The sequence below is a fragment of the Marinobacterium halophilum genome (assembly GCF_003014615.1).
GTDB lineage: Bacteria > Pseudomonadota > Gammaproteobacteria > Pseudomonadales > Balneatricaceae > Marinobacterium > Marinobacterium halophilum.
On the sequence record NZ_PYGI01000024.1, the window covers coordinates 1 to 57,164 of the forward strand.

Annotated in this window: 55 protein-coding genes, 1 pseudogene and 1 riboswitch (1 of these 57 running past the window's edge); of the genes and pseudogenes, 25 read left to right on the top strand and 31 right to left on the bottom strand. The window is 55.5% G+C overall.

What is annotated here, in order from left to right; translation table 11 throughout:
- Positions 1–174 precede the first annotated feature (174 nt).
- The 6 genes from CLV44_RS15095 to pedF form a co-directional block, all read right to left on the bottom strand.
- A complete protein-coding gene (locus CLV44_RS15095; RefSeq protein WP_106592957.1) occupies positions 175–1,323 on the bottom strand; it encodes a porin in 1,149 nt (382 codons plus the stop codon).
- Between the two features lie 313 nt (positions 1,324–1,636).
- Entirely contained in the window at positions 1,637–3,409 is a 1,773-nt protein-coding gene (locus CLV44_RS15100) for a PQQ-dependent methanol/ethanol family dehydrogenase (RefSeq protein ID WP_106592958.1), read from the bottom strand.
- Positions 3,410–3,585: 176 nt separating this feature from the next.
- Complete coding sequence (locus tag CLV44_RS15105; RefSeq protein ID WP_106592959.1) at positions 3,586–4,509, bottom strand: quinoprotein relay system zinc metallohydrolase 1; 924 nt, start codon at positions 4,507–4,509, stop codon at positions 3,586–3,588.
- A gap of 9 nt (positions 4,510–4,518) precedes the next feature.
- On the bottom strand, positions 4,519–5,286 hold the full coding sequence (locus tag CLV44_RS15110) for a quinoprotein dehydrogenase-associated SoxYZ-like carrier (protein ID WP_245912706.1): 768 nt from the start codon (positions 5,284–5,286) through the stop codon (positions 4,519–4,521).
- A 41-nt stretch (positions 5,287–5,327) separates the two neighbouring features.
- Positions 5,328–6,263, bottom strand: a complete 936-nt coding sequence (locus tag CLV44_RS15115) for a substrate-binding periplasmic protein (RefSeq protein ID WP_106592960.1) — start codon at positions 6,261–6,263, stop codon at positions 5,328–5,330.
- Positions 6,250–6,690: a cytochrome c-550 PedF gene (gene pedF, locus CLV44_RS15120; RefSeq protein ID WP_106592961.1), complete on the bottom strand. Its 441-nt coding sequence runs from the start codon at positions 6,688–6,690 to the stop codon at positions 6,250–6,252. Before pedF ends, CLV44_RS15115 begins: the two co-directional genes overlap by 14 nt.
- Positions 6,691–7,080: 390 nt before the next feature.
- On the opposite strand from pedF, the gene CLV44_RS15125 reads away from it, so the two are divergent.
- Both CLV44_RS15125 and CLV44_RS15130 read left to right on the top strand, forming a co-directional pair.
- A complete protein-coding gene (locus CLV44_RS15125; protein ID WP_106592962.1) occupies positions 7,081–8,961 on the top strand; it encodes a methanol/ethanol family PQQ-dependent dehydrogenase in 1,881 nt (626 codons plus the stop codon).
- A gap of 57 nt (positions 8,962–9,018) precedes the next feature.
- Positions 9,019–9,666, top strand: a complete 648-nt coding sequence (locus tag CLV44_RS15130) for a pentapeptide repeat-containing protein (protein WP_106592963.1) — start codon at positions 9,019–9,021, stop codon at positions 9,664–9,666.
- A 222-nt stretch (positions 9,667–9,888) separates the two neighbouring features.
- On the opposite strand, the gene CLV44_RS15135 is transcribed toward CLV44_RS15130, so the two are convergent.
- From CLV44_RS15135 to CLV44_RS15150, 4 genes are all read right to left on the bottom strand, one after another.
- Positions 9,889–10,350: a hypothetical protein gene (locus tag CLV44_RS15135; protein WP_106592964.1), complete on the bottom strand. Its 462-nt coding sequence runs from the start codon at positions 10,348–10,350 to the stop codon at positions 9,889–9,891.
- A 130-nt stretch (positions 10,351–10,480) separates the two neighbouring features.
- A complete protein-coding gene (locus CLV44_RS15140; protein ID WP_146140020.1) occupies positions 10,481–11,239 on the bottom strand; it encodes a hypothetical protein in 759 nt (252 codons plus the stop codon).
- A 274-nt stretch (positions 11,240–11,513) separates the two neighbouring features.
- The gene (locus CLV44_RS15145) at positions 11,514–11,936 is read right to left on the bottom strand and encodes an Lcl C-terminal domain-containing protein (RefSeq protein WP_170069368.1); all 423 of its coding nucleotides are present in this window, start codon (positions 11,934–11,936) and stop codon (positions 11,514–11,516) included.
- Between the two features lie 194 nt (positions 11,937–12,130).
- Positions 12,131–12,679, bottom strand: coding sequence for a hypothetical protein (locus tag CLV44_RS15150; protein WP_106592967.1), 549 nt, complete (start codon positions 12,677–12,679; stop codon positions 12,131–12,133).
- Positions 12,680–12,976: 297 nt separating this feature from the next.
- On the opposite strand from CLV44_RS15150, the pseudogene CLV44_RS15155 reads away from it, so the two are divergent.
- The 3 genes and pseudogenes from CLV44_RS15155 to CLV44_RS17570 all read left to right on the top strand — a co-directional run bounded on the left by CLV44_RS15155 (position 12,977) and on the right by CLV44_RS17570 (position 14,445).
- Positions 12,977–13,932, top strand: a pseudogene (locus CLV44_RS15155) (IS110 family RNA-guided transposase).
- A 97-nt stretch (positions 13,933–14,029) separates the two neighbouring features.
- Entirely contained in the window at positions 14,030–14,251 is a 222-nt protein-coding gene (locus CLV44_RS15160; RefSeq protein ID WP_106592968.1) for a TA system antitoxin ParD family protein, read from the top strand.
- Positions 14,227–14,445: a type II toxin-antitoxin system RelE/ParE family toxin gene (locus CLV44_RS17570; RefSeq protein WP_245912708.1), complete on the top strand. Its 219-nt coding sequence runs from the start codon at positions 14,227–14,229 to the stop codon at positions 14,443–14,445. Before CLV44_RS15160 ends, CLV44_RS17570 begins: the two co-directional genes overlap by 25 nt.
- Positions 14,446–14,550: 105 nt before the next feature.
- On the opposite strand, the gene CLV44_RS15170 is transcribed toward CLV44_RS17570, so the two are convergent.
- From CLV44_RS15170 to def, 3 genes are all read right to left on the bottom strand, one after another.
- A complete protein-coding gene (locus CLV44_RS15170; protein WP_106592970.1) occupies positions 14,551–14,952 on the bottom strand; it encodes a hypothetical protein in 402 nt (133 codons plus the stop codon).
- A 45-nt stretch (positions 14,953–14,997) separates the two neighbouring features.
- Positions 14,998–15,441, bottom strand: coding sequence for a hypothetical protein (locus CLV44_RS15175; protein WP_106592971.1), 444 nt, complete (start codon positions 15,439–15,441; stop codon positions 14,998–15,000).
- A 159-nt stretch (positions 15,442–15,600) separates the two neighbouring features.
- Entirely contained in the window at positions 15,601–16,104 is a 504-nt protein-coding gene (gene def / locus CLV44_RS15185; protein ID WP_106592972.1) for a peptide deformylase, read from the bottom strand.
- A gap of 371 nt (positions 16,105–16,475) precedes the next feature.
- On the opposite strand from def, the gene ppiC reads away from it, so the two are divergent.
- Complete coding sequence (ppiC, locus tag CLV44_RS15190; protein WP_106592973.1) at positions 16,476–16,757, top strand: peptidylprolyl isomerase PpiC; 282 nt, start codon at positions 16,476–16,478, stop codon at positions 16,755–16,757.
- A 73-nt stretch (positions 16,758–16,830) separates the two neighbouring features.
- On the opposite strand, the gene CLV44_RS15195 is transcribed toward ppiC, so the two are convergent.
- From CLV44_RS15195 to CLV44_RS15225, 7 genes are all read right to left on the bottom strand, one after another.
- On the bottom strand, positions 16,831–17,133 hold the full coding sequence (locus tag CLV44_RS15195; RefSeq protein WP_211298160.1) for a DsrE family protein: 303 nt from the start codon (positions 17,131–17,133) through the stop codon (positions 16,831–16,833).
- 2 nt (positions 17,134–17,135) lie between these two features.
- Positions 17,136–17,867, bottom strand: coding sequence for an ABC transporter ATP-binding protein (locus CLV44_RS15200; RefSeq protein WP_106592974.1), 732 nt, complete (start codon positions 17,865–17,867; stop codon positions 17,136–17,138).
- On the bottom strand, positions 17,852–18,637 hold the full coding sequence (locus CLV44_RS15205) for an ABC transporter permease (RefSeq protein WP_106592975.1): 786 nt from the start codon (positions 18,635–18,637) through the stop codon (positions 17,852–17,854). Before CLV44_RS15205 ends, CLV44_RS15200 begins: the two co-directional genes overlap by 16 nt.
- A gap of 11 nt (positions 18,638–18,648) precedes the next feature.
- The gene (locus CLV44_RS15210; protein WP_106592976.1) at positions 18,649–19,650 is read right to left on the bottom strand and encodes an ABC transporter substrate-binding protein; all 1,002 of its coding nucleotides are present in this window, start codon (positions 19,648–19,650) and stop codon (positions 18,649–18,651) included.
- 123 nt (positions 19,651–19,773) lie between these two features.
- A complete protein-coding gene (locus tag CLV44_RS15215) occupies positions 19,774–20,415 on the bottom strand; it encodes a response regulator (protein WP_106592977.1) in 642 nt (213 codons plus the stop codon).
- Complete coding sequence (locus tag CLV44_RS15220) at positions 20,412–21,683, bottom strand: sensor histidine kinase (protein ID WP_170069369.1); 1,272 nt, start codon at positions 21,681–21,683, stop codon at positions 20,412–20,414. Before CLV44_RS15220 ends, CLV44_RS15215 begins: the two co-directional genes overlap by 4 nt.
- A gap of 17 nt (positions 21,684–21,700) precedes the next feature.
- Positions 21,701–22,141, bottom strand: coding sequence for a cupredoxin domain-containing protein (locus tag CLV44_RS15225; RefSeq protein ID WP_211298161.1), 441 nt, complete (start codon positions 22,139–22,141; stop codon positions 21,701–21,703).
- Between the two features lie 181 nt (positions 22,142–22,322).
- On the opposite strand from CLV44_RS15225, the gene CLV44_RS15230 reads away from it, so the two are divergent.
- Genes CLV44_RS15230 through CLV44_RS15245 form a run of 4 tightly spaced genes read left to right on the top strand, consistent with a single transcriptional unit; the run spans position 22,323 to position 26,004 of the window.
- A complete protein-coding gene (locus CLV44_RS15230) occupies positions 22,323–23,501 on the top strand; it encodes an ABC transporter substrate-binding protein (protein ID WP_106592979.1) in 1,179 nt (392 codons plus the stop codon).
- Positions 23,501–24,472 (top strand): YVTN family beta-propeller repeat protein, encoded by a 972-nt coding sequence (locus CLV44_RS15235; RefSeq protein ID WP_106592980.1) that lies wholly within the window; start codon positions 23,501–23,503, stop codon positions 24,470–24,472. Before CLV44_RS15230 ends, CLV44_RS15235 begins: the two co-directional genes overlap by 1 nt.
- A 3-nt stretch (positions 24,473–24,475) precedes the next feature.
- Positions 24,476–25,216, top strand: a complete 741-nt coding sequence (locus tag CLV44_RS15240; RefSeq protein WP_106592981.1) for an ABC transporter ATP-binding protein — start codon at positions 24,476–24,478, stop codon at positions 25,214–25,216.
- Positions 25,207–26,004 carry an ABC transporter permease gene (locus CLV44_RS15245; RefSeq protein ID WP_106592982.1) on the top strand — a complete coding sequence of 266 codons (798 nt, stop codon included), beginning with the start codon at positions 25,207–25,209 and terminating at the stop codon, positions 26,002–26,004. Before CLV44_RS15240 ends, CLV44_RS15245 begins: the two co-directional genes overlap by 10 nt.
- Here CLV44_RS15245 and CLV44_RS15250 read toward each other — a convergent pair.
- Both CLV44_RS15250 and ercA read right to left on the bottom strand, forming a co-directional pair.
- Positions 26,001–27,740, bottom strand: a complete 1,740-nt coding sequence (locus CLV44_RS15250) for a hybrid sensor histidine kinase/response regulator (RefSeq protein WP_106592983.1) — start codon at positions 27,738–27,740, stop codon at positions 26,001–26,003. The two genes, CLV44_RS15245 and CLV44_RS15250, sit on opposite strands and share 4 nt — an antisense overlap.
- Complete coding sequence (ercA, locus tag CLV44_RS15255; RefSeq protein WP_106592984.1) at positions 27,724–28,884, bottom strand: alcohol dehydrogenase-like regulatory protein ErcA; 1,161 nt, start codon at positions 28,882–28,884, stop codon at positions 27,724–27,726. The genes CLV44_RS15250 and ercA overlap by 17 nt, the downstream gene beginning before the upstream one ends.
- Positions 28,885–29,118: 234 nt before the next feature.
- On the opposite strand from ercA, the gene CLV44_RS15260 reads away from it, so the two are divergent.
- The 4 genes from CLV44_RS15260 to CLV44_RS15275 all read left to right on the top strand — a co-directional run bounded on the left by CLV44_RS15260 (position 29,119) and on the right by CLV44_RS15275 (position 33,744).
- Positions 29,119–30,426: an NAD(P)/FAD-dependent oxidoreductase gene (locus tag CLV44_RS15260; protein WP_106592985.1), complete on the top strand. Its 1,308-nt coding sequence runs from the start codon at positions 29,119–29,121 to the stop codon at positions 30,424–30,426.
- A gap of 141 nt (positions 30,427–30,567) precedes the next feature.
- Positions 30,568–30,942, top strand: a complete 375-nt coding sequence (locus tag CLV44_RS15265) for a thiol-disulfide oxidoreductase DCC family protein (protein ID WP_106592986.1) — start codon at positions 30,568–30,570, stop codon at positions 30,940–30,942.
- Between the two features lie 59 nt (positions 30,943–31,001).
- The gene (locus CLV44_RS15270) at positions 31,002–31,883 is read left to right on the top strand and encodes an ADP-ribosylglycohydrolase family protein (protein ID WP_106592987.1); all 882 of its coding nucleotides are present in this window, start codon (positions 31,002–31,004) and stop codon (positions 31,881–31,883) included.
- A gap of 307 nt (positions 31,884–32,190) precedes the next feature.
- Positions 32,191–33,744: a methyl-accepting chemotaxis protein gene (locus CLV44_RS15275; RefSeq protein ID WP_106592988.1), complete on the top strand. Its 1,554-nt coding sequence runs from the start codon at positions 32,191–32,193 to the stop codon at positions 33,742–33,744.
- Between the two features lie 2 nt (positions 33,745–33,746).
- On the opposite strand, the gene CLV44_RS15280 is transcribed toward CLV44_RS15275, so the two are convergent.
- A complete protein-coding gene (locus CLV44_RS15280) occupies positions 33,747–34,364 on the bottom strand; it encodes a LysE family translocator (RefSeq protein WP_106592989.1) in 618 nt (205 codons plus the stop codon).
- A gap of 154 nt (positions 34,365–34,518) precedes the next feature.
- Between CLV44_RS15280 and CLV44_RS15285 the strand changes: the two genes are divergently transcribed.
- Entirely contained in the window at positions 34,519–35,940 is a 1,422-nt protein-coding gene (locus CLV44_RS15285) for an aminotransferase-like domain-containing protein (RefSeq protein WP_106592990.1), read from the top strand.
- An 84-nt stretch (positions 35,941–36,024) separates the two neighbouring features.
- Positions 36,025–36,207, top strand: coding sequence for a PLDc N-terminal domain-containing protein (locus CLV44_RS15290; RefSeq protein WP_211298162.1), 183 nt, complete (start codon positions 36,025–36,027; stop codon positions 36,205–36,207).
- A 5-nt stretch (positions 36,208–36,212) separates the two neighbouring features.
- On the opposite strand, the gene hypE is transcribed toward CLV44_RS15290, so the two are convergent.
- From hypE to hypF, 6 genes are read right to left on the bottom strand one after another with little or no spacing between them, the layout of a single operon-like run.
- Complete coding sequence (gene hypE, locus CLV44_RS15295) at positions 36,213–37,268, bottom strand: hydrogenase expression/formation protein HypE (protein ID WP_281257838.1); 1,056 nt, start codon at positions 37,266–37,268, stop codon at positions 36,213–36,215.
- Positions 37,265–38,383, bottom strand: a complete 1,119-nt coding sequence (gene hypD / locus CLV44_RS15300; protein ID WP_106592991.1) for a hydrogenase formation protein HypD — start codon at positions 38,381–38,383, stop codon at positions 37,265–37,267. Before hypD ends, hypE begins: the two co-directional genes overlap by 4 nt.
- Positions 38,370–38,627: a HypC/HybG/HupF family hydrogenase formation chaperone gene (locus CLV44_RS15305; protein ID WP_106592992.1), complete on the bottom strand. Its 258-nt coding sequence runs from the start codon at positions 38,625–38,627 to the stop codon at positions 38,370–38,372. The genes hypD and CLV44_RS15305 overlap by 14 nt, the downstream gene beginning before the upstream one ends.
- 16 nt (positions 38,628–38,643) lie before the next feature.
- A complete protein-coding gene (gene hypB / locus CLV44_RS15310; protein WP_106592993.1) occupies positions 38,644–39,447 on the bottom strand; it encodes a hydrogenase nickel incorporation protein HypB in 804 nt (267 codons plus the stop codon).
- Positions 39,447–39,788 carry a hydrogenase maturation nickel metallochaperone HypA gene (gene hypA / locus CLV44_RS15315; protein WP_106592994.1) on the bottom strand — a complete coding sequence of 114 codons (342 nt, stop codon included), beginning with the start codon at positions 39,786–39,788 and terminating at the stop codon, positions 39,447–39,449. Before hypA ends, hypB begins: the two co-directional genes overlap by 1 nt.
- A complete protein-coding gene (gene hypF, locus CLV44_RS15320; RefSeq protein ID WP_106592995.1) occupies positions 39,781–42,153 on the bottom strand; it encodes a carbamoyltransferase HypF in 2,373 nt (790 codons plus the stop codon). Before hypF ends, hypA begins: the two co-directional genes overlap by 8 nt.
- Positions 42,154–42,391: 238 nt before the next feature.
- Here hypF and CLV44_RS15325 point away from each other — a divergent pair, with 238 nt between their 5' ends.
- Positions 42,392–42,781 carry a hypothetical protein gene (locus tag CLV44_RS15325; protein ID WP_106592996.1) on the top strand — a complete coding sequence of 130 codons (390 nt, stop codon included), beginning with the start codon at positions 42,392–42,394 and terminating at the stop codon, positions 42,779–42,781.
- Here the strand turns inward: CLV44_RS15325 and CLV44_RS15330 are convergent.
- Positions 42,778–43,896: a GGDEF domain-containing protein gene (locus CLV44_RS15330; protein ID WP_106592997.1), complete on the bottom strand. Its 1,119-nt coding sequence runs from the start codon at positions 43,894–43,896 to the stop codon at positions 42,778–42,780. The genes CLV44_RS15325 and CLV44_RS15330 overlap by 4 nt on opposite strands.
- Positions 43,897–44,162: 266 nt before the next feature.
- On the opposite strand from CLV44_RS15330, the gene selD reads away from it, so the two are divergent.
- Genes selD through CLV44_RS15345 form a run of 3 tightly spaced genes read left to right on the top strand, consistent with a single transcriptional unit; the run spans position 44,163 to position 47,598 of the window.
- Positions 44,163–45,197 (top strand): selenide, water dikinase SelD, encoded by a 1,035-nt coding sequence (gene selD, locus CLV44_RS15335; RefSeq protein ID WP_106592998.1) that lies wholly within the window; start codon positions 44,163–44,165, stop codon positions 45,195–45,197.
- Positions 45,197–46,282, top strand: a complete 1,086-nt coding sequence (gene mnmH, locus CLV44_RS15340; protein WP_106592999.1) for a tRNA 2-selenouridine(34) synthase MnmH — start codon at positions 45,197–45,199, stop codon at positions 46,280–46,282. The genes selD and mnmH overlap by 1 nt, the downstream gene beginning before the upstream one ends.
- 29 nt (positions 46,283–46,311) lie before the next feature.
- Positions 46,312–47,598, top strand: coding sequence for a hypothetical protein (locus CLV44_RS15345; RefSeq protein ID WP_106593000.1), 1,287 nt, complete (start codon positions 46,312–46,314; stop codon positions 47,596–47,598).
- Here CLV44_RS15345 and CLV44_RS15350 read toward each other — a convergent pair.
- Positions 47,595–48,998 (bottom strand): aminotransferase-like domain-containing protein, encoded by a 1,404-nt coding sequence (locus tag CLV44_RS15350; protein ID WP_245912707.1) that lies wholly within the window; start codon positions 48,996–48,998, stop codon positions 47,595–47,597. The two genes, CLV44_RS15345 and CLV44_RS15350, sit on opposite strands and share 4 nt — an antisense overlap.
- Positions 48,999–49,099: 101 nt before the next feature.
- Between CLV44_RS15350 and ccoG the strand changes: the two genes are divergently transcribed.
- The 5 genes from ccoG to CLV44_RS15375 all read left to right on the top strand — a co-directional run.
- A complete protein-coding gene (ccoG, locus tag CLV44_RS15355) occupies positions 49,100–50,461 on the top strand; it encodes a cytochrome c oxidase accessory protein CcoG (RefSeq protein ID WP_106593002.1) in 1,362 nt (453 codons plus the stop codon).
- Between the two features lie 134 nt (positions 50,462–50,595).
- Positions 50,596–51,201 (top strand): LysE family translocator, encoded by a 606-nt coding sequence (locus CLV44_RS15360; protein ID WP_106593003.1) that lies wholly within the window; start codon positions 50,596–50,598, stop codon positions 51,199–51,201.
- A 10-nt stretch (positions 51,202–51,211) separates the two neighbouring features.
- Positions 51,212–52,027, top strand: a complete 816-nt coding sequence (locus CLV44_RS15365; RefSeq protein ID WP_106593004.1) for a helix-turn-helix transcriptional regulator — start codon at positions 51,212–51,214, stop codon at positions 52,025–52,027.
- 64 nt (positions 52,028–52,091) lie between these two features.
- Positions 52,092–52,290, top strand: a riboswitch (cobalamin riboswitch).
- 165 nt (positions 52,291–52,455) lie between these two features.
- Positions 52,456–56,835 carry a cobaltochelatase subunit CobN gene (locus CLV44_RS15370; protein ID WP_106593005.1) on the top strand — a complete coding sequence of 1,460 codons (4,380 nt, stop codon included), beginning with the start codon at positions 52,456–52,458 and terminating at the stop codon, positions 56,833–56,835.
- A protein-coding gene (locus CLV44_RS15375; RefSeq protein ID WP_106593006.1) for a MotA/TolQ/ExbB proton channel family protein crosses the window boundary here: on the top strand, positions 56,835–57,164 show its 5' portion. 135 nt of this gene lie beyond the right edge of the window; the window shows 330 of its 465 coding nt (coding positions 1–330); its start codon is at positions 56,835–56,837; the stop codon falls past the right edge of the window. Before CLV44_RS15370 ends, CLV44_RS15375 begins: the two co-directional genes overlap by 1 nt.

Consider the following 57,164-nt stretch of genomic DNA (forward strand, 5'->3'; position numbering starts at 1 on the left):
CGGATGCTGGAACGTTATTCTACTGGAATAACAGCTGAGCTATGTTTGTTAGAAGCTATTGAGCGATATCCACAACAACTAACTCAGACATAGCCATAAAAAAACCGCACAACCGGTGAAGGGGTCCAGTTGTGCGGCGATGTTGCAATAGCGGCAGAGATTAAAACCGCGTGTTTACCAGGTCAGTACGGCACCCAGTGCAACGGTGTCATTTTCTTCTGCTTCGACACTGGCCAGCGTCACTTCAGTCTTGTCATATTCAGCAACCAGCTTCAGGTTGCTGTTAACAGTGTAGAACCAGGCGACAGCGGTATTTTCATAGTTGAAGTCAGCGCCATTCTGGCCTTCGTTCTCACCATAGGACAGTGCAACGCGGTTCGGACCAAAGGTATAAGAACCCTGTAACAGGTAACCTTCCAATTCAACGCTTTCATCGACCACCAGGTTATCGATGGAGGCGATGCTGCCGATACCTTCACTCTGGAAACCAGAGGCGGTCAATGACAGATCACCGAACTTCACATTGGCACCGTAAGATACACCTGTTGAGTCGATGCTGTTGACGTCAGTACCATCAGGATCGTCGGAACTCTGATACAAGCCACCCAACCAGCCTTTGACGGCAACGTTGTCGAAATTGGTTGCGTAGGTCAGCTCACCTTCGAAACGCGGTGTTTCTTCTGAAGAATCCGTATCGGACTTGCTCGGATCAAAAATACCAACCGCCAGCTGGAAACCGTTCTTAGTCGGGCTGCGGTAGGTGATCTGTGCTTTCGGGAACGGGTAGGTGTAGCCAGAGCCGATGTTACCGAAGGACACATTACCGCCGTCGATCAGGCCAAGGGTATCAGACGTCTGACCATAGCCAAGCAACAATTCGTCAGACATGATATTGGTACGATTGAACAGACCAAAGTCCTTACCGATCAACACCTGGCCCCAATCGGCATCAACAGTGCCATAGAACTGACGAACATCGATACCTGTGTCTGTACCCAGAGACTCACCGCGTCCCTGGTTGTTGGCACGGACCACGTCGGAGTCGTTGATGCTAACCCAGAACGATGAACGTGCACCCAATTTGAGGTCGCCGGTCTGCTTGCCGAAGTTGAAACCGATCCAGTTGGGCAGAAAACCCATTTTAACGCGGGACTGGGTGCGGCCATCATTATCGCTCTGCACATAGAAAGCGTTGATCATGCCATCTGTGCTGAAGGTCGTGTCATCCTTGTCATACAAGGTGATGCCGGCCTGCGCCTGCGCAGCCATGCCCAGCGCGATCATCGCGGGCAGCAGTTTGATAGTCAGTTTTTTATTATTCATGGTTTCCCCCAAGTGAAACGTCAGTCGTCAGAGCGTGATTATGATGACCTGATGATCACCTGAGATTGCTGTTGGACACAGGCAACCGAAGGGGGAAAAATATGCTGTTTTCGCATCATGCACCGAGGCATTACGACCGTATACCTGCACAAGTCGTACGCCCCTGATCAAAGGTATCAGACGCAGATGCAACATTAGTAAATATTAATAACTCATTGTTTATATTGAGTTAAGGTTTTAAAAAAAGTTCAACGCAAAAAGCCCCACCGGAATCCCGGCAGGGCTTTTACACGCATTATTAATCAGTGGTTGATCAGTTGCCTTTAGGCAGCTTGAAGGTCCACACCGAACCACCCTGGTTCAGGTGCTTGACGCGCTTGGCCACTTCACCACCCCACAGCGGTACCGCACCACCCCAGCCGGACACAACGGAGACGTACTGCTCGCCATCCATGTCCCAGGTGATCGGCGAACCGACAATACCGGAGCCAGTGTTGAACTTGTACAGCATCTCGCCGGACTTGGCGTCAAATGCCATCAGATAGCCTTCAGGGTTACCGGTGAATACCAGGTTACCCTTGGTCGCCAGTACCCCGCCCCACAGCGGCGCGTAGTTCTCGTAGCGCCAGACTTCCTTGCCATTTTTCGGGTCGATCGCACGCAGCACACCGATATACTCATCGTTCATCGGGCGAATGGTGAAACCGGCACCCAGGTAGGCCGCACCTTTCTTGTAGGAAACCGGTTCGTTCCAGATATCCATGGCCCACTCGTTGGACGGAACATAGAACAGTTCAGTATCCTGACTGTACGCCATTGGCATCCAGTTCTTGCCACCCAGGAAAGAAGGAGCGGACATCACCGACTCACCTTTCTTGCCATCTTTGGCATCAGCCGGGTTACCCGGACGTCCACCTTCTTTAAAGATCGGACGACCCTTGTCATCCAGGCCTTCGGCCCAGGTGATCTTGTCAACGAATGGGAAGCCGCGGATGAAATCACCGTTCTCACGGTTCAGTACGTAGAAGAAACCGTTACGGTCGGCGGTAGCCGCCGCTTTAACGGTTTTGCCACCATCCGTGTAGTCAAAGGAGATCAGCTCGTTTACGCCGTCAAAGTCCCAGCCATCGTGCGGCGTGGTCTGGAAGTGCCAGACGATCTTGCCGTTATCCGGGTCGATCGCCAAACGTGAAGAGGAGAACAGGTTGTCGCCCGGACGCAGGTGCGAGTTCCAGGGAGCCGGGTTACCGGTACCGAAGAACATCAGGTCGGTTTCAGGATCGTAGGTACCGCCAAGCCAGGTTGCAGCACCACCGGTCTTCCACAGATCGCCAGGCCAGGTCTGTCCCGGCTTGCCACCGGAGATACCGTTTTCAACCTTTTTGCCATCCTTCCAGACGTAGCCCATGTGACCTTCAACGGTCGGACGTGTCCAAACAATATCACCGGTCACGGCATCATAGGCTTCAACCTTACCGACAACACCGAATTCGCCACCGGATACGCCCGTGATGATCTTGCCTTTCACGATCAGCGGTGCAGAGGTCAGCGAGTAGCCTTCCTTGTAGTCGGCAACGGTCTTCTTCCAGACAACCTTGCCGGTATCCTTGTTCAAGGCAACCAGCTTGGCGTCCAGCGTACCGAAGACAACCAGATCACCGTAGAGTGCAACACCACGGTTAATCACGTCACAGCACGGCATAATGCCATCCGGCAGACGTGCATTGTATTCCCACAGTTCATCGCCGGTTTTAACATTAATGGCGTATACGCGAGAGTAAGAACCGGTGACATACATCACACCGTCTTTCACCATCGGCTGTGATTCCTGACCACGCTGCTTCTCGCCACCGAAGGAGAACGACCACACCGGACGCAGTTCCTTGACGGTATCGGTATTGAGCATTTCCAACGGACTGTATCGCTGTCCACGCGGACCCAGACCATAGGAGACGACATCGTCGGTGGTCATTTGGTCAGCCAGTATATCCTTGTCGGTAATGCCAGCCTGTGCCACTGTGGCAAAAGACATGGCAGCTACGAGCGCGGATACGGCAAAGCCAGTGCTGCGGCCTAGTTTCTTCATCGCTGTCCCCTTTTAGGATTTTTTTGTTTTCCAGGAGCATTCGGGAAAAATTCCCGATCCGTTAGGGCATTCTTGAATCTGAGCACCTTTCTCACAATTGCACCGGCGAAGCAGTTTTATCCTCACTTGGTCGTACTACTCGCCGCAAAGCCCCGTGGAATGGCATTTTGATATCATCAATTATCGAAGACAGCTTCTTCATATTGCGGGTATAAATGGGAGACCGTGCGCTCAAACTCGACCTGTCGCAGCGCAATCCCGTCAAAACGGCTCGGAATCGATTGTGTCATCACTTCCGTCATGCTCAATCCCTGCTCCGCCGACGCGGCCAGCACCTGGTCCAGCCAGCCCAGATAATCATGCATCTGTTCCAGTGCGCGCTGGTCAGTCACCTTGGGACCATGGCCCGGCAACATCACCTTGAACGGAATTGCCTGCAGCTGTTCAATCTCTTGCTGCCATTGCTTCAGGCCCGGCGTATGCGGCGTTGTCAGCGCACGCTGATAAAACACCATATCGAATGGAAACAGCACGCCGGTGCTGTGGTCAAACAACACCAGATCAGCCCCGCTGTGTCCGCTAAGCTCCATCCACTCAAGCCGGTGGCCACCCACATCCATCATGCCCGGTTCGATCACCTGATCCGGCACGACCACCTCAGTCCCCCGCATCCAGTCTCCCACCAGGCGATACATGTTTTCGGCAAAGCTGTCGCCATGCTGGCGGATCTGGGCTTGTGTCTGGCCCAGGGCCGCTATGGGCCAATCGGCAAAAGCCTGATTGCCGAGAAAGTGGTCAGGATGCTGATGCGTATTGATCACCAGCCGAATGGGCTGATCGGTTCGGGTGCGGATCAATGCCAGCAGGGCTTCGCCGTAACGGCGCGACACTCCGGTATCGAGTACGATCACGCCTTCAGTGGTGACAATAAAGGCCGTATTAACAATATGACCGCCGTTCTCGACACTGAAGTCTTCCGTTTTGCCCTCGACAAACCAGGTGTTATCGGCAACTTGTTCGGCCCGCAGATCATATTCCAGCCGGGCAGCCAAGGTCGGCGCACTTATGACCAGCAGCATCAATATCATCAGATGTTTCATGACACCTCCTTACAATGTCTGCTCGAATTCATTGCCACCGTTATCACGCATCCACAGAGTGTATCCACTGCGCGTATCATCAAGATCAAAGGTGATAACCGGATTCTCTGACACTGGCGGTGACAGTTCCATGCGCACCACGGTTGTGCCTTCCGGCCCCTTCAGCTCCACCTGCTGCAGATAGAATTCGGGGATGGCATCGACCAGTCCTGTATCCATCGGATGAATCACACGGAACTTGTAGCGCGCACCCTCACTGTCATCAGCCGCAAAGCGACGCGCCTTTACTTCGCCCAAATGGCTCTGCCAGTAGGGATCGGCATTGCCCATGCTTGGTGTGGTACACCCTCCCCCGGCCGCATCCAGCTGGGCATAGCCAATATGCCATTCACCGGTTTTGGTCAGTACAGCGGCACGAATCGCCGTACTCTGCTGCACCTTGATGCGCAAAGACACCTTGGGACTGGCAAGCTCACTGGGGAAATAATTGAAAATATGCTGAATGGGGTTGAGATCGGCCCACACGACTATGCGTTCGATATTGCCACTCAGGGCACGGGCATCCACGGTGATGGGCACTTGGGTGGGGTCTTCGGCAAATGCGGGCACGTCTACCCGCACATCCGGATTGAAGCGATAATCGACATCGCCAAGGAAGATGTTGCGCGTGTAGTCCCACAACACCGAGTTCAACGGGTCCGGCGGCTGAGCCGCCAGCGCCACGTTCATGCACAACAGGGCCGCACACCCTGTCAGCCATTGATATATTCGCATCATGTATACCTACCTCCTGTTGTTTTTATTGTGCAGGCAGCCGGTCAGTTCGTTGTCGCAGCCTCCTCGGCAACCTGGTAGAACGCGGGCTTGGTGTAACGTACGCCATGACCGGCAAACAGTGCTCCCATCTCACCGGAACGGATCAGACGATCCAGCACTTCCTCAACGGCATAGCCCAGCTGACGATCCGTCTGACGAATCGCAATACCAATATCCCAGGTTTGCTTGCCCATGGTAGGAAAGCTGTTTTCGGCCAGTCGATATTGGGGATCATTGGCTTGCTGCAACAACCAGTCGATCTCGCTCTGCATCGCCATCACCGCTGCGACCTCACCCGCTTGCATGGCCGAGAAGGCAAGCCGCGGGGAAGCATAGTGATGGGTCATGTTGCGCATCCGTCCACCCAATGCCGAGGTGAAGTAGAAAGCCGGTACGCTGTCGACCTCAACGCCGATTGGATCGTACTGGAACACCGCCACGGTACGCACAGCCTTCAAACGCTTGCTGTCGTAGGCTACCTGCCAACGCTCCTGCTGATAAGGCGCCTTCATGACCACATGCTCATTGATCAGATACCCCAGCGAGTCCTGCTTGTAGGCATATGCCTTATCGTAAGGCACACGCAGCATGACATCGGCAAGTTGCTTCATCGCCAGCGGATTGTCTTCATCCTTGTCAAGGTAATGGCCTTTCCACACATTGTTGCGCAGATCATCTTCCAAACCCTCGTCCGGTATAATCCAGTGTAACTGCAGCTCAAGACCGAGTCCTTCGGCCATTTCACGTGCAATCGCAACATCTATGCCGGTAGGCTCCCCATCCTGGATGAAGGAGTATGGCGGAAAATCCTTGTAGACCCCGATACGGATATAACCCGAGTCGATAACGTCATCATATAGACGCGCAAAAGCCTGCTCGCACGCGAGCAGGCCTGTCAGCAAGGGTATAAGCAGGGTAAGCAGCTTATTCCTCAACATATTTGGTCTCCAGCCAGCTACGGATCGCCCACAATGCTTCCTGGCTCAAAGTATCCGCCATTTTCGGCATGTAAACAGCACCATCACGCACGGCACCATTGATTACGCGATACTTGTACCACTCGTCACCGTCATAATCGGCAGTCAGATAACGCAGGTCAGGTGCGATACCACCGGAAATACCATCCAGGCCGTGACAACGGGCACAGTTCTGGTTATAAGCAGAGGCACCGATTTCGACTGCACGATCAAAATCGTCCGCATCACGGTACGGATTGGTATCCGCCCATTCCTCACCCAGCGGGGTCAACCCTTCGGTATCCACGGCCTGCGGCACTACATCACCGTGAGCCATAACCGTACCGGACACTGCAGTGGCCATGACAGCAGCGGCCAACAGGCCGGTGATTGAATTCAGCTTGGACATGTGCATTCACCATTATTGTTATCGGGTAATCGGAACGTCGGGCGAAACTGCCCAACCTTGATGACGACCATGATGAACCAGCACGTCGCCGGTCAGAATTACACCTTGGCAGGCAAAATATGCTCCCTTGGTAGTAAATTATGCGCATTAACACGACCAAGGTTTGACAAAGCACGCCCAAAGTCGTAAAACTTACGCATAACCCTTTGATTAATCGGGAATTATTCCCGAGCCCTCAAGATATCCACCCATTTTCGATAAGCCACCTGCCTGCTGTTACCGGGCATCCTGCCGTGGCCGATCAGCCCGCCCGATCCGCACAATGCCCCAGTACCGTTCGGCACCGGTCAACGACCCAGCGCCGATCTCACTCACCAACAGGGTATTGCAATGATGAAAACAACAATAATAGCGCCGCGCCGCTCATTACTGGCCCAGCGGGTCCAGGCTGTAATTCTGGGGGCCGCTATTGGCTTGGGCAGTGCCAGCGTTCAAGCCGCAACCTCCAAGGTGACCTGGGACGATATCGTTAATGACCAGGCAACGTCCGAAGATGTGCTGGGTTATGGCATCGGTCCCAAAGCACAACGCTACAGCCCGATGACACAACTGAACACCGACAACATCGAAATGCTGACCCCCGCATGGTCGTTCTCGTTCGGTGACGAGAAACAGCGTGGCCAGGAGTCTCAGGCACTGATCCATGAAGGCGTTATTTACGTCACCGGCTCTTATTCGCGTATTTTTGCCATCGATGCCAAAACCGGCCTGAAACTCTGGGATTATGCTGCCCGCCTGCCGGACGACATCCGCCCCTGCTGTGATGTGGTCAACCGTGGTGCTGCCATCTTCGGCGACCTGGTTTACTTCGGCACCCTGGACGCCGCCATCGTGGCGTTGAACAAGGACACCGGCAAGGTGGTCTGGAAGAAGAAATTCGGTGACCACTCCGCCGGCTACACCATGACCGGTGCCCCGACGCTGATCAAAGACCAGAAGACCGGCAAAGTCTTGCTGATTCACGGGTCTTCCGGTGACGAATTCGGCGTGGTGGGCCAGCTGTTTGCCCGCGATCCAGCGACCGGTGAAGAGATCTGGATGCGTCCGTTCGTAGAAGGTCATATGGGCCGCCTGAACGGCAAGGAAAGCACACCGACCGGTGATCCGCGCGCACCCAGCTGGCCGGATGATCCCAACACCGAAACCGGCAAGGTTGAAGCCTGGAGCCACGGCGGCGGTGCCCCTTGGCAGAGCGCCAGCTTCGATGTCGAAAACAACAAGATCATCATTGGTGCTGGCAACCCGGCACCCTGGAATACCTGGAAGCGGACCTCTGAAGGCGGCAACCCGCTGGATTACGACAACCTCTACACCTCGGGCCAGATCGCGGTTGACCCATCAACCGGTGAAGTGGACTGGTTCTACCAGCACACACCCAATGATGCCTGGGACTTCTCTGGCAACAATGAACTGGTGCTGTTTGAATATGAAGACAGCGGTAAAACCGTCAAGGCCACGGCCCATGCCGACCGTAACGGTTTCTTCTACATCGTAAACCGCGAGAATGGCGACTTCATCCGTGCCTTCCCGTTCGTGGACAACATCACCTGGGCCACCCACATTGACCCGAAAACAGGCCGTCCGGCAGAAGTAGAAGGCCAGCGTCCGCCACCGCCGAAACCGGGCGAGAAGAAAGGTGAGTCTATCGAAGTATCACCGCCCTTCCTTGGCGGCAAGAACTGGAACCCCATGGCCTACAGCCAGGATACCGGTTACTTCTACGTACCGGGCAACCACTGGAAAGAGGACTACTGGACTGAAGAAGTAACCTACCAGAAAGGTGCCGCTTACCTGGGCCAGGGCTTCCGTATCCGCGAGATGTATGACGACCATGTCGGCATTCTGCGCGCAATGAACCCGATCACTGGCGACATTGAGTGGGAACACAAGGAAAAACTGCCGCTTTGGGCTGGCGTACTCACTACCAAAGGTGGACTGGTGTTCACCGGTACCGGTGACGGCTACCTGAAAGCCTTTGACGCCAAGAACGGTGAAGAGCTGTGGAAGTTCCAGACCGGCTCCGGCATCGTCTCCAGCCCGGTGACCTGGGAAATGGATGGCGAACAGTACATCGGTATCGTCTCGGGTTACGGTGGTGCAGTACCGCTGTGGGGCGGTGACATGGCCAAGCTGACCAAACCTGTTTCTCAGGGTGGTTCATTCTGGGCCTTCAAACTGCCGAAATGGGCAAATAAAGTCGCCAACAAATAACCGATCCACACTGCCCGCAGGCCTGCCACCCGGCAGGTCTGCCTCAGGAGAGATACCATGGCTAACGTCTCACTACTCGGCGTATCCTGTCTGACCCTGCTGTTCGCAACCTCTGCAGCCGCCCAGTGTGTTCCCGACACCGCCGCCGACTGCAGCAAGGCTGACCTTTCGGGCCAGAACCTGTCCGGATTGCAGTTGGATAACATCAATCTGCAAGGTGCCAATCTGCGCCACACCGATTTGCGCCACACCGACCTGCGCGGGGCCAACCTGCAAGGTGCTGACCTCAGCCACGCATTACTGACCCGTGCCAATCTGGAGAAAGCCAATCTCAAAGGCGCAACACTGGACCATGCCAACATGATTGCCGTGTCTGGCTGGGCCATGCATGCACAAGGCGCAAAGTTCAATGCAACCCGCCTGGACGGTGCCGATCTGTCATTCGCCCGCCTGAGCAACGCCCGTTTCAACAACGCCAGCCTCTATGGGGCCAACATGGAGATGGTTTGGGCGACCAAAACTCGCTTCACCGACACCAACCTGCGTGACAGTAACCTGCAGGAAGCCAAGTTCAACTACGCCAACATGCAAGGTGCAGACCTGCGCGGTGCCAGCATCCGCTTTGCCACCTTCCAAGGCACCCATATGGATGAGTGCCAGGCCTGCCCCGTCGACTGGATGACCCCCAAGCATCCGGTGGAATGACACCCAAAGTGGCGTTTGCATCAGGCAACGCCAACTTTCACAGCCATGTCCGCCCACCGCAGCTTCCCGTTAGGTACGCAAAACAGTGTGGCCGTAAGGTCCGATAGCGTCTGCTTCGTGCGCTTAAGCGCTACATGACATACAGCCCCTGCTCAAAGTTGCCAGATCAGAAAGTGTTGGCCCGAAGCGGGCATTAACGTTTTGTTAGATTTTTTTGGTTAGTTATTGAGCGGAAACTTCCGATACACCGAAAGACCTACAAAATTTAATCTTACGCCATACACCAGAAGATTCTGAAATATAGGGAATATTAATTCTATTACTTTTGAATATTTTAATTTGCCAATCTTTGTCGATAAAAAATTTGAATTGAACCAAATCGGGATCTGTAGTCCCAAGCAACTGAAACGAGCCGGTACCGTATGGACAAAAAGCAGTAGCACTATCTATAATTTCGTTATCGCCACTTAGCAAATAGATATTGAGCGACTCTTCAAAAGGGCAGCCATCAGTGGTGAAGACTAGATAACGCTCGTCATATTGAATGCACGCTTCAAGATAAAATCCGCTGATGATTAGTTTTAGCTTGGTACCCTTGATAGTAACTTCACTTTTTGGTGCTTGAGTTTCCGTAGCCTCAGATATAACTTTTAAATTAACATCATAATTTTTAATGATTTTCATGGCTATGCCTACATGACTCCCGTGATGTTTATTGGGTAACTCGGGCGTCTAACGCCGCCGTAACGGGCCGAAGCTACGCAGCAGCGAAGGTCCGAGCCCAACGCAGTTGGGCTGAACGTTGACGGCTTTGTTAGTTGCGCATACTTTCAATTTTGGCCTTCTTTCTATCCATCCTTTCTTTTTTGAAGTTATCAAGCTTAAGCTTGAGAAAACCATCAGGATTAATTTTACAGTGATAGTGATGGTGCTCTTTAAGCTGGTTTTCTTTTTCTTTCTCAAGCTCTTTTGGGGATTTTTGCTTAACGCCCCACAGTTCAAGGCCTTTCTTCGTGGCCATGTACAAGCTATATGATAATGCCAAAAAAGACACAACTGGATTTGACCAGCCAAAATATGCAATTAGTGCTGGAATTACACATAGCCACAATATCATAACAATGCGCAATGTTTTTACACCTCTTGCTTGAAGTCGTAAATCTTTTTGGACTTCTGCGCTGGTTTTGAATGGTAAGCCTGAGTATATTTTTGCTAGAGATTCTTTGGATAAATCAATGTTTGGCTTATCCCCTTCCGGATATTCGCCCCAGCAGTGATAGACACCCTTCTTACTCGGGTAGCCTAGCAGGTAATTTTCACCAACTAAGTCTTTTGTTCTCAAGTCGACATCGGTCAAGTTCTTTACCAGGACCATTAGTGGTGTTGGATACCTTTCAATCCAGTGTTTCAGCTCAGTCTCAGCAATCTCTTTGGATTTTTCTACTAACTCAGGGGTGTATATGTGAACACTGAGTACTGCGAACTCTTGATCAGTAAAAACTGGCGAATAGTGTACATAGTACCCTGTTCTTTTTTCCTCAATGTCTTCGTATCGAACACAGTCTGTTACCACGATACCTATGCCTCAAATCTAATGCCGAGCTAAGCGGCAGTTTTAAAGTTGCGGGTTTGTAGAATATTTTTGCGCAGAAAAAACACAAAAGCGCGACTTAAAAACTGTCCAGCCACGAAGTGGCGTTTCTTGAGCGATTTGTTATGCATTTTTTGCCCATCGATCTTTATGCCATGCATAATATTTTTGGCTACTTGACCAGTTAGAAAATTTTTTGCCAACCAGCTACGAATATCTTCATTAAGAAACGTGGTTGAAAATGAAGGTTTTCATATCAGTAACGAACACACCGGACATATTTGGAATAACAAGCATAGCCACTATGTGCCTCACTCTTTGCATAAAAAAAATTAACAAGGAATGCGCGCGCTCTTCCATTTTCATCTATTTCATCAGCTTGGCTTGATGTCCAAAAAGACTGATGATCAAAATCCATTGAATGCAAAAGCGGCTCTTTAATAAAAATTCCTGAACTAGGGCCACCTTTTATGAAACAAGCTTCTACAGTATTTAGTGTTTCTAATTCAAATCTAGTTGGCACTCTCCAATCGCTATAGCCTCCATAATTTAATTGGTTTAATTGCTCAGCATACCTACCTACATCCTTCCAACCTATCTTATTATCGCTTGTTGCCGTTTGCCACATCAGCCCAGTTTCAGGATCTAACCAAACGTCCTCGCTTCGATTTTTTGACATAATATACATCCTCTTTATCAACCGGTTTACCCTTTTGAGCTTTACACGTTCAAAAGGACATTGTAGTACGTACCATCGTTCGCCAACTCTATTGCTGCATTAATTTTTCAGACATGTAAAACTCCTTTAGTGGACGTGCATAACGAAAAGCATGAAGCGCGGATGCGTAGCAACTGTCGCACTCCACGCTCTGGTTAGGCGTCGGCAAAAGGCTCATACGAATGCACATTCTGAAAAGCCTCTAGGAATAGTTGTTGTAGCTCCGGCGGGGGCACCGACAAGAATGCACACGCTACTGTGGCGGAGGCCTCGATCGCTTCTACTTCGCTTTCGAAATCAATGCCTGGGCGCGCTGCTCTCAGCATTTCTAGGACAGCACTGATTTCGTGACGCTCGATCTGATGGTTCAGCCTGTGGCCGAACTTGTTTCTAACGGAGTTGACTTGAAGGATGCCGGGACGCACCGCTGCGGCGCTTGAGACTCGCGACGGGAACAACTTTGCCTTTTGAAAAAAGGAAAGCTTCAAGCCTTCGAAATCATCTAAGCCATAGTGCTGCGTTAAGAAAGCTCCCATAAACGACTCGATGACGAGATGCGCGCGGAGTACGCGGCCGATGGCATCATGATCAGCAGCGGAAAGCTCCAAAAAGCGCTGATTGTGTCGCTCGAAATCGGCCTCGATCTGCTCCCAATGAGGCTGCAGCACTTGCAAGACCTGCTCAATTCCATCGATATCCTTCACCGAGATAATCTCCTTGTGCACCTAACGCCAGCCAGCATGCGCGGCTATGAAATGGATGCGAAGCCGCAATGTAGTATAAGTCGCCGTGCTTGGCCTTGTATGGATAATTCTCTGTGTTTTCCGGGTAAATTGGGACCCACCCTCAACGGCCATTGAGGGCCTTCATGCAGCAGCTCGATGTAGCGCCGGCTCCTCTTGCGAGAGACCGATAACAAGTGGGTAGCGCTGCATGACTCGTTAGCGATAACTCGAACAGTCATCGGGGCCCGAGCCCGTATAGCAAGGCAGAGTTAGCTTATGACCATACACACAGAAAGCCAAACTGAAATCAACGTCGGCGTTGATGTCGGTAAATCCAAACTCGATATCGTCCTGCATCCGCTGGACCTCCATTTCCAAATCCCGAACGATGAAACGTCTATCCGTAAGATCGTTCAGGTCCTTAAATCCCAAAATGTCACACGCATTGTCACGGAAGCCACGGGGCGCTATGAACATGCGTTCGTGTTTGCCTGCGACCAGGCCAACCTGCCCATTGTCGTGGTCAATCCCGTCAGCATCAGGCGCTACGCCCAAGCCATCGGCGTACTGGCTAAAACGGATAAGATTGATGCCAGTGTCATCGCTCGTTTTGCAGCAACCATACAGCCGGATATTAAACCCATCCCCGACAAACAGTCCCGCTTGATCAAGGATTTACTCACTCGGCGCAGCCAACTGCTTGAAATGCAGACCATGGAGAAAAACCGCCTCCAGATCTTGCCCAAAGCCCTGCACCGTTCTATCAAAACATTGCTACGCTCGCTGGAAACTCAGATAAAGACTATCACCAAACAGATCGATGAAGCTGTTATGCAGGTCAAGCATTGGCGTACCAAAGCCGAGATCCTGACCAGTGTGCCGGGGGTCGGTAAAGTCCTTGCGTACACCCTGCTCAGCGAGCTTCCAGAACTCGGCAAACTCAACCGTAAAGAGATCGCCGCACTCGTCGGTGTCGCGCCCATGAACCGCGAAAGCGGTACCTGGAATGGCAAGCGACGCATCCGTGGAGGCCGTCACCGTATCCGCACGGTCATGTTCATGGCGATGCTATCATCGATCCAATGTAGCCCAGTGTTCAAACGCTTCTACGAGCATCTGAAAGCCCAAGGCAAACTGACCAAAGTGGCCATCATTGCCTGCAGCGCAAGCTGATAGTGGTGCTCAACACCATGCTCAAAAACGAAGAGCTCTGGCGTCAAAAAACAGTCTGATTATTTATGCTGGACACCACAGTCACTTGTTATGAGCAAGTTGCTACAATTGTAGCGTTTTACTACACTATGTCTTAACTAATATCGGAGAAATACTATGGCAACCACAAGTGTAAGGCTAGACCAAGACCTAGTAGAAAAAGCTACTATCATGGGTAAAGCATTAAACCGAACTACTCCAAAACAAATTGAACATTGGGCAAAAATTGGTAAAATCATGGAAGATAATCCTGATTTTTCTTATGACTTTGTGAAGCAAGTAATTATTTCTAAAGCCGAAATAGAAGCAGGAAAATTCGAGCCATACAATTTTGGCTAAAATCACTAACGTATTACAAACATCAAAACCAGAAAGAGGATTTGGATAAAGCTGTTAGGATGCTTATGGAAGACCCTATGCTAGGTGAGCAAAAGAAAGGTGATCTATTTTTCCTGCGCGTATACAAATTCAAAATGGTGGAACAACTAACCTTGCTTGGTTATAGCTATGACGACGGAACTGTGACCTTATAATTGATTGCACTGGGATCACATGAAAATTTTTATCGCGACGTCAAAAAAACATTCTGAAGCATTGCTCATAACGCCCAGCGTTGGCTGTCGCTCTGCCGCTGCTTGTTAGCTTTTGGTTGCCATTGGCCCCCGAGGGTATGATGTAAGATACTTTCCCGACTTTAACTGAACATTGCCAAATGGGATTGGTTCCACCAACTTTTCAACTTTCCCGATACGCCAATAACACACCCAACGTTCTCCTATAGCTGTATTTGGCCGGTAACCCTCAACTTCAGCCTTCTTCATGTCTACTGGGTTATCAATAAGCCCCAAAAACTCCGCTCTATGTGTAACGACAGGATCTGCCTGGTCATGAGACACATAAATTAGTACATTCGCACCGACTGCAAATTCTTTCATTAACTCCCACGCATCCGTTCCCAATGCAATCCAATCCTTTTCGTTGAGAAGAAATTGTCCAGCGTCAAAGTGAATTTTTGGTATTGGTGCAATGAATGAATCCATTCGTTATTCCTCAATAAAAAGCTAACGCCAAAAACAGCGCCGCATTTATGCGTCCGACTGCTTTTTCTTGTTATGTGAATTTTCCCGTTGCTCGGAGTTCTGGACATACTGAACAGAACGGTAGCGGTCTAGTTTCCAGTTGCTTGGGTGCCGCAAGGTGACACTATCCACGGTTAGACGGCTAGGGACCAAGCCCAACTGCAAAAAACTTATCGCTCCAAGTGACGCAGCTAGATTGGAGAATAGTTGCTCGAAGTCCTCTGACAGTCGGACCATATCCTTTCCATGCCCAACTTCCCCTGAAAGCTCTTCGAACCAAGCTTCATCAGCGATCTCGACGGTAGATTTTGCAGAAACCTCTATTGCAGATAGAAGCCGAGCGCAATACTTCTTCCATATTGCTAAATCAGTGCAGTGCTTCAGCTCATACCAAGCTTTTCGGCCAAAACAGTTCTCGAATAGGTGCTTGAGGCCATAGCCATCTTCCATGTTATATCTCACAGCTTCACCTATTCACATAAACGCCCTGTTAAGGGGTGAGCAACGCAATACCGAAGCCACCGCACACCACCTTAATCACTAAAATCAACGCATAGTAAAAATGCCACGCGTTGCTAATCCCTCTTGAACAGTTTGTTATGAGCGGGCTTAAGAGTGCGCTTTGACGTACTTTTTAACCTTTTTCATAGCCATTTTACGCTTAAGTGGTGAAAGATAGTCGATAAACAAGTTACCCGATAAATGATCTATTTCGTGCTGCATTACGATGGCTAGAAACTCATCACTTTCGATGGTTATTGGCTTACCTTCGCGATCTAAAGCAGACACAACAACTGAAGTAAAACGCTCTACGTCTGCATAGTAATCAGGAACTGATAAACAACCTTCTTGACCCAATGCTTTATCCGAGCCACTAACCACTTCTGGGTTAACCAAAATTAACGGTTCATCTCGACTTTCTGAAAGGTCGATAATAACAACTGCCTCTTTACGACCAACTTGAGTCGACGCCAAACCGATACCATTGTCAGTCGCATATAGCGTTTCCAACATATCGTCTATTAATGTTTGTACCGTCGTAATATCTTGCACCTTTTCCGCTTTGACCTTAAGCCTTGGATCCGGTGCAGTAAGAATTTCTAAAACTGCCATATTTTCCTTCTAATTCTTGGAAGTTCATAACATTTTGATCATAAGCATGCGCGTTTTGCCGCTTTGCCGTGCGCATTATCCTGCAACGGCCAGTCCATAGTTCTCTGATATTGAACGATTTTCGTGCGAGTTGCCAGTCACAAATGAGCACAGCCACGTGACAAAACAAGCACTCACGGCATGTGGCCTTCAATACACTGTATGTAATCACAGAAACTCAGAGCAGACGTTAGCCTCAGCCGGCTCATGGCGAGCTACCGGCACACAGCGGATATTTCACTCTGGGCGAACGGGTCTAATTCAGTGCATCACCGCACTGTTTATTGATAAAATGGAAGAGTAAATATTTGACCTGACTAGTGGATAGTAATATGGCTACAGCGGCGGCACTGCACATACTGGTAAAGACAGAACAAGAAGCATTGAATATCCTTGAACAGCTCAAAAGAGGAAAGAATTTCAATGCGTTAGCCAAACGTTACTCCACCTGCCCGTCAGGTAAGCGAGGCGGCGACCTGGGTGAGTTTCATCGTGGCGACATGGTTAAAGCCTTCGATGATGTTGTATTTAAACGCCCATTGCTCAAGGTACACGGCCCGGTCAAAACCCGCTTCGGTTACCACTTGATAAAAACGCTGTATCGTAACGGCTAACTGGCCTCACCTCTGTAAAATACTGGACAACAAGGCTGCGGGGTTGATTGGATCGCGCCCGCGGCAGTGACTATCAAGCGCGGATATAGCCCCATCCCTGTTGCTGCTGACGGGCCAGGTGCTGTACAGCCGCCGGTACAACACGGGCACCATCCTGTGCCGTCAGGTTCTGTTTATCGAGACTGTTCTGACATAACACCAGGCGGCCCAGAATTTCTGCATCCACAATACCAACGGCTACAGCCGCAGCCGGTCCATTGACGACCAACTCTATATTGGCATCCGGCTCAAGCTTAAGCAGGTTGCGTGTATTGGCCTGAGCCCGGTGCAAGGCTTCCGGGGTCGGGGCATGAATCATGACATTAAGTGTGTCCACGGTTACAGCTCCTGTGCGATAGTGTGGGCAAGGTGTTGCAGGTCATCGGCGTTGCGCCCGCGCGGGCGTGGCAGGTCGATTGGCTGGTCAAACCTGACATGTGCCGGATGGCCCGACAATACCACAACCCGATCTGCCAGATAGACCGCTTCCTCAATATCGTGGGTAATAAACAGTACCGCTGCGCCGGTTTTCTGCCAAATGTTGAGCAGCTCATCCTGCAGGTGTTGCCGAGTAATCGCATCCACGGCGCTGAACGGCTCATCCATCAGCAGCAACTCGGGATTTACCGCCAGTGCCCGCGCAATCCCCGCACGCTGTACCTGCCCACCTGAAAGTTGATGCGGCCAACGGTCAGCCAGCTCGCTCAGACGGGTCAGTTTCAACACCTCACGGATTCGCTCTTCGCGGGCTTCGGCGCTCAGCTCCAATCCTTTCAAGCCATAGCCAACATTGCCCCTCAAGCGCCGCCAGGGCAGCAAGCGGCCGTCCTGAAAAACCGTTGCACGGCGACGGCTGCCGCGACGCTCAGGGATATCCAGCGTAATACGGCCACCACTGCTGTGCGCCAGATCAGCCACACATTTGAGCAGCGTCGATTTACCTACGCCAGAGCCGCCCACCACCGCCACAAACTCGCCTTTGGCAATGCTGAGGTTGAGGTCATCAAACACCGGCGCAGGGTTATCGCCATAATGAAAGCTCAAATTCTCGATGGTCAGGATGGACGCCATTGCAACACTCGCTTTTCAAATCGGGCAAACAGGGTATCGCTAAGCGTATACACCAATGAAATCACCAGCATGTAAATCACCACCGCTTCATAGGCGCCGACACCGGCAGCGGCATTCATCTCCTGCCCCATACCGGGCACGCCCAACAGTTCTGCGGCGATCAGTGTCATCCACGCCTGGCCAATACCCGTACGCATGCCGGACAGAATCCCCGGTGCCGACGCCGGCAGGACCACGTTCAGTGCCTGATTCAAATAACCCTGCTGCCCGAACGCCTGCGCCAACTCATAGTATTTCGGGTCAACATTTCGCACGGCTGACCAAGTGGCAAAGTAGTTGACCCAAAACACGCCGATGGCGATCACAAACGCCGCACCGGCATGACTGACCTTGAACCAGGCAATGGCAAACACGACCCAGGCCAAAGGCGGAATCGGGCGCAGAATACGCGCCAGCCAGGCGTGCAGCGCATCAGTCCAGCGGGAAGACGCTGCCAGCGCACCGACCAGAAAACCAAACACTGTGCCCAGCCCAAGCCCCCAAACATAATGCACCAGGCTCGACAAAACGGCAGGCATCAAGCGGTCCGAACGCCATTCATCCATCAGCGTTTGTGGCAACCGGAAGGGATCGGGAATAGTGCCCGCCCGTGCCCAGCCGGTTGCCTGCGCCAGCTTCCAGATGGCCACAAAGGCAATGACGCCGGCCAGCCCGAGCAGTGCCCTCCCCAACGGATGATCAACCCAGAAGGATGTCTGCTGTGTGCGCATATTGCTCATCCTTAAGGGGCCAGTGTCTCGTAAAAACGGGTATTAAACAGCTGATCCAGATCGACATCGGCTTTTAACGTGCCGAGTTCAGCCTGAAAATCGTGCATCGCTCGCGTGCCGTCGATGATCTGGCGCGGATCGTCCACAAAATGAGCACTGGAGTTTTCCAGCGCACGCTGCACGATAGCCGCAGACAAACGGCCGCCCCCCACATAGCGTTGCACTGCCGTCACGGCCTGCTCCGGGTGTTCACGTAACAGACGGGATACTTCGGCATGAACAGCAACCAACGCCTGCACGGTCTCCGGTTGCTCGTTGATCAGCGTTTCACGCACAACCAGTACTGCGCCTGGCTGGTTGGGGAACATCTCCGAGCCAGACGCCACCACGCGTGCGTCCGGCAATCGATCCAGACTGATACTGACAATCGGTTCCAGAATCGCGGCACCATCCACTGCACCGGTCAACAGGGACTGCTGCACCTGGGCTGCACCCTGATAGATGACTTCAACTTGATCGGGGTCGATCTGCAACTGCTTGCGCAACCAGTATTGCAGTACCGTGTCCGGCACCGATCCGGTCGGGAACGTGGCAATCACCGGTTTGCGTCCCTTGTCGGTGGCAAAGCGGCTGAACGCGGTCGCCGGATCACCCGACGCAAAGTACGGCGCCAGCTCACCCAGTGCCACCAGGCTGATCTGTTCAACAATATTGGAGGCCACGACCTTGATGTCTGCCCCCTTGGCACGTGCCACCATCGCCGGACCAATGCCGAGGTAGGCAATGTCCAGCTGGCCAGCCAGCAGCGCCTGCACCATGGCCGGTCCGTTCTGGAATTGAATCAACTCGGGGTCTTGGATACCGATGGTCGCCAGCCGGTCTTCATCCAGCGTCAGGAAAGCTTGGGAAACCGGGATGATCGGCATGTACCCGATCTCGACCGGTTCGGCCGCCGTTACCGTCATGGACCAGGCAGACAGCGACAATATGAGTATGGAAAGCAGGTTACGCATGACGGATCACTCCTGTCAGAAGTTGTGACCTATCATGCTATATAATCATTTGCGAGTTAAATACTGTTTATTTAGCATATTTAAGAATAAGCATAGTTGAGTAGTTGATCATTCCACTCGGGTTTAAGTCGAATGCCCCAGCTTCAATAATCCGCACTGAATGGCCAGATGTACCAGTTCTGCCGTAGACGACACCTGCAATTTGCTTTTCAGCAAGGCGCTATGATTCGACACGGTCTTGACGCTGATACAGAGCTGCTCTGCAATCAGCTTGGGCGTCAGCCCTCGCGCCAGCATGACAAAAATCTCGAATTCGCGCTGGGTCATGCCTTCCAGACGCGGGTCCAGTCCACTGTTGCGTTGCATCGCCAGCCGCGTGGCCAAGTCATGCTCCACATAGGGCTGGCCGACGAGCACCTTGCGCACTGCATCCAGTAACACTTCCGGACTGCTTCCTTTGGTAATGTAGCCCAACGCGCCGGTATCCAGCGCCTGCTGCACCATCGGCAACTCGTCATACATGCTGAAAAACAGGATGCGTGCATTCGGGTCGCGCTGCAGAATACGTTTGGCGGTTTCAATACCGCTGATATCCGGCAGGTTAATGTCCATGATGACCGCATCGGGGGTGTGCTGTTGCCACAAGGCTACGCTGTCCCAACCACACTCGGCTTCAATGATCTCGCACGAATCCAACATGGCCGCCAATAGACTGGCATAGCCCTGACGTACCACCGCATGGTCGTCGGTCAACAGTATTTTCATGCCTTTACTCCGGCTTCAACAGGAAGGTTTACACTCAACTGCACCCCACGCCCGGCAGAGGATGACAGAGTCAGTTCGGCATTCATGTAGCGCGCACGTTCATGCATCGACCGCAGCCCAACTCCCGGCCGCACATTGGCAGCAAAGCCCACGCCATCATCATCGACACAAACCTTCAGCTGTTTGTGTGCCACATGGATACGGATCTGCACGATTGATGCGCGGGCATGCCGCGCCACATTGTTCAGGGCTTCCTGCAGCAGCCGATAAAGGTGCGTCGAGGTTTCATCACTTAACAGTGGCAGCTGCTCAATTGTCAGATGACACTGCACACCGCTGCTCTGCTGCCACTGCTCCGCCAGGCTGCGCAACGACTCTTCCAGCCCCAAATGTTCCAGAATCACGGGGTGCAGACTGCGAATCAGCCGCCGAAAACCTTGTTGCATTGCCTCGCAGTCGCGCACAATCAGCGGCGCGGTCTTGCTGACCAGCGGCTGGTTATCGGCTGCCTGGGTCAGCAGGTAAGCCTGTGCACGGATGCCGGTCAGATACTGGCCCAGGTCATCGTGCAGCTCACGTGCCAGATAGGCGCGTTCCTTTTCCTGCAGCGCCATCAGCTCACGGGTGAGGCGACGGTTATCCGCCTGTTCCTGCTCCAGCGCTTGCGCCATGCGGTTGAAATGATCGGCCAGACGGTTGGCCTCGGGCACTGAATAGGCTTTGAGGCGCGCGGTAAAATGTCCCTGCTGAATCTGGTCCAGTGCCGCCAGCACCTGTCCTACCGGACGCATGCCCTGAGTAACGCCCCAGGTAATGGCGCTGATCGACAGGAACGCCCCACCGATAAACAGCATGAATACGTGCAGTGCCGACTCCCACACTTCTTCAAGCTCATCACCGGGATCGGCCATCACCACCAGCACCTGGCCGTCAGGTAACGGCTGACGCCGCTCGATCAGCGGCATGTCGGCAGGCCATGTCCAGCTGGCAAACCAGCGAGGCACCTGCTCGGGCTCAAATGGGGGCGGTGAAACACCGGCAGGCAGTTTCACCAGACGCAGATGACGCAGTTCAGTTGTCAGTAAAGCATCCAGTCGGGCGGGATCACCGCCTGCCTGCGCCAGAATCTGGTCGGCAACCGTCATGCCCGCTTCCAACTCACGGACGATGTCGGTTTTAGCCTGGTGAGTCAGTCCGAACAGGCTCAGTAACAGGGCAACCATAAAGGCTGCCCCTACCAGCAGGTTCAAACGTACAACGGCACGCATACTGTAATGACCGGTCATCAGCGAACGCTGAATACGCCTTCCATACCCTTGTGCTCAAGGCCTTTCATGGAGAACGTAAACTCACCGGGCTTGACCGGTACAAAGTAGATTTCAGTTTCCCCTTCCTGTTCAAATTCAAGTTCAGTCAGAGCCACTGCCTTGATCTCGATGTCACCGGCTTCCACCTTGCGCAGGTAAATGGAGGTAAAGAACTCAGGTGCCTGCATGGCATATTCTTTCAGGCCGCTGGAGATGATTTTCAGGCGATAGGACTGGCCGGTTTCCATTTCATAACGTGTCTGCGACATCGCATAGTCGGTCACTTCGCTGCCCAGCACCAGATCCGGCAGGCGTTCAGGGCGGGTCGTCAAATCACCTTCGGCTACAGCCGGAAGGCTGGCCACAGCGGCCGAAGTCAGAGTGAGGGCAAGGGCCAAAGTACGGATGGGGGATTGCATGGCATCGTCCTGTTATTGTTGTGGGTATTCTCGTTGTGAGAATGTCCCACCATCCTAGTGACCTCTGCCCGGCGCAACATACTACTTCGGTACTGATTTTTTGCGACTTTCTGAATATTTCAACCCGTCGCCTTCCTCCCTAAGCTGGATGCATAACAACGATAACGACTGAGTCCATGCCATGAAATTGCTGCCACACCTGCTGACTGCCGCATCCTTGAGCCTTCCTCTATGGGCACATGCCGCGCAGACTCCGCTGGAGATTGATATCGGCTATATCGGCTTTGAACCCGACCATGGCCCGGTGCTGTCCAATATTCTGCCGGAGCCGGATGACGCCGGTCTTAAAGGCGCCGAACTGGGGATTGCGGACAGCAATACCACCGGCCGCTTCCTCAAACAGCGGTACACGCTGCATGCACTGAGCACACCCGATGCCGGCCAAATCCTGCCCGCAACCCAACAACTCTACGATCAGGGCGTACGCCTGTTTGTACTTAACCTCAATCGCCAGCAGCTGGTGGATGTGGAAGCGCAACTGCCGGATGACGTCATTCTGATCAACGCCGGCAGTGCCGATAATGTGCTGCGCACCGAGCAATGCGTACCCGGCATGCTGCATACGGTGCCATCACGCGCAATGCTGACCGACGCACTGGCCCAGTGGCTGGCCAGTCGCCGCTGGCAACGCTGGCTTATCCTGGAAGGCAACCAGCCCGAAGACCGTGCCTATGCCGATTCACTGGAACGCAGCGCTACCCGTATGGGGGCCCGTATCATTGAACGCAAGGCCTGGGACTACGATACCGACCTGCGCCGCACGGCACAGCAGGAACTGCCCCCCTTTACCCAGACCGATGAATACGATGTCGTGCTAGTGGCAGACGAGCGTGGCGATTTTGGTGAATACGTTCCCTATAACACCTGGTATCCCCGTCCGGTTGCCGGTACGCAAGGTCTGTCGCCTGTTACCTGGCACCGTGTGGTAGAAGCCTGGGGCGCGGCACAGCTGCAGAGCCGTTTCGAGAAGCTGAGCGGACGCTGGATGAACAGCCGCGACTACGCCAGCTGGGCCGGTGTGCGCACGCTCGCCGAGGCCGTCACCCAAACCGGCACCACTGAACCCGGCGCATTGCACAGTTTCATCCTGTCGGAAAAATTCCAGCTCGGTGCATTCAAGGGCCGCAAACTGACCTTCCGTGACTGGAGCGGTCAGCTACGCCAGCCGATTCCACTGGTACATCCACGTGCGCTGGTATCCCAATCACCCCAAAACGGTTTTTTGCACCCGAAAACCGATCTTGACACTCTCGGCTTCGATGTCAGCGAAAGCCGGTGTTCGGTCAAAGGAGACTCCTGATGTTCAAGCCCCCGTTCGTGAAATCACTGCTATTGGCCGCGTTATTGGCCAGTCCGGTCGCCCAGGCGGCAACCGCATATGTATCCAACGAAAAGGACAACACCCTGTCCGTGATCGACCTGGAAACCCTGGAAGTCACTCAAACCATTGAGGTGGGTGAACGTCCGCGCGGCATCATTCTGTCCAAGGATCGTACCAAGTTGTACATTTGTGCCAGTGACTCAGACACCGTACAAGTCATGGATCTGGCTACCCATAAAATCATCGCCAACCTGCCCTCGGGCGAAGACCCGGAGCAGTTCTCGCTGCACCCGGACGACCGTCGCCTGTATATCTCCAATGAAGATGATGCACTGGTGACCGTGGTCGATACCGTCAGCCATGAAGTGCTGGCCCAGATCGAGGTGGGCGTGGAGCCTGAAGGCATGGCCGTCAGCCCGGATGGCCGTTGGGCCGTCAATACCAGTGAAACCACCAGCATGTTGCACTGGATCGACACCGAAACCCATGAATTGATCGACAACACCCTGGTGGACCAGCGCCCCCGTCATGTCGAATTCACCAAAAGCGGTGACCGGCTCTGGGGGTCATCTGAAATCGGTGGCACCGTTTCCATTATTAACGTGGCCAGCCGCGAGATCATCAAGAAGCTTAACTTCCAGATTCGCGGCATTCACCCGGACAAAATCCAGCCGGTCGGCGTAAAGCTATCCGCCGATGGCAAGTACGCGTTTGTCGCTCTTGGCCCGGCCAACCATGTTGCCGTGGTTGATGCCAGCTCCTATGAAGTACTCGATTACCTACTGGTAGGCCGTCGGGTTTGGCACATGGAGTTCACCCCTGACCAGAAATATCTGCTGACCACCAATGGTGTCAGTGGTGATGTATCGGTCATTGATGTGGATGACATGAAAGTGATCAAATCGATCAAAGTCGGCCGCTATCCCTGGGGTGTGGTTACACTGGAGTAATTCATGAGCATCGAGGTTCGCGATCTCAGCTTTCGGTACGGGCCACGCCAGGCATTGGAATCGGTCAGTTTTAACCTGGTGGCTGGGCAGCTTAATGCGCTGCTCGGCCCCAACGGGGCAGGTAAAAGCACGCTCTATGCCCTGCTGACGCAACTGTATGCCGTGCAAAGCGGGGAGATTCTGATCGCCGGTGAGCCGATTTCGCGTCAGCCTCGGGCGCTCAAGCGGGCCTTGGGTGTGGTCTTCCAGCAAAGCACGCTCGATCTCGACCTGAGTGTGCTGCAGAATCTGGAATATCATGGCGCGCTGCACGGGCTATCGGCCCGTGACGTCCGTCATCGTGCCCAAGAACTGCTGGAACGAATGGGGCTGGACGACCGCTTAAGCGACAGCATTCGCAGTTTGAATGGTGGCCACCGGCGCCGGGTCGAAATCGCCCGTGCCCTGCTGCATCAGCCTTCCATCCTGCTGCTAGACGAAGCCACCGTCGGCCTCGATACTGCCGCACGGCAATCGATCAACCAGCATGTGCGTGACCTGTGCCGTAGCCGTGATCTGACCGTGCTCTGGGCGACTCACCTGATAGAAGAGATTGCGCCGCATGATCCGGTGCTGATCCTGCACCAGGGACGGATACATGCCGATGCTAGCGCAGAAGAGATCTGCACGGCACATGGGGTCCCGACACTGGCCGATGCGTTTGCACAGATTACCGCGCCACAAGAGGTCAAGGCATGCAGTTGAGCCCCTACACCATCGCCTTTACCGGCATTCTAAAGCGTGAATTCCTGCGTTTCATTCACCAGCGCACCCGCTTTCTCAGTGCCCTGGTCCGGCCGCTGCTCTGGCTGGTCGTCTTCGCGGCCGGTTTCCGTGCCGCACTGGGCGTATCGATCATCCCGCCCTATCAGACCTACATCACTTACGAGACCTACATCCTTCCCGGCCTCTGCTGCATGATTTTGCTGTTCAACGGCATGCAGGGGGCGCTGTCGATGGTGTATGACCGTGAGATGGGCAGCATGAAAGTACTACTGATGAGTCCGCTGCCGCGCAGCTGGTTACTGTTCTGCAAGCTGATTGCTATCGCGCTGCTGTCACTGGCACAGGTGTATGCCTTCATTGCACTGGGCTTTCTGGTCGATGTGGAGCCGCCGTTGATCGGCCTGCTGACGGTATTGCCCGCGTTGCTGCTTACCGCCGTGATGCTGGGTGCCATCGGCCTGTTTCTGTCAGCTCGTATCCGTCAGCTGGAGAACTTTGCCGGGGTGATGAACTTCGTTATTTTTCCGATGTTCTTCCTCTCGTCGGCGCTGTATCCGTTGTGGAAAATGCGTGAGTCCAGCGAATGGCTCTACTGGGTCTGCAGTGTTAATCCATTCACCCATGCCGTTGAGCTGGTGCGTTTTGCGCTCTATGCCGAGCTCAACCTGGAAGCCTTGCTGATCACTGCAGGCACCACTCTCGTATTTACCGTGCTCGCCCTGCTGGGTTTTAATCCCGAACAGGCGGCGCACTCGAAAGGACGTTAATCCGCAACACCGGTGGCCAACAGGTGGGTCATCAGCGCACGCAGCTTGCCGGGTTTAACCGGTTTATTGAGTACCGGCACCCCGGCATCCCTGAACGCACGACGGGTGCTGGCGCTGCGATCCGCCGTCAGCATCATCATCGGAATCTGCTGTAAACCGGCCGTGTTAAGCCGTCCGCGCAACTCCAGCCCGGTCTGTTCGGCTTCCAAGTGGTAATCGGCCAATACCAGGTCGGGGGTTGATTGGCAGCACAGCTCAACGGCATCCTCCAACGTGGCAGCCTGAATCACCTCACAGCCCCAGCCACTGAGCAATGCATCCATACTGACCAGAATGCCCGGATCATTATCCAATACCAGCACACAACTGCCTTGCAGCGAACCCATATCCAGCGTGTGCCGTGGCGGTGCCGCCAGCAGTGACTGTGGTGAATGCGCCGCCAACGGCACCTTGATCTCAAAGCAGGAGCCTGCCCCCACCACTGAACGCAGGCTGATAGGATGCGCCAGCATCCGCGCAATACGGTCCACTATCGCCAATCCCAGACCGACCCCGCCGGGTTGATTTTGATACTGCTGTAAGCGGCAGAACTCTTCGAAAATAGACTCCTGCTTATCGACCGGAATACCGCTGCCGGTATCCCAGACCTGAATCAGCAACTGCTCACCCTGCGCCCGAAACCCCAGCAGCACACCGCCCTGTTTGGTATAGCGAAACGCATTACTGAGCAGGTTACGCAGTATTCGAGTCAGCAATCGGAAGTCACTGGCGATCCACAAATCCCGCGGATAGACACGAAAACTCAGCCCGGCAGCCTCGGCGACCGGCTCAAACTCGGCCTGCAACCCTTCGACCAGGCGACTGACCGGAAAGCTCTGCAGTTCGGGTTGTACCGCGTTCTGATCCAGTTTGGAGATATCCAGCAGATCCTTCAGCAGATGTTCGGCACCATCGAGCGCCAGATGTACCCGATCCACCAATCCCGCTTCAGACTCGGGCAGGCTGCGTTCCTGCAGAGCAGCAATCAACAGCCGCGCCGCATTCAGCGGCTGCAGCAGATCATGACTGGCCGCCGCCAGATATTTATCCTTGCTATGATTGGCGGCTTCGGCCACTTCCTTGGCCTGCTGCATGGCATGTTCGGCCTGCTGGCGGGTGCGCACTTCACGCTGTAAACGCTCATTCAGTCCAACCAGCTCACGGGTACGCTCATCAACGCGCTGCTCAAGTTCTTCGTTCAAGGACAGCATGCGCTGCTGCACCCGTTTGCGTTCGGTAATATCAGCCACAAACGCGACAAAAACCGGCTGATCGCCATAATTGCGGAACAGGATGTTCATCGAAACTTCAACTGCCTGCCCATCCGCCTTGCGTAACCGCGTTTCATACAGGAACAGCTGGCCGTCCTGCACCAGCCGCGCGGTCATCAGCCGGAACTCCTGCTCGCTGAACAACAGATCAGTGGCAAAGTTGAGACCCGCGACCATCGCCTGCTCGTCCGGGTACCCGCAAATGCGGGCCAAGGCCCGGTTGGCCTTGCACAGAGAGCCGCCTAGATCTGCCTGAAAAATACCGTGCAATGCGTTTTCAAACAGCCACTTGTAACGGTTGCGTTCCGCTTCCAGTTCTTCAATCTTGTTCAACAGTTCGGGATAGTAGCTTTTACGCGCCGACTGCCCACCCAAACCGATCAAATCTTCGAACGTGAGCGCGCCGCTGTCAGAGGGCTTCTTCATATACAGCCTCAACATCGCGACGGTTGGATTTACGCGGGTTGGTAAGAATACAGGGGTCACGCAGCGCATTCTGGCTAAGCTGGGGAATATCCGTCAGCTGCACACCCTGTGACGCGAGTGTCTGATGCAATCCAACCTCACGTTTGAGGGCGATCACGTGCTGCATCAGCCGCCGCTTGATCTGTGACTGGCTCAGGCCGCGCGGATCAATGCCCATCGCCTCGGCTACCACACGGAAGCGGTCGGTGGCCGAGGTGTAATTGAAGTCGATCACATGCTCAAGCAGCATTGCATTACAAAGTCCGTGCGGCAGATCCAGGTATCCACCCAAACTGTGTGACATGGCATGTACCGCCCCAAGAATCGCATTGGAAAATGCCAGCCCGGCTTTCATCGAGCCCAGCATCACCTGCTCGCGCAGATGGCCATCTTCCGGTTGTTCCACCAGCAATGCCAAATGGGTATTAATCAGGCGGATCGCATCCAGTGCATGCATATCCGTTAACGGACCGCTGCCGGTGGATACAAAGGCTTCAATTGCATGTACCAGCGCATCGACACCGGTACAGGCAGTCAGGAACGGATCCATCGTGCGCGTGGTATCGGGATCGATCAGCGCAACATCGGGCACCACGGATTTGCTGACGATGGAAAACTTGAACTGTTCCTGTGGGTTGGAAATGATCGCAAACTGGGACACATCTGCCGAGGTACCCGCTGTCGTGGGGATGAAAATCAGTGGCGGAATAGGGTTTTCAATCCGGTCGACGCCTTCAAATGCCAGAATGCTGCAACCATGAGTGCTGACAATCCCGATGCCTTTGGCACAATCCATTGGACTGCCCCCCCCGATCGCCACGATGACGTTGCAGCCCTGCTCACGGTAAATATCTGCACCGCGCATCACTTGCTCGACTCGCGGGTTGGGCGACACATCCGTAAAACATATACTGGGAATATCCTGCTCCGCCAGCAGCGCCTCGATCTCCTGCACCCAACCGGCCTGCTGCACCCCCGGGTCCGACACAATCAGTACCTTGCGGGCACCAAAGCTCATGGCGTAGTTGGCAACAGCTTTACGTGCACCACTGCCAAAAATGATTTCGGGGGATACAAACTTGCGCAGACGCGATACTTCACTCATGGATATGGCCTGTACTGCACCACCGGTTGTATATCGGTGGTCGATAATTATTATTTAGCGATACGCATTATACGCAGCTCAAAACACACAGATACTGTACAAACGACTACAAAAAGTCACAAAGTTGCATAATCTGTCCTGTCTTTACAACTTTTGTATTAGGTACCATAGACGGCAGTAAATCTCGCCAAGGCAGCAGATCATGACTGCCGGAATTGAAGGACAATTGCTGGCATGGAACAGACATCTTCTCTCTATCAACATGTCGTTGTGGTCGGTGGCGGCGCCGGTGGTCTTGAACTGGCAACGCGCCTGGCACGCAAGTATCGACGCAAAGGCTTGAAAGTGACGCTGGTCGATCGCGAGCCGACCCATATCTGGAAGCCGCTGCTGCACGAAGTTGCAACCGGCTCACTGGACGCCGGCATCGACGAACTGAGCTACAGTGCGCAGGCACGCAGTGCCGGCTTCAAGTTTCAGGTCGGCCAAATGGACGCCATCAACCGCGAGCAACGCTGCATCCACCTAGCTGCCGTACGCGGACAGAATGGCCAGGTGCTACTGCCGGTACGTACGCTGTATTACGATTATCTGATCATGGCTGTGGGCAGTGTAACCAATGATTTCGGCGTCGATGGCGTGGCTGAATACTGCACGTTCCTCGATAGCCGTCAGCAAGCCGAGCAGTTCCGCCGCACCCTGCTGGAAACCTATTTGAAAACCAGCAACAGCAAGGACCAGCCACTGCGCATCGCCATTGTGGGTGCTGGTGCTACTGGTGTCGAACTGTCGGCCGAGTTGTTCAATACTGCCCGTGAACTGGCGGCCTATGGTATTTCCAAGCTGGACCGTAACCGCCTTGAAGTTATCCTTATTGAAGCGGGCCCCCGTATTCTGCCGGCATTGCCCGAGCGCATTTCAGCCGCCGCCCGCCATGAGTTGGCAAAACTGGGCGTATCGGTACGTGAAGACACTCGTATTACCTCGGTAAACGAGCAAGGGCTGCTGACCGACACCGGTGAGCTGATTGAAGCCGAGCTGAAGGTATGGGCAGCCGGTATCCGTGCGCCCGAGTTCATGTCGCGCCTCGATGGACTGGAATGCAACCGCTTGAATCAACTGGTGGTCGGGCCGGACCTGCGTACTGCGGCAGACCCGCGCATATTTGCCCTTGGAGATTGCGCCGCCTGCGCCCGCACCGATGGCAACGGCAATGTACCGCCACGGGCACAGGCTGCGCACCAGATGGCTTCGTTCCTGCTCAAGCAATTCGGTCGCATCATCAAGGACGAGCCCCTGCCGGCCTATGAGTACAAGGATTACGGTTCGCTGGTTTCCCTGAGCCGGTTCAGTACCGTCGGCAGTTTGATGGGGAATCTGTCAAAAGGCAGCATGATGGTGGAAGGCCGTTTGGCACGGCTGGTGTATGTCTCCCTGTACCGTCTCCACCAGTTGGCCATTTATGGCTATACGAAAACGTTTCTGATCACACTGGTTGACCGTATCAACAAGGTGATTCGTCCCCGACTCAAGTTGCACTGAAGTACCGGGAGCCTTGGCTATTGCCGAGATTATGCTGCACTGAGCTTGCCGACCCATTGGGTCGGTTTTTTTTAATTATTGATTGGCACTGATTGAAACTCAGGCACGTATAGACTCTATATTACTGCTTGGGAGAATTTCATGTCTGCACGCCCCATCCTGTTTTTTGACGGCCAATGCCCACTGTGCCGTAAAGAGATAAAGCACTACCAGCGTATTGATCACGCACGGCGCATAGACTGGCAAGACCTGTTCGACCCGCACACCGATGTATCGCAGCACGGCATTACTCATGAAGCTGCCATGAAGGTCATTCATGCGGTGAGCCAGGATGGACAAGTGCTCAAAGGTGTTGCTGCCTTCATGCTGATCTGGCGCGAGTTACCGGGCTACAGACATTTGGCACGTATTATCAGCATATTACATGTGGAAACGCTCCTCGACCGCTTCTACCATGCATTTGCACGTCGCCGTTACCGGTCACGCTGCCGCTCAGGTCATTGCTCGCTTGAATAAGCATCGCCGAGTGCGTCTGCTAGACTTTGAGGACGTGTTTGAAGTCAGGACTTTGCACCATGATTGATCCCTCACGTATCGAAACGTTGATACATGCAGGCCTTGTTGCCGACAGCTACTCACTGGGGTTGCATTGGATCTATGACCACAATTTGCTCGATAGCCAGCCACTGGATAACAACTGCCTGAACCCGCCCCTCAGTCATTGGCATGGCACCAAACAGGCCGGCGACCTGACCCACTATGGCGACCAGCTATGGCACCTTTACAGCCATATACGTCAACATGATGCCCTGGATATGGACCAGTACCGTCGCGACTGGATGGCCTTCATACAGCACTATCACGGCTATATCGACAAGGCGACGGCCGAAACGCTGCGCAACATTACTCATGACGTCACGCCTCCAGGCTCACATTCAACCGAGCTGTCCGTCACCGCTCGCATCGTCTGTCCTCTTCTGTACGCCCGGACGCAGTCGGATTATTTAGAGCACGTCGAAGCATTGACACGCTTCACCCATAATTCGGCATTGGCGGTACAGAGCAGTCAGTTCTTTGCCAGCGTGCTGCTCAGCTGCCTGTGCGGGACGCCGTTACCGGAAGCCCTGACAGAACACCTGGAACTGCTGCCAGACAAGCTGCGCATAAGCGCACAAGCTGGAATCGATTCTGCGGAGCAGGACACCGTGGCAGCTTTGCGTCATTTCGGTATCGCTTGTGATATCCGCCATGGTTTGCCGGGTGTTTTACACTTGATATCCCGCCACCGCGATGAGCCCACAACGCTATTAAAAGAAAATGCACGGGCTGGCGGTGATTCCAGCGCCCGTGCCATGATCAGCCTTATGTTACTAATCGCCGAAGATCCAAAACGCTATGCACAGGTACCAACCTCGTGGCAACTTAATGCTGTAGCAGCTTCCTTCTCGAAAACCTGAGCTTCTCATCGCTAAACCCATGAAAACACTGTGCATTTTCTTTTGATACTGGTTAATTCCAGTTATCATATATATGTGTCGCTAAAATGAAACTCATGTTTCGTTGACAGCTCCTTGCATTTACATAAAATGCGCATCCAATACACGTTTAACTATTTCTGGCGCCGCTGCATTATTCCTCTACACTTAAACACATGTTTGTTGAGATATAGCGTCCTTATGGCCTGCCCCCCTGCTCAAAGGGTTCATGCTGGTCCCAGCAATATGACAGGACATCGCATGACGATGTTCCAAAGGCAAAACAACCATGAGAAAAAACCTACCTATTACCGACAGTGAGAAACGCTTTCCAGAAGAGCGGAAGCTAATCTCCACCACGGACCTCAACGGTAACATCACCCACTGTAACGATATCTTTGTTGAAATCAGTGGTTATTCTCGTGAGGAATTAATCGGCCAGCCACATAACCTGGTTCGCCATCCCGATATGCCCGAAGCCGCATTCAAGGTTATGTGGGAACATCTCAAGGCGGGCAAGCCCTGGATGGGGCTGGTCAAGAACCGCTGTAAAAATGGCGACTATTACTGGGTTAATGCCTATGTCACCCCGATTACAGAAAACGGCAAACCGGTCGGGTATGAGTCCGTCCGCGTCTGTCCTCTACGCAAGGACATCGTACGTGCAGAGCGGGTTTATGCCGCAATCAATCAGGGCAAACGCACCCTGCAGCGCCCCCGCCTGCCGCTAAGCTGGGTCGCGATGGTTGCTGCACTGATTGTCAGCGCCGGGCTGTTCACCAATGGCTTCGAGATGTTTGCGTTGGCGCTGTTGGCAATAGCGGGTATCGGCTCCCTCGCCGCCGCTCAACAAGGGCATCGCCAACAGCTCCAGGATATACAGGATCTGATGCCTGCTTCATTCCGTCACCCGGTGGCGGCGGCAACCTATACAGACGATACAGGCCTGCTGGCTGCGGTTAAGGTGTCCGTGCTCAGCGAGCACTCACATTTGAATACCGTGCTGACCCGCATTGAAGATGCGGCACAGATGGTATCGGTCCAGGCGGGTGCCAGCCTTGCCGTATCCGAAAGCTCCTGTGGTGCCATGCGTCAGCAACAGCATGAAACCGACCAGGTAGCGGCAGCGATGCATGAAATGACCGCCACCATCGCCGAAGTATCAGGTCATGTACAGGAAACGGCCCGCAAGGCAGAAGACTCCAACGGTACCGCTGTTGCCGGTCGCCAATTGGCGGCTACCACCAGTGAGTCCATTGCGCAGCTTGGCCGTACCGTCAACCAGATTGCCCAATCGGTAACCGGACTCGCGGAACAGACGTCGCAAATTGCCCAGGCCGCCGAGATGATCGAACAGATTGCGGACCAGACCAATCTGCTGGCCCTGAACGCAGCGATTGAGGCCGCCCGCGCCGGTGAACATGGACGCGGTTTTGCCGTCGTAGCCGATGAAGTACGTCAACTTGCTCTACGAACGCAAAACTCCACCAAAGAGATTCATGACATTGTCAGCGACCTGAAAGCACGTACGGAAGCGTCGGTAAACATCGCCCATGAAGGACAGCAGGAAGCAGAAGCCGGCCTGAACCAGGTCAACGAAGCCGGAGAGCTGTTGAATAACATCTCTGAAATGATGAGCACCATCGCCAACATGTCGATCCAGATGGCGGCGGCCATTGAGGAGCAGGCCATGGTATCGGAAGAGATCAATGGTCAGATCGTCAACATCTCGACGCTGTCGACCCAAAGTTTGGACCAGGCGGAAGAGTCAGCCGCAACAACGCGTCAGTTACAATCGGTTGCGGCTGAAATGAAAGAGCTGGTGTCCGGTTTCAAACGCTGATCTCAGATCAGAATCAGCGCCACACAAGCGGCCGTAAGGCCGCCCATCGACAGATTGAACAGGCGCCAATGTCGAGCGGTTTTCAATAACCGCCCGACGCCTACGCCGAATCCTGCCCACAATGATATTGCCGGCACAGTCACAAGCGCCATCAAACCGATCAGCAACAACGCTGATACCAGAAAGTCCTCTCCTGCCAACGTGAACGAAGCCACTCCTGAAATCGCCATGATCCAGGCCTTGGGGTTGGCAAACTGAAAGGCGGCTGCCTGCAGGACCGATAGCGGTTTGTCATCTGCCTGACACGCACCACTCGGTGGCGCGGCTGTTGCGATTTTCCAGGCCAGCCATAGCAGGTAAGCGCTGCCCACAACCTTCAGGCTGGTTTGCAATATCGGCCAGGCGGCAAACAACTGTCCCAACCCCAGAGCCACTGCGGCCATTAATCCCACACAGCCAATTGTTACCCCGATAATGTGGGGTAATGTACGCCGAAAACCGAAGTTGGCACCTGATGCCGTCAGCATCATATTATTGGGGCCTGGTGTCGCAGTCATGCTGAAGGCAAAAACAATGACGGGGACAATCAGGGCTACCAGTTCGCCAGTAGCCGTTTGCATGGGACTCACCACTAATTGTAAGGGTTCAATTAAGCACAGTTAACGGCCATTTGCCGGTACAATCAACGATATTACGGCCCAAAACCAACAGCAATGGTTACTTTGTTACTGGTACAATCAATTGTATCCATGACAAACACAATGAGGGATTTATATGGATCAGCAGCAGCGGGCACGCAATCGCTGTCAGTGGTTACCTGCACTGGAATCACTGCCCGGCCCCCGTTACAAGGCACTGGTTGACCAATTGGCGGCCGACATGGCCAGTGGCGTGTTGCAACCCGGTCAGCGTCTGCCGCCGCAGCGCCTGCTGGCTGATGCATTGGGGGTTACCGTTGGCACTATTACCCGTGCATATCAGGAAGCCGAACGTCGTGGATTGGTTGAAGCACGTGTTGGCAGCGGCACGCGAGTAAAGGACCTAACCGAGGCACTGCCACACTTTCACCACTTGACTCGTGCGGGCCATGACAGCATCGACCTGTCACTGAGCATTCCGATTCCAACCCCCTTGCGCCAGCAGCAGCTAACCGTCAGTCTGCAGCAGGTTTCAGCCTCACCGGAAGCGGTGAATGCAGCACTGGCGTATCAGCCCGAGCAAGGATGCCCAACACAGCGTGAACAGCTTTGCCAGTGGCTGGCCTCCCAAGGGCTACACTTTGAGCCACAGGAGTTGATGCTGACCGAAGGCGGCCAACATGCCGACTTCCTGGCCCTGCAGACACTGGTCAAACCCGGTGAAGCCGTGGCTTCGGCAGCCCTGACCTATCCCGGCATGATTGCGGCGGCACGCCAGCTGGGGCTCAAGCATTTGCCCGTGGGTACCGATGCCGAGGGCATACGCCCTGACATGCTGGAGCGTTTGTGTCAGCAACAGCGGATTCGCCTGCTGTACCTGATGCCGGAGTACAACAACCCGACCGGTCATCACATGAGCGAAGCGCGACGGCAGGCGATCGTCGATGTGGCTCGCCGATACGATATGCTGCTGCTTGAAGATGGCGTTCAATTTGTCACCGAAGACGTTCGCGGTACGCCGCTTTACCGACTCGCGCCGGAACGGTCACTGTATATTTTCAGCGTATCCAAACTCTTGGCCGGCGGCTTGCGATTTGGCGTGTTACGGGCACCGATGAACCTGATGCCGCAGCTGCGAGTAGCTTTGCGTGCCCAGTGCTGGTCTTCTCCCAGTCTCATGGGGGCCGTAACCTGCCAATGGCTGACCAGCGGCGATGCGGACCGGCTGCTGGAGTGGCAATGGGAAGAGATACGTGCACGGCAAGCCCTATTGCGAGAGATACTGTCACCCTACGAAGTATCGACCCACCCCTGTGGCTTTCATGCCTGGTTACGTTTGCCCGAAAGCATGCGCGCGGCCGATTTTGTCCAGCTTGCCGATGCACGCGGCGTTACGTTGATTGCAGCCGAGCCGTTTTGCGTAGGCAGCCAGCCAGCACCTCAGGCTGTGCGCATCTGCATTACACCACCGGCAAGCCGTGAAGCACTGGCAGAAGGCCTGACGCGTATCCGCGCCCTATTGGATGAAGAACCGCTAATGTCAGCCCCGTTATTGTGAACAACGGCAGTATTGATCACGTGATATTCCCGAGATATTCCCGTGATATAGTCACCCCATTCATCATATTAGGGAGAAACATGCATGTTGAGTATTGAAGTCACTGGCTTGTTTGGTCTGATCATACTGGTGCTGGACGTGATGGCGATTATCAAGACCATACAGAGCCGCGCCAGTACGACCACCAAGGTTGTCTGGGTGGTGGCGATTCTGTTGCTGCCGGTACTGGGTCTGGTGCTTTGGTTTCTATTCGGTCCCAAACGCTAAGCAGGCTAGCAGATCCGGGGCAGCTGTTCCCCGATCGGCAGGTCCAGCAAACGCACTCCGCCCATCAGGGTGCTGATCTGGACACTGCCGGCAGGACCATCAAGCACTTCGCCAATGATACAAGCGTCACGGCCCGCCGGATGTTCACGCATCACAGCGACCATGCTATCCGCCGCCTCACGTGGTACTACAGCAACCAGTTTGCCCTCATTGGCGAAATGTAGCGCGTCCAGCCCCAGAATTTCACAGACGCCCCGCACGCTGGGCCGCACCGGAAGCTGGTCTTCAAACAGCCGGATCGCCCGCCCCGAAGCCTCGGCAAACTCGTACACCACACCAGCAACACCACCCCGAGTCGCATCACGCAACGCATGCACCTGCGGGCACACTGCCAGCATCCGTGCTATCAGCCCGTGTAATGGCTGACAGTCACTGACCAGATCTGCTTCCAGTGCCAAATCCCCTCGCGCCTGCAGTATCGCCGCGCCATGATCACCCAAAGTGCCGTTGACGATGACGCAATCTCCCGGCTGGCAGCGACTGGCCGCTAACTCAACGCCTTGGGGAATCACTCCGATCCCGCTGGTATTGATGAACATTCCGTCGCCCTTGCCTCGCGGCACCACCTTGGTATCGCCGGTGACGATACTGACCCCCGCTACCCCCGCAGCATCACTCATGGACGCCATGATTCGACGCAGGCGACTGATCTCCAGCCCCTCTTCAAGAATCAGCGCACAAGACAGATACAACGGCCGCGCGCCGCTCACCGCAAGGTCGTTTACCGTGCCGTTAACGGCCAATGTGCCGATATCACCGCCGGGAAACTCAAGCGGATCAACCACGTAACTGTCCGTCGTAAAGGCCAGGCGGTCTCCATGTGCGGCTATTTCCGCCATATCCAGACGGGCCTGATCCTCCAGCAACGCCAGCGCCGGGTTATTGAAGGCTTCAACGCAGATGCTCTCAATCAACTGACGCATGACCCGACCACCGGCACCATGCGCCAGCGTAATCAGGCCCTGATCAGAGGTGTTCGCATCGGTACTTTCGGTCTTCACTGGCTATCATTCCTTTGGTATTGAAAACAGGCGGCACAGGCACCTTCCGACGACACCATCAATGCGCCCATCGGTTGAGCAGGCGTACAGCCTGAACCAAACAACGGACACTGTTGCGGCTGCAGCTGTCCCTTCAGCACTTCACCACACCGGCATTCTGCCGGATCATCCACGCGTGTGGATCGCAGGGCAAATTCCCGCTCGGCATCAAGGGCGGCATAACGCGTGCGCAGACGCACCCCGGACTGGTCGATTTCACCCAGCCCGCGCCAGGCCGAACGTTCGCGCAGCTCAAATACCTCGGCCACGGCCTGCTGCGCCTGGATATTGCCCTGTTCATGCACTACACGGCTGTATTGATTGCCGACCTCCGCCCGCCCTTCCACCAGCTGGTCGAGCAGCATCAATATCGATTGCAGAATATCCAGAGGCTCGAAGCCGGAGATGATAAAGGGCTTGCGGTATTGCTCCGCAATGAACCCATAGGGCTCCAGTCCGATGACCATGCTGACGTGTCCGGGGCCGATAAAGGCATCCACGCAGACATCCTCGTCATCCAACAAGGCTTTAAGCGTCGGCACAATCGTGATGTGATGGCACAGCAGAAAAAAATTGTCGACCTGCTTACCCACCGCCTGCTGCACCGTCAGCGCAGTGGCCGGCATGGTAGTTTCAAAGCCGAGACCGAAAAAAACGACGCGCCGCTGTGGATTTTCCCGCGCAATCTGCAAGGCGTCCAAAGGGGAATAAACCATCCGGATATCGGCCCCGCCCGCCCGTGCCTGCTGCAATGTTTGCCGTGAACCAGGCACTCGCATCGCATCACCGAAGGTAGTGAAAATCACATCCGGCTGCGCGGCAATCGCCAGACAGTCATCCACATGCTCACGCGGCAACACGCATACCGGACAACCGGGACCATGGATCAACTCCAGTGTCTGTGGCAACAGTGCTTCCAGTCCGTAGCGAAAGATTGAATGGGTATGACCGCCACAGACTTCCATAATGCGGATCGGTGCCCGCGCCTGCAGCACTGGCGATGCCATCCGCTGTGCAATGCGGGTCAGCAGCTGTTTGGCCAAGGCCGGATCGCGAAACTCATCAACGAACTTCATCGGCAAAGGCCTCCAGTTCCGCCAGCAATCGCAGGGTTTGATGTGCCTCTTCAGCGTCAATCAGGCTCATCGCAAAGCCCACATGCACCAACACCCAGTATCCCAGCAACGAGGCAGGATCAGCTCCGGTGGGCAGCACACAGGCGAGGTTGACCCGCCGACGCACCCCCGACACTTCAACAACAGCGGTTAATGTGGCTGCATCATCGATCGCGACAATCTCACCCGGAATACCCAAACACATGGTTCACTCCTTGCGGCTACAGTTGCGCCTTGAGCGTCTGCAGCTCGGTTTCCAGCTGTTCGATACGGGCCTGCAACTGTCCCCGCTGGCGTTGTTCCAGCCAGCCGAGCCAAGACACCATGCCTTCGCCACTGCGCGCCGAAAGCTGGATAACCTCAATGTCAGGATTGATCCGGCGGGCATATTCAATGCAAGCGGTAACGTCAAAATCCACATACGGCAGCAGATCAATCTTGTTCAGCACCATCAATTGTGCAGCATGAAACATGTCAGGGTATTTGAGCGGCTTATCGTCACCCTCGGTCACCGACAGAATCACCACTTTCGCCGCCTCACCCAAATCAAATCCCGCCGGACACACCAGATTGCCCACGTTTTCAATATAGAGGACGCCGTTGTGCAAGTCGGGCAGCTGCTCCATGGCATGGCCGATCATATGAGCATCCAAATGGCACAGTGTACCGGTATTGATCTGCACCGCCTCGGCACCGGTGGCGCGGATACGGTCGGCATCCTGATGCGTCTGTTGGTCGCCCTCGATGACGGCTACCGGCCACTCTGCCGGTTGCTGCCGCAGGGTTTCAACCAGGAGTGCGGTTTTCCCCGACCCTGGACTGGAGACCAGATTGAGCACCAGCAGATTTCGGCGTTCAAAATCGTCTCGATTGGTTTTGGCGTAGCGATTGTTCTGGCTGAACAGATCCAGTTCGACCTGCAAGCGACACTGCTCATGTGCATCACCGGCAGGTGCTGCACCCGGTTGCGTCCAATGTTCATGCTTATGTTCACGCGGGTGATCACAGCCACAAAGTCCACACATCACTCCACCTCCAATTCTCTGACGCTTAGCGTTTCACCCGACACCACTTCTAACTGGAACTCACCGCAGTGCGGGCAAGGCTGGTAACGCTGCTGAATATCCGTTTTGACTCCGCACGCACGGCAATATGCTTCGGCCGGCAGCCTGATGATATGCAGCTGCGCGCCCTGCGCCAACGTGCCATGACTGGCCGCTTCAAAACCGAACTGCATCGCCTCTGGCACTACCGCCGCCAACACACCGACTTCCAGCCAGATCTGGGTGACCCGACTGAACCCGCTGACAGCCGCCTGCTGTTGCAGCTGATCAATCAACGCTCGGCATAACGACAGCTCATGCATCGTCACCGCCTTCCCGTTGTAGCATGGCCAGTGCCACCAACGCCTGACCCAGACTCAAACCGCTATCATTACAGGGCACCTGCCGATGCCGTAGCACACGGATACCGGCATCATTCAACAACTGCTCAAGACGGTCGGCCAACAGGGCGTTTTGCATCACCCCGCCGGTCATCACCAAGGTGTCATAGGGGTGATCCTGCTGGAGCCGCAATGCCAGCTCCGCCAACCCATCGGCCAGCCCCAGGTGAAAGGCCATCGCCATTTCAGCGGGTGTACGCTTGGCCCTCATATCGGACACAACCTGTCGCCATACGGGGCGGCTGTCCAGTTGCAGACCCTCTGCGGTATCGAGCAATGCCCAGCGATATGGCACTACCTCGCTGCTGCCACCATGGCGCAAGGCCAAGGTCTCCAGCGCAACTGCTGCCTGCCCTTCGTAACTGATAGCTTCAGCATAGCACTCCAATGCGGCAGCCATCGCGTCGAACAACCGTCCAGCCGAGCTTGTCAGCGGTGCATTCACGCCCTGTGCAATCATGCGCTCAATGGTTTCCAGCGAGTGCGCCGCCAGCCAGGGCCAGATATCCGCCGTGCTCGCCGGATCAACCCCTGCAGCCAGCAATTGCGCCACCAGTACCCGCCACGGCTCACGCACCGCGGCAGCACTCCCCGGCAAGGCACAGGGCCGCAACGAGGCCAGCCGCTCAACCCCGGTATAACCACCGTATAGGAACTCACCGCCCCAAAGTCCGCCATCCTTACCGTATCCGGTGCCATCAAGGCAGATACCCAATACCGCTGACCCCGCCAGTGGATAGGCATACTCCCCCAGACATGAAGCAAGATGGGCATGATGATGCTGCACCTGAAGAAAACGCTCTGCTTTAATGGTTTGTGCCATCATCGTCGAGTGATACCCCGGATGCCGATCACAGACCACTAGCACAGGTCGGTGCCGGTACAGTTGCCGGTATCGTTGACGGGTATCGATTGCCGCTTCGTGAATGGCCAGCGACTGCAGATCACCAAGATACTGACTCAGAATGGCCTGCCCGCCGTTGACCATACAAAAGGTATTTTTAAGATCACCGCCCAGCGCCAGCACCTCGGTGGTCGCGGCGAAGCCAGGCGGGAGCGGCAGGTGCAACGGTGCCAACCCACGACCGGGACGCACGGTCTCGGCTTGACCGCTGTTTGCCTGAATGCGCATGACCGGATCATCAACCCGATGGCTGATCCGCCGGTCATGGAAAACCAGTAGATCTGCAATTTCGCCCAGCTGGCACCGTGCCATCTCATTATCGATCACCTGAGGCATACCGGAACGGTTACCACTGGTCATCACCAGCGGGCCATCCACGGCCGCCATCAGCAGATGATGCAAGGGCGTCGCCGGTAACATGCAGCCCAGATATGCCGAGTCGGGTGCAACCTCGGCCGATATCCCTGTTGACGGACGGCTGGCATCGGGATGACACAGCACAATCGGGGCCGCTGCTGAAGTCAGCAAGGCCGCCTCTTCCGGGTCGAGATCGACATGGGTACGCATGTGGGCCAGATCACGGAACATCAGCGCCAGTGCCTTGGCTGGTCGCTGCTTGCGCTGTCGCAAACGGCGCACAGCAGAAGTGTTGTCGGCCGCGCAGCACAGGTGGAAACCGCCCAGCCCCTTGATCGCAACGATCTGCCCCTGTGCCAATGCCGCTGCCAGCAAGACAAAAGGGTCGTCAGCTTCCAGTCGTTGACCCTTCCCTGTTTCCAGCCACAGGCGCGGGCCACAATCAGGACAGGCGTTGGGCTGGGCATGGAAGCGTCGCCTGGATGGATCGGCATACTCGCGGGCGCAGGTTGGACACAGCGTAAACGCCGACATCGTTGTACGTACCCGGTCATAAGGCATGCCCTCAATGATGCCGAGACGCGGGCCGCAGTGCGTACAGTTGATAAAAGGATAACGAAAACGCCGGTCGGTTGGGTCAAACAGCTCGGCAAGGCACTCAACACAGGTCGCTGCATCCGCTGGCACGGTGGCTTCAGCCTCGCCGATTGCTGAAGGCGTAATCTGAAAGCCCGGCGCGATAGCGTTCAGCACATCTGCCGCCAGCGCCACAGTCCGAAGTTGTTCGACCCGTGCCAACGGCGGCAAGCGTTGCAATAAGACCTGTACGAACCGATCACATTCCGACGCAGAGCACAGCAACCGCACCCGCACACCCGCCGCCGTATTGCACACATCACCGCATAACTGCAGCGACACGGCGGTGCGCCAGACATGTGGCCGAAACCCCACCCCCTGAACCTGGCCCTTGATCTCAATGAGGTAACCCGTATCCAGGTCCACGGCATTTGCCGAAGTAAAGGCCATATATGCTCCTGCAAGATCGGGTGTCAGAACCATAATGAATCATTTCACCATAGCAACAGCTGAAATGCCTTGCCAGCAGGCGGCAACCGTTTGCCGTCCAGTGCAGGTTTAAATCCATCGCATCTGCAACACCTGCCCGTATCAGCAGCAGCCGGCCTCCACACGCATATTGGAATGGTTCTTGCTAAATTATCGCGGACAGCACGTGAACTTCATCAGCCAACGGAACGGACACCCGATGAACATCACCACCAAACCGCCTGAATTACTACCTTCAAACTTTGAGTACAGCACAGGGCCGACGGCCTCCGATAACCGCGTTTTTGCCGACATGCTGGCACAACAGATCAGCCAAACGGCAGCCGACCGTACCGAACAGGCCCGGCAAAGCACCACAGATACCCAAGATGCCAAAAGCAATACCCGTGAGGCATTGATGAGGATGCTGGAGATGACACCGGCCGAGCGTATCCGCTACAGCCTGCTACACAAGATGGGGCTGACAGAAGCAGAACTGCTCAACCTGCCACCCGATGTGCGGATGAAGATTGAAGCGATGATCAAGGAAGAGGTTGAGCGCCAACTGGCGGGCACCGATGGGGAGCCGCAACCGCCAGCATCGACCTAGTGCGGATTTGCCGGCGGCTCGTCCTGCTCCTGATTCTCCACCTTCACGATGCCTTGCTGTCTGTATTGCTGCTTGTCCAGATACATGCGCTCGTCGGCTATCCGAATAAGCTCTTCCGCCGAGGCATGCTCGGCCGGACACGCCTGGACATACCCGCCACTGATGCTCAACCCGGCTTCATGGCGGTTGACCTCGGCAATCAACCGCTTGCCGTAAGACTGTCGGGCCTGTGCTTCCGTACAGCGCGGCAGAATAATACAGAATTCATCGCCGCCATAACGGAAACAGTAGTCCTCAGTACGTGAAATCAAGCGAATCGCATCTGCCACTGTACGCAGAATTTCATCCCCGCGCTGATGACCTTCTTCATCATTGATGCGTTTGAAATCATTGATATCCAGAAACACCACCGTCAGCGATTCAAGACGCCGTTGAGCGGCGCGCAGGCACTGGGTCAAGGTTTCGACCAGATGGCGGACATTTAACAGGCCGGTCAATGCATCCGTGCGCGACATCATTTCCAGTTGTTTGGTTCTCTCTTTGACCTTGTCTTCCAGTTCACTGGCGTAGCATTCAGACTTCTCTTTTGACGCCTCTATCTCAGAGATCAAACTGCGGATATAGGTATCAAACACCAGCGATATATCAAACATGAACAGCTTTTCTACCGACATGATCATGTGGCGCGCTTCAGTCGCATCCGGTATGAGCCTGGCCAACAGCGCGTTCAGCAAGGTTTTAAGCTGATGTATAGCCGCCAGATACAACTTTGGCTCAACCCCTATCCGCTTGTGAACCATACCGATACGCAGCCGATTATTGACATACTCGATGTCATAAAACCCGCTGAACAGATCAATCACATAGGTGCGCTGGGCTCCACGCAGACGCCGCAAGGTATCCGCATCACCGATCAACAATGCAATTTCCGGCACACTCGTCTGCAAGTCATAAAACTGATGTACCAGGCGATCCACTTCACGCTCGATCATGGGCTTGATCTGAGCCAGCCTCTCGCAATCAGCCGCTGTAATCGAAAACAGCGTCTTGCGATTATCAATTTCCAGCTCAGTAATGCGCATCTGTTCCAGAAGGGTCTGTTCGGTTCTTCTCATTTAGCTTATCCCTGCTGCGGCACCCAATATTCAGACACGAACACCATGGCACCCTATCAACTATAGGCAACACCCGTAGCCTAACATTCCGTATCAAATAAGTTACACAAACCAAAACATCACATCCAAGTGTTTCAGTATAGCTCTGCACTGACTAAACACCCGATTATCCCGTGCCAGATGCCAGCCCTGCTGATATCCTTCGACCTCAACCGCTTCGTTTGGTTACTTTTTGTTACTTTCATTGATGCTTTACAGGGTGATTCATGACCGCTCCCATTCGTCTGACCCAATACAGCCATGGCGCTGGCTGTGGCTGCAAAATCTCTCCCGCTGTGCTGGACACCATCCTCTCCGGCAGTGGCAGCCAGACACTGGACCCGCGGCTGTGGGTGGGCAACGCTTCACGGGATGATGCAGCGGTGTATGCGTTTGATGAACACACCGGCATCGTCTCGACCACCGACTTTTTCATGCCCATCGTGGATGACCCCTTTGATTTTGGCCGCATCGCCGCAACCAATGCGATCAGCGATATCTACGCCATGGGTGCCACACCGATGATGGCGATCGCCATTCTCGGCTGGCCGATCAACCTGATCCCGGCGGAAGTGGCGGGAGATGTTATTCGGGGTGCGCGCTCGGTCTGCGAGCTGGCTGGCATGCCTTTGGCGGGTGGCCACTCCATTGACGCACCGGAGCCGATCTTTGGTCTGGCCGTCACCGGACGGGTTGAAAAGGCTCAGCTTAAACGCAACGACACCGCCAAGGCTGGTAACCGCCTCTACCTGACCAAACCCCTGGGGATCGGCATTCTCACCACGGCTGAAAAACAGGGCAAGCTGCGCACTGACGATATTGGCGTTGCCCGCGATCTGATGTGTACGCTGAACCGTCCCGGGCAGCATTTTGCTGCGCTCGAAGGCGTCTGTGCGATGACCGACGTCACCGGTTTCGGTCTGCTCGGTCACTTGGTTGAAATGGCTGACGGCAGCGGCCTGACCGCTCGCCTGCAGTATGATGCCGTCCCCCGAATTGACAGTATTGAGTACTATCTGGCCGCAGGCTGCATACCCGGCGGTACCGGTCGCAACTTCGACAGCTATGGCCACCGCGTCGCTGCCCTTAGCCCTGCGCAGCAGCAACTGTTGTGTGACCCGCAAACCAGTGGCGGCCTGCTGGTTGCCGTAACCCCCGAAGCCGAAGCCGCGTTTCTGACCTGCGCCAGCGAACTGGGCCTGTCCCTAAGCCCCATTGGCGAACTGGTTGCCGCTGGTGAATATGCCGTCGAGGTTTGCTGATGAGCGCCAGCAGTGCCGATTACCGCAGTATCTTTCTCAGTGGTGAGCCATTACTGGATACGCGCGCGCCCATCGAGTTTGCCAAGGGAGCCTTTCCGACCAGCCAGAACCTGCCACTGATGACCGATGACGAACGCCATCGCGTGGGTACCTGCTACAAACAGCACGGTCAGGACGCCGCCATCAGGCTCGGCCACCGTCTGGTGGATGGTGACATCAAGGCGGCACGAGTACAGGCGTGGGTGGCATTTGCCAACGCCCATCCCCACAGCTACCTGTACTGTTTTCGCGGCGGGCTGCGTTCACGCACCACCCAACAATGGCTGCGTGAAGCCGGTGTCGATTACCCTTTAATCACCGGTGGCTACAAGGCACTGCGCGGCTTTCTGATCGACACCCTGGATGCGGCAGCGGCACAGTGTCAGTTCGTGCAACTGGGTGGATTGACCGGGTGCGGCAAGACTGAGCTGCTGCAACAACTGAACAACGCACTGGATCTGGAAGGCCGGGCTCACCATCGCGGCTCCAGCTTTGGCCGCCACGCCCGAACACAACCGACCCAGATCAACTTTGAGAACAGTCTGGCCATCGACGTGTTGCGCAAGCGTGATACTGGCATCAACCAGTTTGTCATCGAAGACGAAAACCGCGCCATTGGCAGCTGCCACGTACCGCTGGAGCTGCATCGCCGGTTTATCGATTCGCCGCTGGTCTGGCTGGAGGAAGAACATGAACGGCGTGTAGAACGTATTTTGCGCGACTATGTTGTTGAACTGTCAGCCGAGTTTATCGCCCTTCAAGGCAGCGAGAGCGGCTTCGACGCCTATGCGGCGCGATTGCGCCAGAGCCTGAAGAACCTGATCAAACGCATGGGCAGTGAGCGTTATCAACGCTTGGCGGCCATTATGGATGAGGCACTGGCGCTACAGCACAGCACCGGCGCAACCGAAAGGCACCGCGACTGGATCTCCGCCTTGCTGAACGAGTATTACGATCCGATGTACCACTTCCAGAGCGAACGCAATGCCAGCCGCATCATCTTCCGCGGTAACCATGCCGAGGTACTTGCATACCTGTCGCAATAACTATCTGAATCCATGGAATGGAACACCCAATGAAAATCACACTGATCGTTCTGGTCATCCTGATCTCAAGCGTGACCAGCATCATCATTCAACAACAGGATGATGATCTGCTGCCTGAAGTGACCGCCATGCTGATCACGGCAGAGCCACCCGAAAGCAGCCGGGCCTATACCTATCTGATGGGTATTCACAGCGCTGCCGGCCAATCACCAGCAGCAACGGGCCACCGCCTGCTAGCACAGATCCGTGAGCAGGAGCAGAGCGCCGCACCCTCATCGGTATCCACTACGCTGAACGATGAATTGGCGCTACCGGAAGGGCCTTTGTTTTGCCCGTTCAAGCAAACAGGCTGCCTTGAAAGCCTGTTTGCCAATGAAGCAGCCTTAGCAGCGGCGGTGCAAGAACACGGGGAACTGCTCCAGCGGTGGCAAACATTCCTCTCAATAGATGATTATGCTGTCCTCACCCGACCGCGGTTATCTGAGCCTTTCCCGCACTATCAATACCTGCTCAAGGCCAGCCGACTGGCCATCTTGCAGAGTATCCGCAACGCCGTGACAGGCACACCTGACACAGCCCTGCAGCAATTGGCATACACCACCGCACAGCTACGACGTTTGCTGGCGCAGGAGAGTCATCTGGTCGGCAAGATGGTGGCCGTTCAATTACTCTCCGACCAGATCGATGCCACCAACGCACTGATCTCCCGTTTTGAGCTGCAACCGGCACGCCAAGTTTCACCGTTGACCGCCGCAGAAAAAAGCTTGGCAAAGGCTATGGCGCGTGAGCTGGCAGGTGCCGCTTTCCTGTATCAGCAGATGGATGGACGACCGGATTTACTGAGCCAAACATCGGACATACCGGTCTGGTTCGTGCATTTTCTGTTCAAACCCGGCATCTCTACCAATGCTCTGTTGCCGATCTATCAGGATTTCGTGATCAGTTCGGAACTGTCACCGGCAGAGTTTGTAGCCCATATAGAACAGAGCTCAGTTCCTCAGCCTCAGCAACATTGGATTCGGAACCCGGTCGGCACCATTCTGAACAATATTGCGCTACCAAACATGCGTGAATATGCGGCCAGAATGCATGACTTGGAGCTTAAATTCAGGCTATTCAATGCCCTGAACAGCTTGAACAACAACACGCAGAACGCAGCGACCAAGCGGTTTCAGAACCCCTACTACCCGAACCTTGACGCCTCTGTTGTTCTGGATAAGGACAACACGGTCTGTCTGGATGGCCCATTGCCCGATTCACGAGGCATACGCTGCCTGCGGGGGTTCATGGGAACAGCATCAAGGGCAACGCCCTAACCGATACGCTCAATCAGCGTGGCCAATCGGGCCAGGGCTTCCAAGCGGCTATTATCCCAGGGGTGAGCAAAGCTCATTCTGAGGCAGTTGCCAAACTGGCCGGTAATTGAAAACAGCGGCCCCGGTGTGATCACCACTCCCTGCTCCAGCGCCCGGTGGTACAACGACAGCGTATCCACCGGTTCCGGCAGCTCCAGCCACACAGCCAACCCGCCTTCCGGTCGGCTGACGCGGATATCCATCGGCCAGCTGGCCAGAGCGCTTAACAGTTGATCACGGCGGTTACGCAACTCGGTACGCTGGCGGCGTACATGCGTGGCATAGCTGCCATCGGCCATGAAGTCGCTCACACCCTGCTGCAAGTAACGACTGCTGGCCAGCTGTGTTACCAGCTTCAAATGCTGGATGCGCTCATGCCAGCGGGCACCGGACACCCAACCCAGGCGTAAATCCCGTGACAACGATTTGGATAACGAACTGCACAGTATGACCCGGTCTTCGGTATCCAGCGCCTTCAGCGGGTCAGGGATGACACCGAATGCCGTATCCGCATAGATATCATCCTCGATCACGACCAGATCATGGCGGTTGGCCAACGCCATCAGTCGTAGCCGCGCGGCCGGTGGCATCAACGCACCGCTTGGCGTCGCAAAAGCCGGTGAGACAATACAGGCCTTGACCTTCCAGCGCGTCAACACCTGCTCAAACGCATCAAGGTCCATGCCCTGATCACTGGACGATGGCACCTCCACACCCTGCAGTCCCAACTGCGCCAGTAACTGCAACACGCCATAGAATCCCGGTGACTCAACCGCAACCACATCGCCACGCTCACAGCTGGCCATCAACGCCAGAAACAGGGCATGTTGGCACCCTGAGGTGATACACAGCTGCTCAGGGCTCACTGACCAGCCTCGACGCGATGCATGCACGGCAATCTGCTCTCGCAGTGCCCCATCACCGGCCGGTTCATCATAATATTGGTAGTCATTCCCCTTCTGCCGCCGCAAGGCGCGGCCAATACACCGGTTAAGCGTAACCAGAGAATGTGGCAAATCTCCAGCCTGTGGGGTCGGTAACAGATCAAACGCTGCACTGCGGCGCATGATATCCAGCAGCACATCACTCACCGTCACCGGTCGCGGCGCGGCGATCTGCGTTGGGACCGCTGGCGCCTGGGTTTGTACCGGTCGGCAAGTCACAAAGTAACCGGATTTGGGGCGCGCCTCGACCAGGCCCAACGCTTCCAGACGCTGCAAAGCGTGCATCACGGTTGCCTTGGACAGGGATTTTTGACTGCAGAGTTCGCGTATCGATGGCAAGCGCCCGCCCGGCTGCCAGCGCTGTTCCTGAATACCCTGCAACAGCCATTGCTCAAGTTGCTGATAGCGGTACGTCAACGTGACCTCATCTGTTCCTATCGTATTTATATTTTTTATACCTGCACCCATCAGAATTACAAGCGTAATCTTCCGCCATTGTCTGCCAGCGGATCATCACCATGGAAAAAATACCGGTTGTTCAAGAACACACCCCGACCTTCGCCAAGGACGGGAAATTTCATGTACGCCTCACCGAAGGTCGCTTTCAAAACCTGCGCCGATTAACCACCTGGCCGATGATCGCCCTGTTTTTCGGGCTGGTATGGGTCCAGATAGATGGCACTCCATGGCTGCTGTTCTCATTTGAACAACGCCGCATCATTCTGTTCGGCAATGCCCTGTCATGGCACGACCTGCCTTTACTGGCGGGAGTCATGATCGCGGGAGCCTGCCTGCTGTTTTTCATGGCCGTTGCCTGGGGACGTGTCTGGTGTGGTTTTGCCTGTCCACAGAGCATCTGGACCTGGCTGTTTATTCGCATTGAAGACTTCACCGAAGGCCGCGCCAATAAGCGCAACAAGCAGGATAAAGCGGGACTGACGGCAGAACTGTTACTGCGCCGTAGCGCCAAACACCTGCTCTGGTGGTTACTGTCACTGGCGACCGCCATCACCTTTACCGGCTATTTCATCCCTGTGCGTGACATTGTCGACGGTTTCATTACGCTGGGTTTGTCACCGGCCTTATGGGGCTGGCTCCTGATCATGACCGCGCTGACCTACGCCAACGCGGGCCTGGTACGGGAAAAAATCTGCCTGCACGCCTGCCCCTATTCCCGTTTCCAGGGGGTAATGTTTGACCGCGACACCCGCACCGTCACTTATGATGCGCAACGTGGCGAACCCCGCGCGGCCAAACGCGGAAAAAGCAGCAACAGCGGCGACTGTGTGGATTGTGGCATCTGTGTGCAGGTGTGCCCCACCGGCATCGACATCCGTAACGGCCTGCAAGCGGCCTGTATTGACTGCGGTGCCTGCATCGACGCTTGCGACACGGTAATGGACAGCATCGGCAAGCCTGCAGGCCTGATCCGCTTTGCCTCTGAAACCGAGCTGGCGCACGAAGCACCGCGTTTCCTGCGTCCACGCCTGATCGGTTACGGCGCGGCCATCGTCTGCGCATCAGCAGCCGTACTCTACGGCTTTACCGCAACCAGCAGCCTGTTGGTAGAAATACGCCGTGACCGTAACGCCCTGTTCATCCAGCTGGATGAAGACACCTTCTGTAACCTTTACCACGTCAAGGTGGAAAGCTTCAGCGACTCTGATCCAGTCATCAACGTTGCCATCACTGGCGACCACACGTATGAAGTGTTCGGCCCGGCACAGCTGGAGATGCAAGAGAGCAACGCAACTTGGGTACCCTACCGTATCTGTGCAACCGATATCGAAAGTCCACGTTCTGAACTGGTCTTCAGCTTCAACGGCCAGACCCTAACCACCTCGAAGGCTACAACGTTCCTCGTCCCGGCAAGACAATAGCCACAAAAGACAACGGCCTGCGCTATCACTCAACGCGGGCCGTTTGCAGCCAGGGAGTTGACCGCAATTTCGTTCAATACACCTCAGGTTGCCCTGATTAGACTGTCCGCCTCATCACTACCGAGGCACCCCTCATGCTCAACACGATCCTTTCCATGCTGGCATTTGCACTGATTGGGGCGATCACACCGGGTCCGGTCAACATTATTGCAACCAGCTCCGGGGCAACTTACGGCATGGTTCGAACCTTTCCACATGTACTCGGAGCCACGCTCGGGTACACGCTGGTGGTGCTTACATCCGGTTTTCTGGTTGCCCAGATGGGGCGGCTGCTTCCCCTGTTCACAGAAGGGCTGCTGTATCTCGGCAGTGCTTTTCTGCTGTACATGGCCTATCGTATTGCAACCATGCGCCCGCTTGACACGCTTGGTGAGGTAACGGCGATCACAGCTCCCAAGCTGACAGAAGGTGCATTAGTTCAACTACTCAACCCCAAGGCATGGATGGTATCCACATCCGGTGTGGCGCTCTTTGTCAGCAATCAGGCGGATAGCCTGCAATGGCTGCTGATTTTCGGGACCGTATCATTTTGCATGTGCTTGCTGGGCGTAGGGTTTTGGGCTGTCGCAGGGCAACTGTTTCACACCCTGCTGGGGAAGCCCGGTCGCCAGACCGTCTTTAACCGCGCCTTGGGCGGTATATTGGCCGCCACTGTTATCGTTATGCTCACAGAATCATAAGGAGCTCGTCATGGACAAGGACAGCGTGCAACTCGCCAGAAGCAAGGCACTGCCCTGCATCGACATGCGCCGGGCCAACCAGTCCTCAGCCTGTTATCAGGCCCATGCCCATGATGAATTTTCCTTTGGTACCATTGATGCAGGCAGTGCCAGTTACCGCAACAGCGGCCAATGCCATCAGGCCAGCAAAGGTATGCTGGTTACGATCAATCCCGGTGATGTACACGCCTGCAATCCGGACCGGGGCGTTTGGTCCTACCGTATGCTGTTTATCGACACGACCTGGCTGGGACAACTTCAAGCCGAACTGTTTGCGCCCTCGACCGTCGATTATCGTCCGTTTCGCGCCGACTATCAGACGGGTGAACACCTTTATCAAGCGTTTGACCGCCTCTACAACCAGCTGTCACACCCATCTCAGGCATTAGCAGCGGAAAGCGAGCTGATCGAATTTATCTGTCCTCTGCTTGCAGGCAATCCCATCAGCATCAACGCACGGCATAAACGCCTGCCCGAACTGCAGCGCGTCAGTGAACTGATCATGGACCGTCTGGAAGATAATTTGACGCTGGAGGTCTTGAGTGAAGCCAGCGGGTTAAGCCGTTATCAACTGATCCGCCTCTTTCGACAACATTACGGCCTGCCGCCACATGCCTGGCAGCTGGATCAGCGGATTCGTCGTGCCCGCACCTTATTAAAGCAGCCACACACGTCACTCGGAGAGGTAGCCCTGCAGCTGGGCTTTGCCGATCAGGCGCATTTCCAGCGCCATTTCCGTCAACGTACCGCACTGACACCGGGGCAGTTTCAGGCCTTTTTCCGCTGAAATAGCCCGTCGGTCTGCACAAGGTCTGTTCGGGTTATTGCATCCATGTCTCGGCCTCTGTACTCTGCCGCATCGATTTGCAGGTGCCCTGCCGCTTTATGCGCGCCGGGATAATCGGGAAGTCAGGTGAAAATCCTGCGCTGCCCCCGCAACGGTAAGGTGTTGTACCCACCAGAAAGCCACTGTGCACAGCATGGGAAGGCGGTGGGGTGTCGGTAACGACCACACCAAGCCCGGAGACCGGCCTGCAATGGGTGGCACCCGCCTGGGTGCCTGAATATGCGCATCAGGCGGGGTGTTCCTGAAACAGCATGAGGCTTACACGGACGTATTTGCCTGCAAATCGCTCCTGTAGTCCGAATTCTGTTTTGTGCAGGCCGCGATGCGGCGTGTCACTTGCCGGTGCGTGTGGATTTTATGGAGTCTGCATGCGCAACCAATCTGTTCTTGATTATCATTGTTCGCTCGGCCGGGCCGGTCGAATAATGCTGCTGTTTTTCCTGCAACTGATGGCTGGCCAGCTGCACGCGGCCACACAAGCGGTAGCATTGGTGTCCGAACGTACCGCCCCGCTGATGGCGAGCGCGACCCACCAGTTTCTCGTGGAGCATCCGCTGTTCGAAATCCAGCTGCGCACCAGCGCCCAGTTGGAACAGATGACCGATACCGAGCTGCAGGCACTGCTGCAATCGGCAGAAAAGGTACTGATCGGCGGCGTTTTCGGTCCTTCGGTCGAGCGCCTGCTGGCACTGCAACTGCCGACAACACAGCAGCGCCACATTTTTCACAGCGACCGGCGTTTGCAGGCACTGCACAACGACCGTGACGGTGGCCGGATGCAGACGTTGGACGACACTGCACGCTCCACCCTCTTCGCCCGCCCACCCGCAGACCAACCGTTCCAGCCCTGGTTGGACACGCAACAGCATGCCTTTCCGTCGTTTAAGCATTGGCTGACAAACCGTGCGTACTGGCAGTTCCGCGATACCGACAACCTCAATCGCCTTTGGCAGTCGTTGCTGCTGGATACCCCGGCTCCCCAAGCCAAGCCACATGCCGCCGTGCGCATCAGTGAAAACGGCCAACGGCTGACACTGGACGGGCATACCTCAGCCGACCGCCCCACCCTGTTCCTGCTCGACAGCAACCAGGGTGATCATCCGCAGAACCGTGCTCTGCACCGTGCAATCTGCCAACGTGCAGAGGGTATGCGCTGCCTGTCAGTCGCGGCTGCCTGGGGTGACGGCAGTCGCCTGGCGGTTGAACAGATCGGTCAAATGGCCCCGAAAACCGCTCCCTGGGCGATCATCGCGTTACAGGACTTCGTTATTGGCGGCGGTGAACACCGCGAAGACGTAACCCAGCTGTTCAGCCAGCTTAACGTGCCGATCTACAAGGCGATCCGCATAGCTGAACTTGACCGTGCCCACTTTAGCCTGTCGGCCAAAGGCCTGCCGACCGACTCGGTCCATTACCGCTTGGCAATGCCCGAGCTGCAAGGCACCGGCCAGCCGCACGTTCTGGCTTTGGCCGCCGCCCCGACACGAGATCCGCAGACCGGCGTCATCCTGAGCCAGCTGCAGCCGCTGGACACGGAGATCGGCTACTTGGTCAGCCGTATCCGCAAAGGCTTTGCCCTGCACACCAAACCCAATGCCGACAAACGAGTCGCCATCATTTACTACAACCACCCACCGGGCCGACACAACATCGGTGCCGACAATCTCAACGTGCCGCGGTCCCTATGGCAGATGCTGCATGCACTCCAAGCCGAAGGCTACAGCACCGGCCCGTTGCCGGAGACCCCCGAAGCCCTGCTGGACCAGTTGCAGGCACGCGGTGTAAACCTGCCGGAAGACCGCAGTGCATTGGCCGCCATGGCCGGGCAGATCAACACGGTCAGCGCCGCTGACTACCGCCAATGGTTTGCCACGCTGCCGGAAGGCATTCAGCAGGAGATGCAGTTCGGCCCGCTGGCCCACCTGCATCATCAACTGCAGCCACTGCTGTCACCGGAGGCCCCCGCACTGGACAGCGAACTGGCCCATGTCGCAGCGGCCCGCAGCGCGCGCGTGCTGGAAGACCTGCGTCACATTCTGGATGGCACCCGCCACCCCGGCCGGGAGCGCGGACTGGATCTACTCGACCAGCTGGAATCCGCCTACTTGCGCCTGAGCGACCCGACGCTGGCCACGGGGCCCCGTGCCGATCTGTGGCAGCATGCCGATGAACTCAGCCAGGCGATCATCACCATGGGCATCGAAGGCTTGCGTGGCTGGGGTGAAGCACCGGGCCGCACCATGGTCTGGCAGAATAAACTGCTGGTGCCCGGCGTTCAGTTCGGCAACATCTTCCTGGGGCCGCAGCCGCCCCGTGGCTGGGAGCTGAATGAAGAACTGCTGCACGCCAACATGTCCTTCCCGCCGCCGCACCAGTATCTGGCCTATTACCACTGGCTGCGCGACCGCTTCGCCGCCGATGCGCTGGTGCATGTGGGCCGCCACTCCACCTATGAATTCCTGCCGGGACGAGCTACCGGCCTGACGGCTGAAGATTACCCATCGCTGATTGCCGGTGACCTGCCCGGTATCTACCCCTACATCGTTGATGGCGTAGGCGAAGGCATTCAGGCCAAGCGCCGTGGCCGTGCCGTGATGATCGACCACCTCACCCCCCCGTTGGCCACCACCGAGCTGTACGACGACCTGCTCAGCCTGCGCCAACTGATCGAGAGCGCCGAGGCCGCCACCGATCCCGACACCCGCCACCGCGCCGTGCAACAGTTGCGGGCACAGATTGATGCGCTGAAACTGCGCGACGAACTCGCTGCCAGCATGGACGAAGAACTCAAGGTGCGCGGCATCGGCTTCGACCAGATTGACGACGAATTGCTGCTGCACGAAACCGGTCACTACCTGACCCACCTGCAGGAAAAATTCATGCCGCTGGGGCTGCATACCTTCGGCAAACCCTGGCAGAACGAACAGATCGACACACTGCTCACCTCCATGGCCGGTAATCAGCAGGTTAAGCCGGAATGGCGCACCGCATTGACCGCATCCCCCGATGCCGAGATGAGCGCCCTGCTCAACGCCCTAAGCGGCGGTTACATCGCGCCGGGTAAGGGCAACGACCCGATCCGCACACCGGAAGCCCTGCCCACCGGCCGCAACTTCTTTGCCCTTGATGGCAGCCTGCTGCCAACCCGTCTCGGCTTTGCACTGGGCGCAGAACTGGCCAGCAAGGCCCGACAGGAAACCCCGACCCCGGACGGCAAGGAAGCGGTGATCCTGTGGGCCTCTGATGCCGTGCGTGACGAAGGCAGCATGATCGCCTTCGGTCTGGACCTGCTGGGCGTACGCCCGGTATGGAACAGCCGTGGCATCATCAACGGACTGGAACTGTTGCCGCTGGATGCACAGCGTCCGCAACGCCGCGATGTGGTATTCACCACTTCTGGCCTGTTCCGTGATCTCTACGCCGGTCAGCTGGAACTGCTTGATCAGGCCGGACTGATGGCACTGGCCGCCAGCCGTGACGTGATCACCCGTGACTACCCCGCCCTGCTGCCGGCACTGGAACGGGCGCTGGCCCCACTTGAATATGCGGTCAGCACCACCGATGAATCCCTCAGCAGTAACGCTGTTGCCGCCCACTGGGTAGCCGAAACCCGCCGCCTGCTGCAGGCTAACCCGGCATTGGCCGACAGCGACCAGCTGGGCCGCCAGGCCAGCCTGCGTGTCTTCGGCACAGCCCCCGGCAGTTATGGTGCCGGTATCAATCGCTTGGTGGAACGCTCCGGCAGCTGGCAAGACCGCACCCAACTTGGCCAGGCATACATCAACCGCATGGGCCACGCTTACGGCACCGGCCTCCACGGCCAAAGTGCCCACGACGCCTTCAACCGCCAACTGGGCCAGATCCGCCAGACCTACCTTGGCCGTGCCAGCCATCTGTACGGCCTGATCGACAACAACGACGCCTTCGATTACCTCGGCGGCCTTAATCTGGCGGTAGAAACCGTCACCGGACAGCCACCGGAAAGCTTCGTCATCGACCACTCTCGTCGTGAACAAGCCACACTGGAACCGCTGGCCAAGGCACTGGGGCAAGAGCTGCGCAGCCGCTACCTCAACCCGCAATGGCTCAAACCGCTCATGGCCGAAGGCTACGCCGGTGCCCGCACCATGGGCAGCGAGTTCATGGAATACCTCTGGGGCTGGCAGGCCACCAGCCCACAGCTGATCAAAAGCTGGATGTGGGACGAAGTAAAAGCCGTATACCTGGACGACCGCCTGGAGCTGGGACTGGATGACTTTCTGCAACAGGGGCATAACCAGCAAGTGCGCAGCAACATGATGGCCATCCTGCTGGTGGCTGCACAAAAAGGCTTCTGGGACACCGACGCCGACACGCTGGCACAGTTATCGGCAGACTTTGCCGACAATATCACCCGTTTCGGCCTGCCCGGCAGCGGCCACACACATCCATCGCATCCCGTGTATGCGTTCGTGAGCGATCATATTCCGGCCGCACAAGCCGCCGCACTGCAACAGGTACTCGACGCCGCACGTCAGCCCGAAGCTGAATCTGCGACCCAACCGGCGACCCGTATTCAGGAGATCACAGCGGCCAGTGCCAACGAGATCACCGAACTGACCGACCCCGTCGAGAATGCAGATGCCAACAGCGCCGATAGCAGCGACAAGGCCCAGCCCATCTCGCCCCCGCTACTGTTTGCTGCCGCCATTTTGCTGTTGTTACTGGCCGGTGGCCTGCTGCGTGGCCGCTTTGGAGGACACCGTTAATGCTTGCATCCTTCTCGACCGAACTGATGCACCAGATCACTGGCCTGCTGTTGCAGCCGGTGATCTGGGGACTGCTGTTTCTGCTCGCGCTGGCGGTGTGGGAAATTGGCCTGGCGCTGGGTGAATGCGGAGGCGGCCTGCGCCGCCTGGAGTACAGCGGTGATCTTAACGCCGCCCAGGCACAGGGCATGCGCCGCATCGACCGAGCCGACTTCATCACCCGCATCGCACCCATGCTGGGGCTGATGGGCACTCTTATCCCGCTTGGACCAGGACTATCGGCACTGGGCGATGGTGAACTGTCGATCCTGACCACCGCCATGACCGTT

What these genes read in the sequence shown, in the direction of transcription:
- def (WP_106592972.1), bottom strand. Translation starts at nt 16,104, where the DNA reads ATGGCAGTTTTAGAAATTCTTACTGCACCGGATCCAAGGCTTAAGGTC.
- CLV44_RS15215 (WP_106592977.1), bottom strand. Translation starts at nt 20,415, where the DNA reads ATGAAAATACTGTTGACCGACGACCATGCGGTGGTACGTCAGGGCTAT.
- hypD (WP_106592991.1), bottom strand. Translation starts at nt 38,383, where the DNA reads ATGAAGTTCGTTGATGAGTTTCGCGATCCGGCCTTGGCCAAACAGCTG.
- CLV44_RS15205 (WP_106592975.1), bottom strand. Translation starts at nt 18,637, where the DNA reads ATGCGCACACAGCAGACATCCTTCTGGGTTGATCATCCGTTGGGGAGG.
- CLV44_RS15220 (WP_170069369.1), bottom strand. Translation starts at nt 21,683, where the DNA reads ATGCGTGCCGTTGTACGTTTGAACCTGCTGGTAGGGGCAGCCTTTATG.
- CLV44_RS15275 (WP_106592988.1), top strand. Translation starts at nt 32,191, where the DNA reads ATGAGAAAAAACCTACCTATTACCGACAGTGAGAAACGCTTTCCAGAA.
- CLV44_RS15110 (WP_245912706.1), bottom strand. Translation starts at nt 5,286, where the DNA reads ATGATGCGAATATATCAATGGCTGACAGGGTGTGCGGCCCTGTTGTGC.
- CLV44_RS15145 (WP_170069368.1), bottom strand. Translation starts at nt 11,936, where the DNA reads ATGTCAAAAAATCGAAGCGAGGACGTTTGGTTAGATCCTGAAACTGGG.
- CLV44_RS15125 (WP_106592962.1), top strand. Translation starts at nt 7,081, where the DNA reads ATGATGAAAACAACAATAATAGCGCCGCGCCGCTCATTACTGGCCCAG.
- CLV44_RS15105 (WP_106592959.1), bottom strand. Translation starts at nt 4,509, where the DNA reads ATGAAACATCTGATGATATTGATGCTGCTGGTCATAAGTGCGCCGACC.
- CLV44_RS15290 (WP_211298162.1), top strand. Translation starts at nt 36,025, where the DNA reads ATGTTGAGTATTGAAGTCACTGGCTTGTTTGGTCTGATCATACTGGTG.
- CLV44_RS15235 (WP_106592980.1), top strand. Translation starts at nt 23,501, where the DNA reads ATGTTCAAGCCCCCGTTCGTGAAATCACTGCTATTGGCCGCGTTATTG.
- mnmH (WP_106592999.1), top strand. Translation starts at nt 45,197, where the DNA reads ATGAGCGCCAGCAGTGCCGATTACCGCAGTATCTTTCTCAGTGGTGAG.
- CLV44_RS15095 (WP_106592957.1), bottom strand. Translation starts at nt 1,323, where the DNA reads ATGAATAATAAAAAACTGACTATCAAACTGCTGCCCGCGATGATCGCG.
- CLV44_RS15345 (WP_106593000.1), top strand. Translation starts at nt 46,312, where the DNA reads ATGAAAATCACACTGATCGTTCTGGTCATCCTGATCTCAAGCGTGACC.
- CLV44_RS15200 (WP_106592974.1), bottom strand. Translation starts at nt 17,867, where the DNA reads ATGGCGTCCATCCTGACCATCGAGAATTTGAGCTTTCATTATGGCGAT.
- CLV44_RS15330 (WP_106592997.1), bottom strand. Translation starts at nt 43,896, where the DNA reads ATGAGAAGAACCGAACAGACCCTTCTGGAACAGATGCGCATTACTGAG.
- CLV44_RS15130 (WP_106592963.1), top strand. Translation starts at nt 9,019, where the DNA reads ATGGCTAACGTCTCACTACTCGGCGTATCCTGTCTGACCCTGCTGTTC.
- CLV44_RS15230 (WP_106592979.1), top strand. Translation starts at nt 22,323, where the DNA reads ATGAAATTGCTGCCACACCTGCTGACTGCCGCATCCTTGAGCCTTCCT.
- selD (WP_106592998.1), top strand. Translation starts at nt 44,163, where the DNA reads ATGACCGCTCCCATTCGTCTGACCCAATACAGCCATGGCGCTGGCTGT.
- CLV44_RS15285 (WP_106592990.1), top strand. Translation starts at nt 34,519, where the DNA reads ATGGATCAGCAGCAGCGGGCACGCAATCGCTGTCAGTGGTTACCTGCA.
- CLV44_RS15240 (WP_106592981.1), top strand. Translation starts at nt 24,476, where the DNA reads ATGAGCATCGAGGTTCGCGATCTCAGCTTTCGGTACGGGCCACGCCAG.
- CLV44_RS15280 (WP_106592989.1), bottom strand. Translation starts at nt 34,364, where the DNA reads ATGCAAACGGCTACTGGCGAACTGGTAGCCCTGATTGTCCCCGTCATT.
- CLV44_RS15135 (WP_106592964.1), bottom strand. Translation starts at nt 10,350, where the DNA reads ATGAAAATCATTAAAAATTATGATGTTAATTTAAAAGTTATATCTGAG.
- CLV44_RS15210 (WP_106592976.1), bottom strand. Translation starts at nt 19,650, where the DNA reads ATGCGTAACCTGCTTTCCATACTCATATTGTCGCTGTCTGCCTGGTCC.
- ppiC (WP_106592973.1), top strand. Translation starts at nt 16,476, where the DNA reads ATGGCTACAGCGGCGGCACTGCACATACTGGTAAAGACAGAACAAGAA.
- hypB (WP_106592993.1), bottom strand. Translation starts at nt 39,447, where the DNA reads ATGTGTGGACTTTGTGGCTGTGATCACCCGCGTGAACATAAGCATGAA.
- ccoG (WP_106593002.1), top strand. Translation starts at nt 49,100, where the DNA reads ATGGAAAAAATACCGGTTGTTCAAGAACACACCCCGACCTTCGCCAAG.
- CLV44_RS15250 (WP_106592983.1), bottom strand. Translation starts at nt 27,740, where the DNA reads ATGAAGAAGCCCTCTGACAGCGGCGCGCTCACGTTCGAAGATTTGATC.
- CLV44_RS15100 (WP_106592958.1), bottom strand. Translation starts at nt 3,409, where the DNA reads ATGAAGAAACTAGGCCGCAGCACTGGCTTTGCCGTATCCGCGCTCGTA.
- hypF (WP_106592995.1), bottom strand. Translation starts at nt 42,153, where the DNA reads ATGGCCTTTACTTCGGCAAATGCCGTGGACCTGGATACGGGTTACCTC.
- hypA (WP_106592994.1), bottom strand. Translation starts at nt 39,788, where the DNA reads ATGCATGAGCTGTCGTTATGCCGAGCGTTGATTGATCAGCTGCAACAG.
- CLV44_RS15245 (WP_106592982.1), top strand. Translation starts at nt 25,207, where the DNA reads ATGCAGTTGAGCCCCTACACCATCGCCTTTACCGGCATTCTAAAGCGT.
- CLV44_RS15265 (WP_106592986.1), top strand. Translation starts at nt 30,568, where the DNA reads ATGTCTGCACGCCCCATCCTGTTTTTTGACGGCCAATGCCCACTGTGC.
- CLV44_RS15370 (WP_106593005.1), top strand. Translation starts at nt 52,456, where the DNA reads ATGCGCAACCAATCTGTTCTTGATTATCATTGTTCGCTCGGCCGGGCC.
- CLV44_RS15225 (WP_211298161.1), bottom strand. Translation starts at nt 22,141, where the DNA reads ATGCAATCCCCCATCCGTACTTTGGCCCTTGCCCTCACTCTGACTTCG.
- CLV44_RS15305 (WP_106592992.1), bottom strand. Translation starts at nt 38,627, where the DNA reads ATGTGTTTGGGTATTCCGGGTGAGATTGTCGCGATCGATGATGCAGCC.
- CLV44_RS15260 (WP_106592985.1), top strand. Translation starts at nt 29,119, where the DNA reads ATGGAACAGACATCTTCTCTCTATCAACATGTCGTTGTGGTCGGTGGC.
- CLV44_RS15325 (WP_106592996.1), top strand. Translation starts at nt 42,392, where the DNA reads ATGAACATCACCACCAAACCGCCTGAATTACTACCTTCAAACTTTGAG.
- CLV44_RS15365 (WP_106593004.1), top strand. Translation starts at nt 51,212, where the DNA reads ATGGACAAGGACAGCGTGCAACTCGCCAGAAGCAAGGCACTGCCCTGC.
- pedF (WP_106592961.1), bottom strand. Translation starts at nt 6,690, where the DNA reads ATGTCCAAGCTGAATTCAATCACCGGCCTGTTGGCCGCTGCTGTCATG.
- CLV44_RS15115 (WP_106592960.1), bottom strand. Translation starts at nt 6,263, where the DNA reads ATGTTGAGGAATAAGCTGCTTACCCTGCTTATACCCTTGCTGACAGGC.
- CLV44_RS15175 (WP_106592971.1), bottom strand. Translation starts at nt 15,441, where the DNA reads ATGGAAGATGGCTATGGCCTCAAGCACCTATTCGAGAACTGTTTTGGC.
- CLV44_RS15160 (WP_106592968.1), top strand. Translation starts at nt 14,030, where the DNA reads ATGGCAACCACAAGTGTAAGGCTAGACCAAGACCTAGTAGAAAAAGCT.
- CLV44_RS15170 (WP_106592970.1), bottom strand. Translation starts at nt 14,952, where the DNA reads ATGGATTCATTCATTGCACCAATACCAAAAATTCACTTTGACGCTGGA.
- ercA (WP_106592984.1), bottom strand. Translation starts at nt 28,884, where the DNA reads ATGAGTGAAGTATCGCGTCTGCGCAAGTTTGTATCCCCCGAAATCATT.
- CLV44_RS15270 (WP_106592987.1), top strand. Translation starts at nt 31,002, where the DNA reads ATGATTGATCCCTCACGTATCGAAACGTTGATACATGCAGGCCTTGTT.
- CLV44_RS15360 (WP_106593003.1), top strand. Translation starts at nt 50,596, where the DNA reads ATGCTCAACACGATCCTTTCCATGCTGGCATTTGCACTGATTGGGGCG.